Origin of the sequence: Mycobacterium sp. 852013-50091_SCH5140682, assembly GCF_001665685.1 — a bacterium.
Lineage (GTDB): Bacteria > Actinomycetota > Actinomycetes > Mycobacteriales > Mycobacteriaceae > Mycobacterium.
The window spans coordinates 1-57,671 of the sequence record NZ_LZTB01000088.1; the positions used below are offsets into that span (position 1 = coordinate 1).

The 57,671-nt window shown below is 66.9% G+C and carries 48 protein-coding genes, 1 tRNA gene and 4 pseudogenes (1 of these 53 running past the window's edge); 28 read left to right on the top strand and 25 right to left on the bottom strand.

Features of this window, described 5'->3' with window-relative positions:
• Nucleotides 1-162: 162 nt before the first annotated feature.
• The 3 genes and pseudogenes from A5784_RS22900 to A5784_RS22910 all read right to left on the bottom strand — a co-directional run.
• Nucleotides 163-309: pseudogene (locus tag A5784_RS22900) on the bottom strand (DUF167 domain-containing protein); the annotation flags it as partial.
• 78 nt (nucleotides 310-387) lie between these two features.
• Entirely contained in the window at nucleotides 388-1,596 is a 1,209-nt protein-coding gene (locus A5784_RS22905; protein WP_197514847.1) for a lipid-transfer protein, read from the bottom strand.
• Nucleotides 1,587-2,051 carry a Zn-ribbon domain-containing OB-fold protein gene (locus tag A5784_RS22910; RefSeq protein WP_064947184.1) on the bottom strand — a complete coding sequence of 155 codons (465 nt, stop codon included), beginning with the start codon at nucleotides 2,049-2,051 and terminating at the stop codon, nucleotides 1,587-1,589. Before A5784_RS22910 ends, A5784_RS22905 begins: the two co-directional genes overlap by 10 nt.
• Before the next feature lie 108 nt (nucleotides 2,052-2,159).
• Between A5784_RS22910 and A5784_RS22915 the strand changes: the two genes are divergently transcribed.
• Together A5784_RS22915 and A5784_RS22920 are read left to right on the top strand one after the other, a co-directional pair.
• Complete coding sequence (locus A5784_RS22915) at nucleotides 2,160-2,729, top strand: TetR/AcrR family transcriptional regulator (protein ID WP_232006218.1); 570 nt, start codon at nucleotides 2,160-2,162, stop codon at nucleotides 2,727-2,729.
• The gene (locus tag A5784_RS22920; protein ID WP_064947186.1) at nucleotides 2,726-4,171 is read left to right on the top strand and encodes an FAD-dependent monooxygenase; all 1,446 of its coding nucleotides are present in this window, start codon (nucleotides 2,726-2,728) and stop codon (nucleotides 4,169-4,171) included. The genes A5784_RS22915 and A5784_RS22920 overlap by 4 nt, the downstream gene beginning before the upstream one ends.
• Here the strand turns inward: A5784_RS22920 and A5784_RS22925 are convergent.
• Together A5784_RS22925 and A5784_RS22930 are read right to left on the bottom strand one after the other, a co-directional pair.
• Nucleotides 4,110-4,781: an alpha/beta fold hydrolase gene (locus A5784_RS22925; protein WP_064947187.1), complete on the bottom strand. Its 672-nt coding sequence runs from the start codon at nucleotides 4,779-4,781 to the stop codon at nucleotides 4,110-4,112. The two genes, A5784_RS22920 and A5784_RS22925, sit on opposite strands and share 62 nt — an antisense overlap.
• Nucleotides 4,778-5,899 (bottom strand): FAD-dependent monooxygenase, encoded by a 1,122-nt coding sequence (locus A5784_RS22930; protein ID WP_064947188.1) that lies wholly within the window; start codon nucleotides 5,897-5,899, stop codon nucleotides 4,778-4,780. The genes A5784_RS22925 and A5784_RS22930 overlap by 4 nt, the downstream gene beginning before the upstream one ends.
• A gap of 71 nt (nucleotides 5,900-5,970) precedes the next feature.
• Between A5784_RS22930 and A5784_RS22935 the strand changes: the two genes are divergently transcribed.
• Both A5784_RS22935 and polA read left to right on the top strand, forming a co-directional pair.
• On the top strand, nucleotides 5,971-6,855 hold the full coding sequence (locus A5784_RS22935; RefSeq protein WP_064947189.1) for a LysR substrate-binding domain-containing protein: 885 nt from the start codon (nucleotides 5,971-5,973) through the stop codon (nucleotides 6,853-6,855).
• A gap of 64 nt (nucleotides 6,856-6,919) precedes the next feature.
• Nucleotides 6,920-9,580 (top strand): DNA polymerase I, encoded by a 2,661-nt coding sequence (polA, locus tag A5784_RS22940; protein ID WP_197514848.1) that lies wholly within the window; start codon nucleotides 6,920-6,922, stop codon nucleotides 9,578-9,580.
• Nucleotides 9,581-9,822: 242 nt separating this feature from the next.
• Here polA and A5784_RS22945 read toward each other — a convergent pair whose 3' ends face one another.
• Nucleotides 9,823-10,794 carry a DMT family transporter gene (locus tag A5784_RS22945; RefSeq protein WP_082945020.1) on the bottom strand — a complete coding sequence of 324 codons (972 nt, stop codon included), beginning with the start codon at nucleotides 10,792-10,794 and terminating at the stop codon, nucleotides 9,823-9,825.
• Between A5784_RS22945 and A5784_RS39860 the strand changes: the two are divergent.
• Nucleotides 10,793-10,981: pseudogene (locus A5784_RS39860) on the top strand (GntR family transcriptional regulator); the annotation flags it as partial. The gene A5784_RS22945 and the pseudogene A5784_RS39860 overlap by 2 nt on opposite strands.
• A gap of 9 nt (nucleotides 10,982-10,990) precedes the next feature.
• Nucleotides 10,991-12,175, top strand: a complete 1,185-nt coding sequence (locus A5784_RS22950) for an aminotransferase-like domain-containing protein (RefSeq protein WP_232006219.1) — start codon at nucleotides 10,991-10,993, stop codon at nucleotides 12,173-12,175.
• A 4-nt stretch (nucleotides 12,176-12,179) separates the two neighbouring features.
• Here A5784_RS22950 and A5784_RS22955 read toward each other — a convergent pair whose 3' ends face one another.
• A complete protein-coding gene (locus A5784_RS22955) occupies nucleotides 12,180-13,553 on the bottom strand; it encodes a S41 family peptidase (RefSeq protein WP_082945021.1) in 1,374 nt (457 codons plus the stop codon).
• A gap of 93 nt (nucleotides 13,554-13,646) precedes the next feature.
• On the bottom strand, nucleotides 13,647-15,455 hold the full coding sequence (locus A5784_RS22960) for a CocE/NonD family hydrolase (protein WP_064947193.1): 1,809 nt from the start codon (nucleotides 15,453-15,455) through the stop codon (nucleotides 13,647-13,649).
• A 123-nt stretch (nucleotides 15,456-15,578) separates the two neighbouring features.
• Here A5784_RS22960 and A5784_RS22965 point away from each other — a divergent pair, with 123 nt between their 5' ends.
• A complete protein-coding gene (locus tag A5784_RS22965; RefSeq protein ID WP_082945022.1) occupies nucleotides 15,579-16,805 on the top strand; it encodes a PucR family transcriptional regulator in 1,227 nt (408 codons plus the stop codon).
• A gap of 140 nt (nucleotides 16,806-16,945) precedes the next feature.
• Here A5784_RS22965 and A5784_RS22970 read toward each other — a convergent pair whose 3' ends face one another.
• Both A5784_RS22970 and A5784_RS22975 read right to left on the bottom strand, forming a co-directional pair.
• Nucleotides 16,946-17,329, bottom strand: a complete 384-nt coding sequence (locus tag A5784_RS22970; protein WP_064947194.1) for a VOC family protein — start codon at nucleotides 17,327-17,329, stop codon at nucleotides 16,946-16,948.
• Nucleotides 17,330-17,483: 154 nt separating this feature from the next.
• Nucleotides 17,484-18,119, bottom strand: coding sequence for a LysE family translocator (locus A5784_RS22975; protein WP_064947195.1), 636 nt, complete (start codon nucleotides 18,117-18,119; stop codon nucleotides 17,484-17,486).
• Between A5784_RS22975 and A5784_RS22980 the strand changes: the two are divergent.
• Nucleotides 18,118-18,923 (top strand): annotated as a pseudogene (locus A5784_RS22980) (alpha/beta fold hydrolase). The gene A5784_RS22975 and the pseudogene A5784_RS22980 overlap by 2 nt on opposite strands.
• Nucleotides 18,924-18,984: 61 nt before the next feature.
• Here A5784_RS22980 and A5784_RS22985 read toward each other — a convergent pair.
• The gene (locus A5784_RS22985; protein WP_502687535.1) at nucleotides 18,985-20,238 is read right to left on the bottom strand and encodes a PrsW family intramembrane metalloprotease; all 1,254 of its coding nucleotides are present in this window, start codon (nucleotides 20,236-20,238) and stop codon (nucleotides 18,985-18,987) included.
• Nucleotides 20,239-20,349: 111 nt separating this feature from the next.
• Between A5784_RS22985 and rpsA the strand changes: the two genes are divergently transcribed.
• Together rpsA and coaE are read left to right on the top strand one after the other, a co-directional pair.
• Entirely contained in the window at nucleotides 20,350-21,789 is a 1,440-nt protein-coding gene (gene rpsA, locus A5784_RS22990) for a 30S ribosomal protein S1 (RefSeq protein ID WP_029373057.1), read from the top strand.
• Between the two features lie 134 nt (nucleotides 21,790-21,923).
• Entirely contained in the window at nucleotides 21,924-23,099 is a 1,176-nt protein-coding gene (gene coaE / locus A5784_RS22995) for a dephospho-CoA kinase (protein ID WP_064947197.1), read from the top strand.
• On the opposite strand, the gene A5784_RS23000 is transcribed toward coaE, so the two are convergent.
• Complete coding sequence (locus A5784_RS23000) at nucleotides 23,096-23,635, bottom strand: hypothetical protein (protein WP_064947198.1); 540 nt, start codon at nucleotides 23,633-23,635, stop codon at nucleotides 23,096-23,098. The genes coaE and A5784_RS23000 overlap by 4 nt on opposite strands.
• An 11-nt stretch (nucleotides 23,636-23,646) precedes the next feature.
• Nucleotides 23,647-24,153 carry a ribonuclease FAU-1 family protein gene (locus A5784_RS23005; protein WP_197514849.1) on the bottom strand — a complete coding sequence of 169 codons (507 nt, stop codon included), beginning with the start codon at nucleotides 24,151-24,153 and terminating at the stop codon, nucleotides 23,647-23,649.
• 67 nt (nucleotides 24,154-24,220) lie between these two features.
• On the opposite strand from A5784_RS23005, the gene uvrB reads away from it, so the two are divergent.
• From uvrB to A5784_RS23020, 3 genes and pseudogenes are all read left to right on the top strand, one after another.
• Nucleotides 24,221-26,380, top strand: coding sequence for an excinuclease ABC subunit UvrB (gene uvrB / locus A5784_RS23010; protein WP_064947245.1), 2,160 nt, complete (start codon nucleotides 24,221-24,223; stop codon nucleotides 26,378-26,380).
• A gap of 6 nt (nucleotides 26,381-26,386) precedes the next feature.
• Nucleotides 26,387-27,296 (top strand): annotated as a pseudogene (locus A5784_RS23015) (alpha/beta hydrolase).
• Between the two features lie 45 nt (nucleotides 27,297-27,341).
• Nucleotides 27,342-28,736 carry an MFS transporter gene (locus tag A5784_RS23020; RefSeq protein ID WP_064947200.1) on the top strand — a complete coding sequence of 465 codons (1,395 nt, stop codon included), beginning with the start codon at nucleotides 27,342-27,344 and terminating at the stop codon, nucleotides 28,734-28,736.
• A 3-nt stretch (nucleotides 28,737-28,739) separates the two neighbouring features.
• Here A5784_RS23020 and A5784_RS23025 read toward each other — a convergent pair whose 3' ends face one another.
• Nucleotides 28,740-29,471, bottom strand: coding sequence for an MgtC/SapB family protein (locus tag A5784_RS23025; protein ID WP_064947201.1), 732 nt, complete (start codon nucleotides 29,469-29,471; stop codon nucleotides 28,740-28,742).
• 88 nt (nucleotides 29,472-29,559) lie between these two features.
• Here A5784_RS23025 and A5784_RS23030 point away from each other — a divergent pair, with 88 nt between their 5' ends.
• The 5 genes from A5784_RS23030 (at nucleotide 29,560) to A5784_RS23050 (ending at nucleotide 34,771) form a co-directional block, all read left to right on the top strand.
• Nucleotides 29,560-30,324 carry a DUF899 domain-containing protein gene (locus tag A5784_RS23030; protein ID WP_064947202.1) on the top strand — a complete coding sequence of 255 codons (765 nt, stop codon included), beginning with the start codon at nucleotides 29,560-29,562 and terminating at the stop codon, nucleotides 30,322-30,324.
• 60 nt (nucleotides 30,325-30,384) lie between these two features.
• Nucleotides 30,385-30,455 (top strand) — tRNA-Cys (locus A5784_RS23035).
• Between the two features lie 141 nt (nucleotides 30,456-30,596).
• Nucleotides 30,597-33,173, top strand: coding sequence for an excinuclease ABC subunit UvrA (locus A5784_RS23040; RefSeq protein WP_232006221.1), 2,577 nt, complete (start codon nucleotides 30,597-30,599; stop codon nucleotides 33,171-33,173).
• A 7-nt stretch (nucleotides 33,174-33,180) separates the two neighbouring features.
• Entirely contained in the window at nucleotides 33,181-34,035 is an 855-nt protein-coding gene (locus A5784_RS23045) for an acyl-CoA thioesterase (protein WP_064947203.1), read from the top strand.
• 292 nt (nucleotides 34,036-34,327) lie between these two features.
• Nucleotides 34,328-34,771 (top strand): universal stress protein, encoded by a 444-nt coding sequence (locus A5784_RS23050; protein WP_029368284.1) that lies wholly within the window; start codon nucleotides 34,328-34,330, stop codon nucleotides 34,769-34,771.
• A gap of 3 nt (nucleotides 34,772-34,774) precedes the next feature.
• Here the strand turns inward: A5784_RS23050 and A5784_RS23055 are convergent, their stop codons facing one another.
• Complete coding sequence (locus A5784_RS23055; RefSeq protein ID WP_502687534.1) at nucleotides 34,775-35,458, bottom strand: MBL fold metallo-hydrolase; 684 nt, start codon at nucleotides 35,456-35,458, stop codon at nucleotides 34,775-34,777.
• 73 nt (nucleotides 35,459-35,531) lie between these two features.
• Between A5784_RS23055 and uvrA the strand changes: the two genes are divergently transcribed.
• On the top strand, nucleotides 35,532-38,429 hold the full coding sequence (uvrA, locus tag A5784_RS23060) for an excinuclease ABC subunit UvrA (protein ID WP_064947205.1): 2,898 nt from the start codon (nucleotides 35,532-35,534) through the stop codon (nucleotides 38,427-38,429).
• 3 nt (nucleotides 38,430-38,432) lie between these two features.
• Here uvrA and A5784_RS23065 read toward each other — a convergent pair whose 3' ends face one another.
• The 3 genes from A5784_RS23065 to A5784_RS23075 are packed head-to-tail and all read right to left on the bottom strand — an operon-like array spanning nucleotide 38,433 to nucleotide 40,444.
• Nucleotides 38,433-38,999 carry a hypothetical protein gene (locus A5784_RS23065; RefSeq protein WP_064947206.1) on the bottom strand — a complete coding sequence of 189 codons (567 nt, stop codon included), beginning with the start codon at nucleotides 38,997-38,999 and terminating at the stop codon, nucleotides 38,433-38,435.
• The gene (locus tag A5784_RS23070; protein WP_064947207.1) at nucleotides 38,999-40,162 is read right to left on the bottom strand and encodes a winged helix DNA-binding domain-containing protein; all 1,164 of its coding nucleotides are present in this window, start codon (nucleotides 40,160-40,162) and stop codon (nucleotides 38,999-39,001) included. The genes A5784_RS23065 and A5784_RS23070 overlap by 1 nt, the downstream gene beginning before the upstream one ends.
• A gap of 3 nt (nucleotides 40,163-40,165) precedes the next feature.
• A complete protein-coding gene (locus tag A5784_RS23075) occupies nucleotides 40,166-40,444 on the bottom strand; it encodes a hypothetical protein (protein WP_064947208.1) in 279 nt (92 codons plus the stop codon).
• 103 nt (nucleotides 40,445-40,547) lie between these two features.
• On the opposite strand from A5784_RS23075, the gene A5784_RS23080 reads away from it, so the two are divergent.
• From A5784_RS23080 to A5784_RS23090, 3 genes are all read left to right on the top strand, one after another.
• The gene (locus tag A5784_RS23080) at nucleotides 40,548-41,015 is read left to right on the top strand and encodes a lipoprotein LpqH (protein ID WP_197514850.1); all 468 of its coding nucleotides are present in this window, start codon (nucleotides 40,548-40,550) and stop codon (nucleotides 41,013-41,015) included.
• Nucleotides 41,016-41,084: 69 nt separating this feature from the next.
• Entirely contained in the window at nucleotides 41,085-42,818 is a 1,734-nt protein-coding gene (locus A5784_RS23085) for a hypothetical protein (protein ID WP_064947210.1), read from the top strand.
• On the top strand, nucleotides 42,800-44,020 hold the full coding sequence (locus tag A5784_RS23090) for a CHAT domain-containing protein (RefSeq protein WP_064947211.1): 1,221 nt from the start codon (nucleotides 42,800-42,802) through the stop codon (nucleotides 44,018-44,020). Before A5784_RS23085 ends, A5784_RS23090 begins: the two co-directional genes overlap by 19 nt.
• Before the next feature lie 5 nt (nucleotides 44,021-44,025).
• On the opposite strand, the gene A5784_RS23095 is transcribed toward A5784_RS23090, so the two are convergent.
• Nucleotides 44,026-44,478 carry a hypothetical protein gene (locus A5784_RS23095; protein ID WP_064947212.1) on the bottom strand — a complete coding sequence of 151 codons (453 nt, stop codon included), beginning with the start codon at nucleotides 44,476-44,478 and terminating at the stop codon, nucleotides 44,026-44,028.
• Between the two features lie 69 nt (nucleotides 44,479-44,547).
• Between A5784_RS23095 and A5784_RS23100 the strand changes: the two genes are divergently transcribed.
• Nucleotides 44,548-45,876, top strand: coding sequence for a hypothetical protein (locus A5784_RS23100; protein ID WP_064947247.1), 1,329 nt, complete (start codon nucleotides 44,548-44,550; stop codon nucleotides 45,874-45,876).
• The gene (locus A5784_RS23105) at nucleotides 45,873-46,988 is read left to right on the top strand and encodes a hypothetical protein (protein ID WP_064947213.1); all 1,116 of its coding nucleotides are present in this window, start codon (nucleotides 45,873-45,875) and stop codon (nucleotides 46,986-46,988) included. The genes A5784_RS23100 and A5784_RS23105 overlap by 4 nt, the downstream gene beginning before the upstream one ends.
• 10 nt (nucleotides 46,989-46,998) lie before the next feature.
• On the opposite strand, the gene A5784_RS23110 is transcribed toward A5784_RS23105, so the two are convergent.
• The 3 genes from A5784_RS23110 to A5784_RS23120 form a co-directional block, all read right to left on the bottom strand.
• A complete protein-coding gene (locus tag A5784_RS23110; RefSeq protein WP_064947248.1) occupies nucleotides 46,999-48,336 on the bottom strand; it encodes an alpha/beta hydrolase-fold protein in 1,338 nt (445 codons plus the stop codon).
• A gap of 74 nt (nucleotides 48,337-48,410) precedes the next feature.
• Nucleotides 48,411-51,725: a bifunctional lysylphosphatidylglycerol synthetase/lysine--tRNA ligase LysX gene (gene lysX, locus A5784_RS23115; protein ID WP_064947214.1), complete on the bottom strand. Its 3,315-nt coding sequence runs from the start codon at nucleotides 51,723-51,725 to the stop codon at nucleotides 48,411-48,413.
• 70 nt (nucleotides 51,726-51,795) lie between these two features.
• On the bottom strand, nucleotides 51,796-52,182 hold the full coding sequence (locus A5784_RS23120) for a DUF1844 domain-containing protein (protein ID WP_064947215.1): 387 nt from the start codon (nucleotides 52,180-52,182) through the stop codon (nucleotides 51,796-51,798).
• Nucleotides 52,183-52,435: 253 nt separating this feature from the next.
• On the opposite strand from A5784_RS23120, the gene infC reads away from it, so the two are divergent.
• The 4 genes from infC to A5784_RS23140 are packed head-to-tail and all read left to right on the top strand — an operon-like array spanning nucleotide 52,436 to nucleotide 54,471.
• Nucleotides 52,436-53,035, top strand: coding sequence for a translation initiation factor IF-3 (gene infC / locus A5784_RS23125; RefSeq protein ID WP_064947249.1), 600 nt, complete (start codon nucleotides 52,436-52,438; stop codon nucleotides 53,033-53,035).
• Nucleotides 53,036-53,058: 23 nt separating this feature from the next.
• On the top strand, nucleotides 53,059-53,253 hold the full coding sequence (gene rpmI, locus A5784_RS23130) for a 50S ribosomal protein L35 (protein WP_062830509.1): 195 nt from the start codon (nucleotides 53,059-53,061) through the stop codon (nucleotides 53,251-53,253).
• 40 nt (nucleotides 53,254-53,293) lie between these two features.
• Nucleotides 53,294-53,683, top strand: a complete 390-nt coding sequence (gene rplT, locus A5784_RS23135; protein ID WP_064947216.1) for a 50S ribosomal protein L20 — start codon at nucleotides 53,294-53,296, stop codon at nucleotides 53,681-53,683.
• Nucleotides 53,684-53,685: 2 nt separating this feature from the next.
• The gene (locus A5784_RS23140) at nucleotides 53,686-54,471 is read left to right on the top strand and encodes a TrmH family RNA methyltransferase (RefSeq protein WP_064947217.1); all 786 of its coding nucleotides are present in this window, start codon (nucleotides 53,686-53,688) and stop codon (nucleotides 54,469-54,471) included.
• Nucleotides 54,472-54,562: 91 nt separating this feature from the next.
• Here A5784_RS23140 and A5784_RS23145 read toward each other — a convergent pair whose 3' ends face one another.
• The 3 genes in view from A5784_RS23145 to A5784_RS23155 are tightly spaced (at most 6 nt apart) and all read right to left on the bottom strand, a layout consistent with a single transcriptional unit that may run on beyond the window.
• Nucleotides 54,563-55,954 (bottom strand): GntP family permease, encoded by a 1,392-nt coding sequence (locus A5784_RS23145; RefSeq protein ID WP_064947218.1) that lies wholly within the window; start codon nucleotides 55,952-55,954, stop codon nucleotides 54,563-54,565.
• Between the two features lie 6 nt (nucleotides 55,955-55,960).
• The gene (locus A5784_RS23150) at nucleotides 55,961-56,590 is read right to left on the bottom strand and encodes a bifunctional 4-hydroxy-2-oxoglutarate aldolase/2-dehydro-3-deoxy-phosphogluconate aldolase (RefSeq protein ID WP_064947219.1); all 630 of its coding nucleotides are present in this window, start codon (nucleotides 56,588-56,590) and stop codon (nucleotides 55,961-55,963) included.
• Nucleotides 56,587-57,671: the 3' portion of an N-acyl-D-amino-acid deacylase family protein gene (locus A5784_RS23155; protein WP_064947220.1), read on the bottom strand. 523 nt of this gene lie beyond the right edge of the window; the window shows 1,085 of its 1,608 coding nt (coding positions 524-1,608); its start codon lies off the right edge, out of view; the stop codon is at nucleotides 56,587-56,589. Before A5784_RS23155 ends, A5784_RS23150 begins: the two co-directional genes overlap by 4 nt.

Genomic DNA, 57,671 nt, shown 5'->3' on the forward strand with positions numbered 1-57,671 from the left:
CACCGAACTCGGTTGAACGCAGTCGGGTACCAACCCGCTTGACGAACTACGTTGAGACGAGGACCGGGCCGGCCACCCCAACCCTTGACAAAAACCAGTTACGAAGGTGTTTGTTGCCCGACACGCCGTGTCCTTGCAGCATTTTGCGCACGCTCGGCGCCGTCACGTGATGCGAAACCGCTTGAGCCGCGCGGTCGCTCCTGAGATCAACTCCACGCGGTTGCGTGGCACACCGAGATGCGCGGCAAGCACTTTCGTGACGGCGTCGTTGGCCTTGCCGTCGACGGCGGCCTCCTGCACCCTCACCGTCGCGCGAGCGTGCGCAAAATGCCGCTGGCGCGAGGCGTGTCGCGGGGCAGACACGCACGCTCGCGGGGCAGGTGAGGCCTACCGCGCGACGATGACCGACGAGCCGTGGCCGAACAGGCCCTGGTTGGCGGTGACGCCGACCTTCGCGCCTTCGACCTGTCTGCCCGTCGCGGTGCCGCGCAGCTGCCAGGTGAGCTCGCACACCTGCGCGATGGCCTGGGCCGGGATGGCCTCGCCGAAGCACGCCAGCCCGCCCGACGGGTTGACGGGAACCCGCCCGCCGATCGTCGTGGCACCGGACCTCAGCAGCTGTTCGCCTTCACCTTTGGCGCACAGACCCAGGTGTTCGTACCAGTCCAGCTCCAGTGCCGTCGACAGGTCGTACACCTCGGCCAGGCTGACGTCCTCGGGCCCGATACCGGCTTCGGCGTATGCCGCGTCGAGGATCTGATCCTTGAACACCCGCTCGGGCGCGGCCACGACGGCGGTGGAATCCGTTGCGATGTCCGGCAATTCGGGCAGATGCTGGGGGTAGCGCGGGGTCACGGTCGAAATGGCCCGTACTGACGGGACACCTTCCAGTGACCCGAAGTGCTTCTCCGCGAACGACTTCGAAGCCACTACCAGAGCCGCGGCACCGTCGGAGGTCGCGCAGATGTCGAGCTGACGCAGTGGATCGGAGACCACCGGGCTGGCCAGCACGTCCTCGACCGCGGTTTCCTTGCGGTAGCGGGCATTCGGGTTCTGCAGGCCGTGCCGCGAGTTCTTCACCTTCACCTGTGCGAAGTCCGCGGCGGTGGCACCGTAGAGATCCATTCGGCGCCGCGCCAGCAGGGCGAAGTACACCGGGTTCATCGCACCGATCAGGTGGAAACGCTGCCAGTCGGGATCGTTCTTGCGTTCGCCGCCGACCGGGGCAAACGCGCCCTTTGGTGTGGTGTCGGCGCCGATCACCAGTGCGACATCGCAGAATCCGGCCAGGATGTGGGCGCGGGCGCTCTGCAGGGCCTGCGAACCCGACGCACACGCCGCGTACGAGGACGACACCGGCACGCCGTTCCAGCCGAGCTTCTGGGCGAAGGTCGACCCGGCGATGAAGCCGGGGTAGCCGTTGCGGATGGTGTCGGCGCCTGCGACCAGTTGAATCTGGCGCCAGTCCAGGCCGGCCTCGGCCAGGGCCGCGCGCGCGGCGACGACGCCGTACTCGGTGAAGTCGCGTCCCCACTTGCCCCACGGGTGCATGCCCGCGCCGAGGATGTACAGCGGTTCGGGAGTGCTCATGCTGATTCCTCCGTGCTCCGAGCGTCCGCGATCCTCCAGGCGTGGGTGGTGCGCTCGACGCCCTCGTCGTCGGTGTAGAGCGTCATGGTGGTCAGCTCCATCTCGATCCCGACCTTGAGGTCGGCGGCCAACGTGCCCTCGACGACCTTGCCCAACACGATCAGGCCTTCGTCGGCCAGTTCCACCGCGGCGATCGCGAACGGCTCGAACGGATCGGACTTGGGGTACGGCGACGGCGGCAGGTATCGGTTTTCGGTGTAGCTCCACACCTTTCCGCGGCGGGACAGCGGCACCAGATCGAGCGTGTCGCTGTCGCACGCGGGATTGGGGCAGTTGTTCTCCCGCGGCGGGAACACATACGTGGCGCACCGGGTGCACTTGCCGCCGACGAGATGGGTGACACCGGCGTCGTCGGTGGTGAACCAACCTTCGATCGCGGGTTGCGTGGTTGCTGCTGGCACGGGGCTCAGCGTAACCGAATCGGGCGGCAAAACTGAAACGTGTTGCAGTTTGAGGGCAGGATCCGTGAATTGGTTGAACAGTACGAAACTGTTTCGTACACTTCCGGTGTGGTTCGAGGTATGGAGCGTGAACAGGCCGTGTTGGCCGCGACGGCCGAGTTGCTGGTGGAGCGGGGATACCAGGCGCTGACCACGGATGCCGTGGCTGCGCGTGCGGGTGCCAGCAAGGCCACCATCTATCGCCGGTGGCCGAACAAGGCCCAGTTGGTGCGCGCCGCGTTGGACGCCGCCGACGCCGCCCGCAACGCGGCGGTGCCCGATACCGGGCAGCTGCGCAGCGACCTGTTCGCGGTGATGGACGCCATCGCCGCGGATGTGGCCGACCCCCTGACGCGGGTGACGGCCGAGTTGGCGACGCTCATGCGCCACGACGAACAGCTCGCGCAGGCCATCCGCGAGCACCTCGACAAGGAGGAGCTCTCGCCGTTTCACGATGCGCTGCAACGCGCGATCGCCCGCGGCGACATCGCCCCCGACACCGACGTCGAGCTGGTCCATGACGTGGCCGAGGCCATGATCCTGCGGCAGGTCCACCTGGACCGGCCGGTCGACGCCGCGTTCAGCGCACGGCTCGTCGACGACGTGTTGCTCGTCCTGCTCGGGGGTGACGGGCTATGACCGTCGTGATCGCCGGCGCAGGGCCCACCGGTTTGACGCTGGCCATCGAGCTGGCCAGGCGCGGCGTGCCGTGCCGGGTGCTGGACAAAGCGGCGACGCTGTTCCCGGGCTCTCGCGGCAAGGGGCTGCAGCCGCGCACGCTGGAGGTCTTCGACGACCTCGGGGTGATCGGTGAGGTGCTCGCCGCCGGTGAGTCATTTCCGCCCATGCGGTTGTACCGCGGTGCCGAGATGGTCTGGGAGAAGCCGATCTACGAGTTGCTGGGACTGCCCGAGCTGGAATCCACACCGGCGGTGCCGTACCCGTTCACGTGGCTGATCCCGCAGTGGCGCACCGACCAGATCCTGGCTGCGCGGTTCGCCGAGCTCGGCGGGACGATCGAATTCGACACCGAGGTAACGGGTTTCGTGCAAGCCGACGACGGGGTTGCCGTTCAGACGAACCGCGGAACCATCCGGGCCGACTACCTCGTCGGCGCCGACGGCGGCCGCAGCACGGTACGCAAAGTGGCCGGCGTCGAGTTCCTCGGTGGTGCGCTGACCCAGGAGCGCATCGTGGTCGGTGACGTGCGGGCCACCGGTCTCGACGGCCGGTGCTGTCACCTGCTGACGCGTGACGGCGACCAGTCCAAGCGGTTCTCCTTGTGGAACCTGCCCGGCAGCGAGCACTACCAGTTGGTGGTGACCATGGCGCCGGGCGAGGATCCGCCCGCGCTGACGCTCGACGGTATGCAGAGAATGCTCGACGAACGCTCGGGCCGACGCGATGTGGTGCTCTCGGAGCTGCGGTGGATCTCGCTCTATCGCGTCAATCTCCTGATGGCGCAACGCTTCCGGATGGGCCGGGTGTTCCTGGCCGGTGATGCCGCCCATGTCCACTCACCCGCCGGGGGACAGGGCGTCAACACCGGTGTGCAAGACGCCTACAACCTCGGCTGGAAACTGGCCGCGGTGCTGGCCGGCGCACCCGATCAGCTGCTGGACAGCTACGAGGCTGAACGCCTGCCCGTCGCCGCCGACGTGCTGCACCTCAGTGGCGCGTTGCACCGCCAGGGGTTCGGCTCGGCCGGGCCTGCGCCGGCGGCCATCCACCAGCTGGATATCAGCTATCGGGGCGGCCCGCTCGGCGACTCCGCCGATGCGCCCGGCGCGCTGCAGGTCGGTGACCGGGCGCCCGACGGCCTGCTGCCGGACGGGCGTCGGCTCTTCGACGTTTTTCGCGGGCCGCACTGGACTGTGCTCGAATTCAACACTCCCACCGTCGATTTCGGCGTCCCTAGCGGCCGCTTCACACCCAGCCCCGATTATGACGTACCTGCGGGCTGCCACGTCCTGGTCCGGCCCGACGGGTACGTCGGCGCGATCAGCAGCCGGGCGGACGTCATCGCGCACCGGCTGCGCCACGCAGGATCCGCACCAGATCAGTGTGGTTGTCCCGCATGAGGTTGTGCGCACCGCTCAGCGAATGCGTCGTCCACGCCGGATCGTCGCGCAGCCGCGCGTAGGTCGCGGCGAATGGCGACTCCGTCGGCCAGTTCTCCGCACGGACGTACACGCGCCGGATGCCGGACGGCTCGTCGCCGAGTCGCACCGGCTGCATTAGCGACGCCAGTGGATGCGCGGTGGCGCGCTCGTCGAAAAACGGCAGCGGGGGTACGCCGTATCCGGTCGAGTCCACCCCGATATACCACTGGCGCTGCTCGTCGTTGGTCAGCGTCCAGCAGGATTCGCCGTCGCGCGGCACGAACGCGTCCACGTAGACCAGCGCGCTCACCCGGTCGGGGACCCGGTCGGCGACGGCGGTGATCACCATGCCGCCGTAGCTGTGTCCCACCAGCACCGCGTCGGTGATGTCGTGGACGTCGAATTCCGCGAGGACGTCGGCGATGTGGGTGTCGAGGTTGACGCCCGCATGCAGCAGGTGCGCGCGTTCGGCAATGCCGGTCAGGGTGAGGGCCAGCACCCGATGACCGTCGGCGCGCAGTGCGCCGGCGAGGTCGTCGAAGCACCAACCGCCATGGCACGCGCCGGGCACCAGGACGAACGTAGTCATCGGGAACTCCTGTCCGCGAACGTGTTTCGGCGGTAATCGGCGGTGACGCGCGCGAGTTCATCCGGGCTGCCCGCATGCATCTCTCGGTTGGCCCGCACCACCTCAGCGGTTTCGGGAACACGCCGGGCCTCGTACCCGGCCACGCCGTGGCCCGCGGCCAATTCGTCGGCGAGGGCCCGGGCGTCGAGGATGGCCTGCGAGCCACCGTTGGCGCCAACGGGATACATCGGATGGGCGGCATCGCCGAGCAGAGTGACCCGTCGAGTGCCCCAGTGGGACAACGGCTCTCGGTCGACCATCGGATACTCGAAGACCGCGTCCGATCGGGCCACCAGGGCCGCTGGGTCCAGCCAGCCCAGCTGCCAGCCCGACATGTGGGCGGCGACGGCCGCAGGGTCCGTCGGGGCGTTCCAGTTCGCATCGCCGGGCAGTGGGCCGGGATCTGATTCGCTGACCTGCAGCACCCAGTTCACCAGATCGCCGCCGATCGGGTACGTGACCAGTTCGACTCCGTCCGGGCCCTTGACGATCGCCATCGTGCGGCCGTCGAGGAACGGCGGCATGTGGCTGGCACCGCGGAACATCCGCACGCCGGACCAGAGCAGCGGATCCGGGCCCGGATGCAGTCTGCGTCGCACCATCGACTGAACGCCGTCCGCACCCACGAACACCTCTGCGGTGAAGTCCCCGGCCCGGGTCTGCACGCGCACCCCGGTCGACGATTCGGTGAAATCCACGACGCCCGCGCCGGTCCGCACCGCATCGGGCCCGAGCCGGTCGGCGACGGCGTCGAGCAGCAACATCTGCAGCCGGCCGCGGTGCACCGAGCATTGCGGATAGCCGTATCCGCCTTCGATTCCGCGGGGTTCGCGGAACAACAGAGCGCCGTCGGAGGTGTAGAAGTCGATGACTGCCGGCGTTGCCGAGATGTTCTGCAGCGCATCGCCGAGGCCGAGCTCGTGCAACTCGCGGACGGCATGCGGCAGGAGGTTGATACCGACGCCGAGCGGGGCCAGTTCGCGGGCCGATTCCACGACGGTGACGCCGATGCCGCGGGCGTGCAGGCTCAATGCAGTGGTGAGGCCGCCTATACCGGCCCCGGCGATGACGATGTTCATGCCTCAAGCGTGCGCCGAGCAGCAGTTATACGTCCAATACCGTCTTACTACACAAACTATAATCATCCATTATGGAACTGCGGCAGCTCGAATACTTCATCGCCGTCACCGAGGAAGCCAATTTCACCCGCGCCGCGCAGCGGGTACATGTCGCACAGCCAGCGGTCAGTGCCCAGATCGCCCGGCTGGAGCGGGAATTGGGCCAGCCGCTGCTGGACCGGTCCCGGCGCGAGGTCCGGCTCACCGCGGCGGGGGAGGCGGTGCTGCCTTACGCGCGGGCCGCGCTCGACGCGGTCCGTCAGGCCAAGACCGCGGTCGACGAGCTCGCCCAGCTGGTCCGCGGTTCGGTGACCATCGGCACCGTGACGGCCCACAACGTCGACATGCCGCAGCTGCTGGCGCGGTATCACCAGGCGCACCCCGCGGTGGAGATCACGCTGTCCACCGACACCTCGGACGCGCTGATCGACGGTGTCCGCAGCGGCAGGTTCGACGTCGCGATCACATCGGTCGGTTCCGACGAGGTGCCCGACGGGCTCTCCGTCGCCACCACGACCGACCAGCCCATCGAGGCTGTGGTGGGTCGCACCGATCCGTGGGCGACGCGCCGCACGGTCACCCTTGTCGCGCTCACGCAACGCCCGCTGATCGCACTGCCCGCCGGCGGCGGCATCCGACGGCAGTTCGACCGGGCCTGCGCGGCGGCGGGGGTCACGCCGCACGTGGTGTTCGAGGCTGCCACGCCCGACGCGCTCGCCGACCTCGCCGCTCGAGGGCTGGGTGTGGCCATCGTGCCCGGGTCGGTGGCGCGCGAGCGCACCGATGTCCACGCCATCACGATCCGGCCCGAACTGCGCGGCCGGTTGGTGCTGGCCTGGCGTGCGATCGGGCCCATCAGCCCGGCGGCGCGGGCGCTGATCGAGATGGCTACCGAACTCGTCGGAGGCGGTGCATAGAGTTAGGACCGTGAGCCCTACCGCGACTGATGCCCCGCCTGTGTCGACCGACAAGCCCACGTTGATGCTGCTGGACGGCAACTCGCTGGCGTTCCGCGCGTTCTACGCCCTGCCCGCCGAGAACTTCAAGACTCAGGGCGGGCTGACCACCAACGCGGTGTACGGCTTCACCGCCATGCTGATCAACCTGCTGCGCGACGAGCAGCCCAGCCATATCGCCGCGGCGTTCGATGTCTCGCGCCAGACCTTCCGCAAGGACAAGTACCCGGAGTACAAGGAGGGGCGCTCGGCCACGCCCGACGAATTCCGGGGGCAGATCGACATCACCAAAGAAGTGCTCAACGCACTCGGCATCACGGTGCTCTCCGAGGAGGGCTTCGAGGCCGACGACATCATCGCGACGCTGGCCACCCAAGCGCAGGACGCTGGCTACCGGGTGCTGGTGGTCACCGGTGACCGGGACTCGTTGCAGTTGGTCAGCGACGACGTCACCGTGCTGTACCCCGTCAAGGGGGTCAGTGAGCTGACCCGGTTCACCCCGGATGCTGTCGTCGCCAAATACGGGTTGACCCCGACCCAATACCCCGACTTCGCCGCACTGCGCGGTGACCCGAGCGACAACCTGCCCGGCATCCCGGGCGTGGGGGAGAAGACCGCCACCAAGTGGATCCTCGAGCACGGGTCGTTGCAGGCGCTGGTCGACAACGTCGACAAGGTGAAGGGCAAGGTCGGTGACGCGTTGCGCGCCAACCTTTCCCACGTCATCCTCAACCGCGAGCTGACCGAGCTGGTCAAGAACGTGCCGCTGGCGCAGACGCCGGACACGCTGCGGATGCTGCCGTGGGACCGCGACCACATCCATCGGCTGTTCGACGACCTGGAGTTCCGGGTGCTGCGCGACCGGCTGTTCGACACACTCAGCTCCGCCGATCCCGAGGTCGAGGCCGGCTTCGAGGTGCGCGGCGGGGTCCTGGCGCCCGGTGAGCTGGCGGCCTGGCTCGCCGAGCACAGCAACGGACGACGCTTCGGCCTGGCCGTGGTCGGCACCCACCGGGCCTTCGACTCAGACGCCACCGCGCTGGCCATCGCCTCGGCCGACGGCGAAGGCTGCTACCTGGACACCGCGACGCTGACACCCGACGACGAGGCTGCCCTCGCGTCGTGGCTGGCCGATCCGGGCCCGCCGAAGGCGCTGCACGAAGCCAAGCTCGCCATGCACGATCTCGCCGGGCGCGGCTGGCACCTCGAGGGGGTCACCTCCGACACCGCGCTCGCCGCGTACCTGGTGCGGCCCGGGCAGCGCAGCTTCGCGCTCGACGACCTGTCCCTGCGCTACCTCAAACGCGAACTGCGGGCCGAAGATACAGGACAGCAACAGCTTTCGCTGCTCGACGACACCGAGGGCGTCGACGAGCAGGCCGTGCAGACGCTGCTGCTGCGGGCCTCCGCGGTCGGTGACCTCGCCGATGCGCTCGACGAGGAGCTGGCCCGCATCGACTCGTCGTCACTGCTGGGCCAGATGGAACTGCCCGTGCAACGGGTGCTCGCCGAGATGGAGCACACCGGCATTGCGGTCGACAGCGATCACCTCAAGGAGCTGCAGAGCGACTTCGCCGATCAGATCCGCGACGCCGCCGAAGCCGCATACGCAGTGATCGGCAAGCAGATCAACCTCGGCTCGCCCAAGCAGCTGCAGGTGGTGTTGTTCGACGAACTGGAGATGCCCAAGACCAAGCGCACCAAGACCGGTTACACCACCGACGCCGACGCGTTGCAGTCGTTGTTCGACAAGACCGGGCACCCGTTCCTGCAGCACATGCTCACCCATCGCGACGCCACCCGGCTCAAGGTGACCGTCGACGGCCTGCTGAATTCGGTGGCATCCGACGGCCGGATTCACACCACGTTCAACCAGACCATCGCGGCCACCGGCCGGCTCTCGTCGACCGAGCCCAACCTGCAGAACATCCCGATCCGCACCGAGGCCGGCCGCCGCATCCGCGACGCCTTCGTCGTCGGCGACGGCTACGCCGAGCTGATGACGGCTGACTACAGCCAGATCGAGATGCGCATCATGGCGCATCTGTCCCGCGACGAAGGTCTCATCGAAGCGTTCAACACCGGTGAGGATCTGCACTCATTCGTCGCGTCACGGGCGTTCGACGTTCCCATCGACGAAGTCACCCCCGAGCTGCGCCGACGGGTCAAGGCGATGTCCTACGGCCTGGCCTACGGTTTGAGCGCGTACGGCCTGGCCAGTCAGCTCAAGATCTCGACCGAAGAGGCCAAGCTGCAGATGGAGCAGTACTTCGCGCGGTTCGGTGGCATCCGGGACTACCTCCGCGACGTCGTCGACCAGGCCCGCAAGGACGGCTACACATCGACGGTGTTCGGCCGCAGGCGCTACCTGCCAGAGCTGGATAGCAGCAACCGCAACGTGCGCGAGGCCGCCGAGCGGGCCGCGCTCAACGCACCCATCCAGGGCAGCGCGGCCGACATCATCAAGGTCGCGATGATCAACGTCGACAAGGCCATCAAGGCAGCCGGGCTCACCTCCCGCATGCTGCTGCAGGTGCACGACGAGTTGCTGTTCGAGGTCGTCGACGGCGAGCGCGACACGCTGGAGGCGCTGGTGCGCGAGCACATGGGCAGTGCCTACCCGCTGGATGTGCCGCTGGAGGTGTCGGTGGGTTATGGCCGCAGCTGGGATGCCGCGGCGCACTAGCGGCGAGCCAGGCGGGGACGCTCACTAGCCAATGGGTCGATCCGGGTGGCGATGGGACGGTTGACGCGCACTCGACCCCAGAGAGGTTGCGGCGCGGATCATTTGGGAGGAGAAGGGGCGCAACTATACGGGTGGGGAGACCATCGCTGGAAAACGAGTGGAATCGGTTGCCGCCTGGGGTGATACGTCCGACGCGCTAATTCCGAATCCAGCGGCGGCCCACACCGTTGGATCCGCCCGGTTCACTTGCTGAAGTTCGGTAGGGCCTCCAAACGCGGTGATGACGGCTGAGTCCTGATTCGCTGAGCGACCCAGACAAGCGCTGCGATGACTGCGCCGACGAACCACGTTGCGGTGGTTAGCGGCTCGTGGAGGAGGAACGCCGACGCTGCGATGGTGAGCATGGGTTGGAGTTGCTGAATCTGGCCCACGCGGGCGATACCGCCCCGCGCGAGCCCGCCGTACCACGCGAAGAATCCGAGCAACTGAGACACCACCGCGATATAGGCCATGGCGGTCACTACCGAGAGCGACAACTCGTAGTGCGCACGTGGCAGCGTCAGCAACGCCGCGACAAGTGCCGCTGGAAGCAGCAGAACCAGCGACCACGAAATGCTCTGTGCACCCCCCATTTCGCGGGCTTCGCGCGCTCCGAGTGCATAGCCCAACGCCGAGCAGAGGGTTGCGCCCAGCATCTGGAGATCTCCCCACCCCAGTCGTAGTGGTGTGGCTGAGGCGGTGGTCGCGAGCAAGAAGATTGTCAGCACCGCGATACCGGCGAGTGCAGCGGCCCAGAACCCCCACGGCAATCGCTCACCAGCGATCAGCTGGCCGAACATGGCAGTGAAAGCCGGAAGCAATCCCAGAATGATTGCAGCGCGACCGGAATCGATGGATTGCAGCGCCAATGATGACAGCAGGGGGAATCCCACGATCACTCCCATCCCGGAGACCAGCAGGCGTCCCGCGGAGGAGCGACCCGGTAGTGGCGCGCGCACGGTGACGAGATAGATCGCGGCTAGCGTGCCTGCGATGACAGCACGCCACACCGTGATTCCCACTGCATCTATACCGGCTACGGCAACCTTGTTCGCAGTGAGCGAGAGGCTGAATGCCAGGACGCCCGCCCCGCCCAGAAGCCAGGCAATGCTGGGCGCCGAACAATTGTTACTGCGATACCGCCAAAAATGGATAACGTTACTATCGTCTCTCATGGATAACGATAGCAGTCGTGCTGCGTTACTGGCCGCTCTGAGTGCACTCGTCGCCCGAGAGGAGCCGGGGGTTCGCCTCCCGACGGTGCGTACCCTTCAGCGCGACCACCGAGTGTCGCCAGCCACTGTGCAGGCCGTCACTCGCGAGCTCGCGGCTGCTGGTCTCGTCGAAGTGCGGCCTGGCGCAGGAACATTCGTGGCCCAGCGGCGCGCCGAACGATCGCGTGACGTCGCGTGGCAACATCTTGCGCTCGGCGGACGTCCGCCGGACGCGACCGTGCGCGCGCTGGATCTGGTGTCCGACCCACCTGCGGAGACGATCCGTTTGTCCGGTGGTTATGTCGATGAACGGATCATGCCCGTTCGAGCCCTAAGCGCGTCGTTCGAGCGCGCGGCACGCCGCCCGGGAGCTTGGGGAAGACCCCCGGTCGACGGTGACGTCGCGCTGCGTGAGTGGTTCGCACGCACCGTTGGCGGCGTCGCGCACGACGAGGTTCTCATCACGAGCGGAGGCCAGAGCGCCCTGTCGATCGCAATACGCACGCTCACCCGTCCCGGGCAACCGATTCTCATGGAGAGCCCGGGTTACCTTGCGGCAATTTCGATCGCACGCACCCACGGTCTGAATATCGTCCCCGTGCCGGCCGACGCGCACGGTATCCGCACCGATCTGCTCGGCGACGCCCTGCTGCGAACAGGGGCACGGGTGGTCGTCGTTCAGCCGCTGTTCGCCAACCCCACCGGCACGACGCTGAGTGCCGCGCGTCGCGTCGAGTTGTTCGACGCATTGGAGCGGCATTCCGCATTCGCCATCGAAGATGACGTGGCCCGCCATCTGGCGATCGACGGGCCAACACCCCCGACACTGATGTCGGAGGACAAGTCCGGCAACATCGTTCACATTTGTTCGCTGAGCAAGGGCATCACGCCTGGTATGCGCATCGGCGCGCTATGCGCCCATGGTCCGGCCTATCTGCGGCTCCGTGCCGCCAAGATCCTCGATGATCTCTATGTTGCCGGACCCGTCCAAGCTGCTGCCCTCGATTTCCTCACGTCGACGGCATACCCCCGGCATCTGCGTGCCCTCGCCCGGGAGCTGGGCCGTCGCCGCGACACTCTGATTCGCGAGCTGGCCGCAAGATTGCCCGATACGCAACCGGTGTGTGTTCCTCGCGGAGGCATGCATCTGTGGGCCAGGCTGCCCGCCGGTGCGGACCCCGATGCGGTCGCCGCCCGCGCACTGGCCGCCGGAGTCCTCGTATCTTCAGGCGTCCCTTGGTATCCCGCCGAACCCGACGGTCCGCACCTCCGGCTCAGCTACGGATGCAGCGACATCGACCGCATCACCGAAGGTGTCCGTCGGCTCGCGTCTGCGGTCTGAGTTGTCACGGCGCCTGCTTCGACAGCTCCAAAGCCCTGTCCATCACCGGATCCCGCAACGCGGCCACGTCGGCCTGCGTAGTCGTGATCTGCTCATCGGGCGGCAGGCCAAGCTGCTCGAAATTCACACCGCCCACCGACGTGTAGCGTTCGTTGCTCATAGAGAACAACTGCCGGTTCGGCAGGGATTTCAACAACATATCGGAGAAGAAGCCGGCGGTTTGTTCACCGACGGTCACTGCGTTGTCGAGTTCCTTGAGCGCCAACGTGGCGGTCTCTCCCGCGCTGACCGTCAGCGGACTCGTCAGGATCACGACTCTGTCCGCGGCGAATCGCTTCGCGGCGGGTTCGATGTAGATCGAGACGGGTTCGGAGAACTCGCCATATCCTCCGGTTCTGACCTGCTTCCGATACGCGACCTTTCGTTCATCGGCGAAGAGACCGGCCACCTTCGTGCCGAAGAAGTCCTCGCCGCCACGGTTGAAGCGCATGTCGACAATGAAGGTCCGGCAGCGCTCGAGGTCACGCACCATGTCGCCGAGCGCCTGGTCCACGTCGTCCGGATCGGAAACGTCAAACTCCAGCAGCTTGATGTAGCCCTCGCCGCTTCTCGTCCGTCCATATTGCACTCGGCCGTCAAGCTTGGTCGTCAAGCCGCCTTCGATGTAGCGATCGTGAACATTGCCCTCGATGACATTGCGGCTGCGTTGAAAGAAAGCCTCTCGAGGCCCCTCGGAATGCGACGAGAATACGTCGTCTCCACTGAACAAATTGCTGTGGCCGTCATTCAGACGACGTATCATCGCGCGGAAGATTCCCTGCAATTCTTCGTCTGTCGTACCAGGGTTCACTTTGGGGCGGTACTCGCGGTAAACATCGTGCCAATCGAGATTTATGACTGGAAAGAAGCTGAAGTTCTCTTCGTAAGTCTGCCAAAAAACTTCGAAATTGTGGACGGGGTCGTCGGTGAGCTTGTCATACTCTGCCGCGGGAAGATGGTCGAGCCGATGAAAGGTTTTCACATATCCCAAGTGATCCGTCATGACACCGTCGATGAACCGGCCCAGCCAGAATGTTTGTCCACCATGGGTGGCGGCGAGAATCTCATCCAGATACAGGCTTCCATCGCTTTCGATATGCCCTTTCCCGAAAGGCACCAAGCTATCCCTGGTTGAGTTGTACATATCCACGGAATCACCGGATATGTCGAAGATGTAGCCGTACCCGTCCGACTGCCATATCTGGCGCTCGGCCGTCGACTTTACCGGCGCTGACTCGGCGCTCGCTCCTGCCGAGTGCGGGATGAACACAATTGCCACTACCGTGACGATGGGAAGCGAGAGCGCTTTCCACGCTAATTTCATGAGAAATTTCTCCATCTATTTCCCGCACCCGCTCTTCGAGCGGGGACGGAGATTGAACCTGCATATTGTTTGTTTCGCTCGCCGGGGGAGGGGCGGAGCAGGGACGCGTCACATCGGCGGGCGCGGTCCGATGCCCGGCGGGACTGAGTGCTGGTTCGCCCGGCAGGGCTGACGCGACGTCCTCGCGCAATCGGAGAGAGCCGATGCATGGGGATAGGGCACGTACCCGAGAACTACGCTGGACGGCCATCGCGCGTTCGTCCACACGGTGTTCGTTGCGGGTGTGTTCAACCTGTCGAACACCCAGTAGCCCGTCTTTGACGGCGCGTCGACGGTGATGCGGATACTCGATCCAGCGCGAAACACGTGCGCAAACTTGTGGATCTCTATCCGCAGCGGGGTTGGTCGCCCGGCGCGCAGCGGTTGCACCGAGGGCTCGGTGAAGTCGCCCCACGGCCGTAGCTCAGTGGTTCGGGAACCGTCGAGCCCGCGGAGAGATGCACGCAGCCATCCGCGTTGCACGAACATCTCGGTGCCGTCGGGACGCACCTCTGACACGGTCACCTGAAGGTCGGTGTCCGCGGCAGTCGAACTGAACCATATATCCGCCGAACCAGCACCGTAAAAGCTCAGATCGGCGGGCAACGCGGCGGTCGTGAAAGTCAGCTGCCCGTCGGATGTGCTGGGTTGCCAGCCTTCGGCGTCCGGGTCGTTGACCGTTGGCCCGTCGGCGGGGTAGCGGTATTCGGCCGGTGCGTCCGTCAGTTCGTGTGGCTTGGCGCCGCTCAGAACGCCGCCTTCACGTAGCCACAGCCGCATGGGTGTGACCTTCACGGGCAACCGGTCGAAGGATGCGATCGAGGCCGGCTCGATCGGAGACTCAGGGTCGCCAGGGCGGACTGCCTGCATCTCCTGCAGCAAGCGCACGTGCGGTTCGCTGTCGAAACCGTTGTCGTCGCCTTTGACGAAGTGGGCAAGAAACCGCTGCAACATCGAGTCGATGTCGGCCGAGGTGATGTCGGTGTGGTGATCGCCGTTGGAGCTGGCCAGCCACATCTTGTCAGGATTGATCAGCTCTTCGTAATAGCCTGCGCGGGTGCCGACTTGCTCGTCCTGCCAGGACTGCGTGCCGAAGGCCGGCACGTCGATGGCGGGCACGCGAAGGTAGGCGCTCTTGTCGGCGTAGCGCTGCCCGAAGAAGTGGTCGGTGTTGAGCCACTGTTCGAGGTCGATGTCTGCGCGCCGGGTCTTGGCGATGTTCAGCTCGGCGATTGCGGCGCATTCGTCGTCCCCGTCGAGTGCGGCCGCCATCTCGGCGGCTCGTTTCCAGATCGTCGGAAACTCGTTCCACCATCCAGCGGGGAAGCCGACGTTCTGAATGCCGCCCGGGTAGCCGACGTCGCGGTACGGGTCTGCGACGTTCTTGCTGGGGGTGATCGCCACAAGGCCCTTTGGCCGCTGGGCCGCAGTCCAGAGCTGGCTGTATCCGGAATACGAGTATCCGATCATGCCCACTCGCCCGGTTGACCATGGTTGGCTTGCAGCCCATTCCACCGCTGCGGCACCCGCAGCGCCGACCGTGTCGTCGAAGATCCTGTCGTCACCGGTCGAGCAACCCGTCCCGGGAACATTGACGCCGACGACGGCATAGCCCCTCGCCGTCCAGCGTCGCCCGATGTCGGGATCGGAACCTGCTGAGTATCCGTCGTATTCGACGAGCACCGGATGTGGACCCGGCCCGGAGGGCAACAGCACCGAATACCGCATCCGGTTGCCGTCCGGCAGCGACAAGTATCCCCATTCGCGGAGTGACCCGCCTTCAGTGGTGGGTGCAACGCAGGCAACCGATGCTGCGGCGAAGACCACGGCCGTCAGCGTCACGGCGAGTGCCGCGCGAACGAAGCTAACCTTCCGCATGGGACACCGCTCCTCGGCATGATCGCAGGGCGTCACCGCTCAAAACGGTGACCGTGCAATCCATGTTGTGCGGCGGCCCACCATGACGCATTGTCGGTAGCATTTGAGATTTGGAAGATATTTGTGCCTGCGACCAACACACCGATAACCACACAACAGCAACTGGCCGACCGATTGGCACAGCGCACACAAGCGCTTACCGTCGAAGCCGTGCAGGCGCTCTGCGCGCGCATACCCGCATACCGAACATTGCCCGACGAGGCTGTTCGAGGCGACGTGACGGCCATCATCCGGCGCAACCTCGAGCTGATCTGGTCGAGCCTGCGCACCGGATGCGAACCGGACCCCGTCGCGCTCGCCGACCTCACCGCCTCGGCCGCCCGCCGAGCCGATGAACGTATCCCGCTGTCAGATATCCTGCGGGCCTACCACATCGGGGCAGAGCAATTGTGGGTCGCCATCAGTACACACGTGAAGGACGTCGACCTTCTCGCGTATGCCGCAGGAACCTTGCAGGCCCATCTGCGCGCCGCCACGGCCGCGGTGCTCGCTGGCTACGGAGCCGAACAGACACCGACATACGACGACCACGTCGCCAAACAGGCATTGCTGACCGCCCTCGTTTCGGGTACGAACCCGAATTCGACTGCGGCACAATTAGGCCTACCGATCGCCTCGTGCTACTGGGTGGTGGTGCTGTCCGTCGCTGGGCATCCCGACGAGAACCTACCCGAGGTCGATCAGGACGTTGTCCTGTGTCGCAAGGCCCGGCGGCTGCAACGAGAACTCAACCGGTTGGCACGCGGGCGGGCGTTGTGTGACGTGACGGCAAGCGGCGGGATCGCGCTCGTACCGTCGTCGTCGGATGTCACCGTCGACCGGTTGCGCGAACACCTCCTCTCGATTGAGAAGGCCGTCGGCGCACCGCTAGTTGCCGCACTCGCGCCGAGCACAACCGCCGCTGTGCCGACCACACTCGCCGAGACTCGCGAACTGCTCGCCGTGGCCCGCGGTCACGGTCGACAGCACGGTGTGGTCACCCTCGAAGACATCGCCGTCGAGTACCAGTTGTCGCGGCCCAGTGTGGCTCACACTGTTCTGGTCGAGATTGTCAGACCGCTGTTCGACCACGACAGCGTCATGGAAACCTTTGCGGCCTACCTTGATTGCGGCTGCGATCGTGCGGTCGCGGCGCAGCAGCTGAACGTGCACACCAACACAGTTGGGTACCGGCTGCGCAAGGTGACGACGCTCACCGGGCTGGATCTGACCGCCCCTCGTGACATCGTCCGTGCCACTGCGGCGCTCGCCGCCTACCGCGCTGTAATCGGGCACTCAGCTCCGGGGTGAAAGACCGAACCCGCCGGATCGTCAACGCGCAACACCTACCCGATCGAGCCTGCACGGAGAACTGCCCGCTACGCCAAGCTCATCGCGCAAATATCAACAGGCAGAGTCGCGTTCATCCCGCTCACGGCTCTTCCGTGCGCTTAACGCTGTGGTAGCACTGGTTGTTCGGCAAGCACGATCACTGTGCCCCACGGATCGCGGATCTGAAGCGAGCGCTGGCCGGGAGTGCCTGCCAGGTCACGGACAATAGCGGCCCCGGCGCCCGTGCAACGGTCGGCGTCACCGGCGATGTCCCCGCTGTAGAGCACCAAATCCGGTCCGTCGGCGGGAACAGACGGGGTCGGCGATGCTGGAAACAGCCAGATCCCCGCGTCGCCTATGCCAGCGGAGCCGATGTGTACCGATCGGAACCCCGAGAACAGCTCTTCATCAAAGAGCACTCGGAATCCGAATGCACGGCAATAGAAGTCGATGGCCGAGTCGAGATCGCCGACTCGGATGACAGCACGTCCGACGGACGGCATTACGGCACCCCCACCAGGATGAAGTACACGGAGAAACGCGAGCCACGGTACTACCAGCAGCTAAGGCGACCAGACGCCGCCCCGTGGCAGGAAAAGGGCGTCAATGGCCGCGATGTATCCGTAACTGGCGGCCACGGCGCGTCGATTAGCTAAGCTAGCGGGCGTCGGCCCCCAGACCGACACCCAGCACCACCAGTGCGGCACCCATCGCTCGTTCGATGCGGCGACGGATGTGGCTGCGGTTCAGGATGTTTCGTGCCCGATGGGCGGCCAGCACGACACCGACGCACCATGCCGTGTCCACCACCAGCTGGATGACGGCCAGCACCAGCAAAGTCGGGAGCACAGGGCCGGTCGCGGGGAGAAACTGCGGGAGCACCACGATGCCGAACGCGGCGGCCTTCGGATTGGCGGCGATCGACACCAGTGCCGCGCGAAATGCCGCGGCCGGAGTCCGCCCCCGCGGCGGCAGCGGCAACTCGACGTCGACTGGATGCGTTGCGCTGCGCCACGCGCTGATCCCGAGCCAGACCAGAACGGTGGCTCCGATGACGTGCAGAGCCAGTGACAGTATTTTGTTGGCCGTCAGCAGCATCGACAGACCGGCGCCGCCGGCCAACGTCCATCCGAAGATCCCGATCTCGTTGCCGACCACGGCCGCCAGGCCCGCCGTCCGGCCGTCACGCACCGAGCGATGCAGAAACAGGACCGTCGCCGGCCCGGGCAGCGCGGCGAGGATTACCGACGCGACCAGGAACGCCGGCAAGACGTCGAGTATGTGGGTGACCATGGGGAAAGTATCGCTGACCAGCGCAAGTGATTACCTCGCAGAACCCGCTCAGTGGCTGAAACGGGTCACCTCGACCGGAGGTCGAAGGGCGGGCTTGGTTCCCGCCGCGCTGGTCCATGGTGCCTGGCTCGGGGCCTGGTGTTGGGAGTTGGTGACACCACTTCTTGAGCGGGCCGGCCATGCAGTCGTCGCGGTGGATCTGCCCTGCGAGGACGGTCGGCCAGTTTCGATACCTATGCGGATGTGGTGTGTGAGTCGCTCACGCGCTGCGATGACGATGTGGTGCTCGTTGGCCATTCGATGGGGGCTCACACGGTGGCGCTTGTCGCCGACCGGCGGCCCGTGCGACATGTGGTGTACCTGTGTGGCGTGGTCCCATCGCTTGGCCAGAGCCTTTCGGATCAGTTGCTTGCCGACCCGGGCATGCTTGATCCGCTCTGGCAGCAGGGCGTGGCTGTGGATGACGAGCAGACCCGATCGACATGGGTTGATGCCGACATCGCAAAGCAGGTGGTGTTTCACGATTGCGACGACCGGACGGCGAATGCTGCCTTTGATCGCCTTCGCCCGCAAGCCTTGACGCCTCAGGGGTCACCGCTGCCCTTGACTCGATTCCCTGCGGTCTGCAGTACTTACGTCGTTTGTCGCGATGACAAGTTGTTGTGTCCGGAGTGGTCGCAGCGGGTCGCACGGGAGAGGCTTGATGCCGACCTCATCGAGCTTCCTGGTAGTCATTCGCCTTTTCTGTCACGACCGCGATCTGTCGCCGACCTGCTGCTGGATATAGCCGGCCGCGCCTTTTAGCGCCGGAGGTCGTCTGCTCGTGCCCTGTGGTCGTTGTCCGGTTCGCCGGCGGCGCAGGTGATCAGGCAGCCCGGTAGTTGGCCAGCCAGCCCAGGATCGGTGCGGCGGACCGGGCCGAGGCCACGGCATAGATCTCCTCGTTGAGCAGGGCGTAGACCCGCTGGTCACCGAATCCGCGGTCGATGCGGTCGCGGACGAACGCCAGCTCGACAACGGATGCGGCGAATCGGGCCACGGCCTTGCCCGCCGGGCGGCCGCCGGCGCGCGTCGCCTCGTTGATCGCGCCCCTCCTGGTGCGCAGTGATCCCAGCCAGGTGGCCTCGTTGTGGGTGATCAGGCCTGCGGCGACCATGCCGGGCAATTTGGCGGCGACGAGGTGCTGTTCGCGGCGGCGGCTGGCGATGGCGACCGCGATCATCAGCGCGAAGATCGGCACCATCCAGACCACGTAGACGATGAAGTAGGTGCCGACGCCGAGTAGTGACGAACCGTTCCACAGCCCGTGCATGACCACCGCGCCGAGGTATCCGGGCAGGATGCAACAGAACTTGAGGGCGGGCGAGCGCTGCTGCAGGGCGAAGTACACACCGATAGCCGTCATCGTCGTGAACAGCGGATGCGCGAACGGGCCCATGATCAGTCGCATCCCGGCCGTGACCAGCGAGCCGGCCAACGAGTCCGCGTTGGCGATGTACATGATGTCTTCCAGCCAGGCGAATCCCACTCCGACCAGCCCGGCGTAGACCAGGCAGTCGGTCAGCGAGTTGAGCTCGTTGCGGCGGCGGCCGGTCATCATGAGCAACAGGAACGCGCCCTTGGCGGCCTCTTCGATGAACGGGGCCCGGATGGCCGTCGAGTCGACGCTCTCCGGCAGGAAAGTCCCGGGAGCCAGGACCGAATCGCCGATCAGGCCCACCACCAGCGAGATCAGCACGGCGATCGACGCGCCCCACCCGAAGGCCATCAGCAGCAGCCGCGGCGGCTCGGGCTCCCAGCGGTCCAGCCACAGGTAGGCGAACACCACCAGGGTCATGGTCGCGGTGGACAGTACGAAACCGACGATGGCGCCCACGGGGTTGATCACCGTGAACAACAACACCAGCAGGCCGATGAGCACGCCGAATGCGATGAGCACACCCAGCGGCGCCCCCACTTTGCGGATCGGTCGCGGCATGGGCCCGGTGACCGGAAGCCACGGCCATGCCGGGGGCATCGGTGCAGGGGAGGGGGGTGGGAACTGCATCGGGGAGTACGCCACGATCGAAGGGTAACGGCGGGGTTCCGCGCGGACCGGGTTTGTCCTGCGTGTGCCCAGTCGAGTACTCTCGTTAAGTACCTGTGTGCGCAGTTTGTCCGCACCCACCGGTCACCAATATCAATTGTTCAACTGTCCCTACGAGTAAACCTGTCCGGAGCAACCCACCACATGCCAAGTCCCTCCGTCACCTCGCCCCAAGTAGCCGTCAACGACATCGGCTCGGCTGAGGACTTTCTCGCCGCCATCGACAAAACCATCAAATACTTCAACGATGGCGACATCGTCGAGGGAACCATCGTCAAGGTTGACCGTGACGAGGTCCTGCTCGACATCGGCTACAAGACCGAAGGTGTCATTCCTTCCCGCGAACTCTCCATCAAGCACGATGTCGACCCCAACGAGGTCGTTTCCGTGGGCGATGAGGTCGAGGCCCTCGTTCTCACCAAGGAGGACAAGGAAGGCCGCCTGATCCTGTCCAAGAAGCGGGCTCAGTACGAGCGCGCCTGGGGCACCATCGAGGAGCTCAAGGAGAAGGACGAGGCCGTCAAGGGCACCGTCATCGAGGTCGTCAAGGGCGGCCTGATCCTCGACATCGGCCTGCGTGGCTTCCTGCCCGCATCGCTCGTCGAGATGCGTCGCGTCCGCGATCTGCAGCCGTACATCGGCAAGGAGATCGAGGCCAAGATCATCGAGCTGGACAAGAACCGCAACAACGTGGTGCTGAGCCGCCGCGCCTGGCTGGAGCAGACCCAGTCCGAGGTGCGCAGCGAGTTCCTCAACCAGCTCACCAAGGGCGCCATCCGCAAGGGTGTCGTGTCCTCGATCGTCAACTTCGGCGCGTTCGTCGATCTCGGCGGCGTGGACGGTCTGGTGCACGTCTCCGAGCTGTCCTGGAAGCACATCGATCACCCGTCCGAGGTGGTTCAGGTGGGCGACGAGGTCACCGTCGAGGTGCTCGACGTCGACATGGACCGCGAGCGGGTTTCGTTGTCGCTCAAGGCGACTCAGGAAGACCCGTGGCGCCACTTCGCCCGTACCCACGCGATCGGCCAGATCGTCCCGGGCAAGGTCACCAAGCTGGTGCCGTTCGGTGCGTTCGTCCGCGTCGAGGAGGGCATCGAGGGTCTGGTGCACATCTCGGAGCTGTCCGAGCGCCACGTCGAGGTCCCGGACCAGGTGGTCCAGGTCGGCGACGACGCGATGGTCAAGGTCATCGACATCGACCTGGAGCGTCGCCGGATCTCGCTGAGCCTCAAGCAGGCCAACGAGGACTACACCGAGGAGTTCGACCCGTCGAAGTACGGCATGGCCGACAGCTACGACGAGCAGGGCAACTACATCTTCCCCGAGGGCTTCGACGCCGAGAGCAACGAATGGCTCGAGGGCTTCGAGAAGCAGCGTGACGAGTGGGAGGCCCGGTACGCCGAGGCCGAGCGCCGCCACAAGATGCACACCACGCAGATGGAGAAGTTCGCCGCTGCGGAGGCCGAGGCCGCCAGTGCCCCGGTGTCCAATGGTTCGTCGCGCTCGGAGGAGTCGACCGGCGGAACACTGGCCAGCGATGCCCAGCTCGCCGCGCTGCGCGAGAAGCTCGCGGGCAACGCCTAAGTAACGCACCGACAAATGCCCCGGCCGCTGGTCGGGGCATTTGTTGTCGGTGCCGGCGAACGTGAAGAAGATCGCGGCATTTCCGCGAAAAGTCGCCATCTACTTCACATTCGGCGACGGGATATGGTGTCCCAGTGCTTCGTATCGGGTTGACCGGCGGGATCGGCGCCGGAAAGTCAACGGTTTCGGCCACATTCGCTGACCTCGGCGGCATCGTCATCGACGGGGACGTCATCGCGCGGGAGGTGGTCGAGCCCGGAACCGAAGGGTTGGCCAAGCTGGTCGACGCGTTCGGGGACGCCATCCTGCTGCCGGACGGCGCGCTGAACCGGCCTGCGCTGGCGGCGGTGGCCTTCAGCGACGACGAGAAGCGCGCGACGTTGAACGGCATCGTGCACCCGCTGGTGGCGCACCGGCGCTCGGAGCTGATTGCGGCGGCGGCGGACGACGCGGTGATCGTCGAGGACATCCCGCTGCTGGTGGAGTCCCAGATGGCGCCGATGTTCCCGCTGGTGGTCATCGTCAACGCCGACGTCGAGACGAGGGTCAAGCGGCTCATCGAATACCGCGGGTTCAGCGAGCAGGATGCCCGGGCCCGCGTCGCGGCACAGGCCACCGAAGAGCAGCGCCGCGCCGTGGCCGACGTCTGGCTGGACAACTCCGGATCCGCCGGGGCGCTCGTTGAGCAGGCCCGCGGGCTCTGGCACGAGCGCATCCTGCCGTTCGCGCGCAATCTGCAGGCCCGACAACCTGCCCACCTCGCGCCGAAGGTCGTGCCCTATGACCCGACATGGCCCGATCAGGCGCGCCGCATCATCGCCCGGCTCAACACGGCCTGCGGGCACCGCGCGCTGCGCATCGACCACATCGGCTCGACAGCGGTGCCTGGGATGGACGCCAAGGATGTCATCGACATCCAGATCACGGTGGCCGCTATCGAGGTCGCCGACGAACTCGATGAACCGCTGCTGGCCGCCGGCTATCCGCGGATCGCTTCGATCACGCACGACAATCTGCATTCCCGGCCGCATTCGGGAGATCCGACCATGTGGCACAAGCGTTTTCATGCATCGGCTGATCCGGGCAGGCCCACCAACGTGCATGTGCGGGTGGAGGGTTGGCCCAACCAGCAGTTCGCATTGCTGTTCCGTGATTGGCTGGCGGCCAATCCCGGTGTGCAGCCGGAGTACCTCGAGGTCAAGCGGGCCGCGATGGGCGCGCCGGACTATGCCGAGGCCAAAGAACCGTGGTTCATGGATGCCTACCAGCGGGCCTGGCTGTGGGCCGACACCACCGGCTGGCAGCCCTAACCGGCGGGCGGCGGCTCGACCGCGGCAGGCGGCGGTACTGCGGCGTCGGCGGGCCCGGTGCTCGCGCCGTTCGACAGCGGGGCGCCACACGCCAGGCTGCCGTAGTTCGGATCGTCATGCGGACGGGTCAGCCGTGGCGCGACCCAGGTGTCGGCCTGGGCGACGATCTGGTCGTCCACCAGGATCTCGCAGTGCAGGTTCGCCGAGTAGGGCCAGTCGATCGACACCGTCATGCCGGCGAGTTGCGGATTGGACACCACGCCGGTGGCTTCGAAGACCCGGCCCGGCAGCATCGTCGGGTTGGCGCTGTTGATGTTGTTGTCGTCGATCTTGTAGGAGACCATCGCGTTGCGTGAGACGCCGTCGATCCTGGCCCGGTAAGTGGCGTTGTGCAGTTGCTGGTCCGGCTGCGGCACCGCGCTGGGCTGGGGTGGGGAGTCGGGGTCTGCTCCCGCAGCGGCGGGAATCAACTGCGCGCCGAAGAGCAGTCCTGCCAGTGCGGCAGCCGTCAACCCGGCGTACTTAGTTGGGCTCATGATTGCCGACCTTACAAGGTCGGCCACGTGAGGGCCATGCCGTTGCCGGCAAGCCACCGGTCGAGGTCGTAGCCGTTGCGGGCCAGGCCGTCGATGGCACCGGCGGCGGTCTTGATCGCCTGCTCGGCGGTCTCGGGGCTGAGCAGGCCGTGGCGCACGGCCGTCATCAGTTCGCCCACGTCGTCCAACTCGACGCCGATCCCCGTGCGCACGACGAGGTCGAGGTAGTGATCTTCGGAATACCACCTGGTGTCGCCCGCGGTGAACCGGCCGACGTCGAGGTAGAAGTCCTGTTCGCGCTCATGGCCCGGGTTGAAGTGGAAGATCGTCGCCCGCAGCCCCAGCGGCGGCAGCAGCCACGATTGCAGGTAGTGGAACTGCGCGCGGCCCGGGGTAGGGCGCGCGAGGTAGAGGCCCCACGGCTCGACCGTGTACACGTCGACGGCCCGCACGATCCCTTTCGGGTCGGTGTTCGTGCGGGCGACCAGGTCGAATGTCTCGTGCTTGGGCGGGTGAATGGGGTCAGCCTACGCGGGCAGTGAACACCCCAGGAAGTTGTCGGAGGTCAGTTCTACCCTGGTGAACATGGCCTTCGCGACCGAACATCCCGTGCTTGCGTACTCGGAGTATCGCGCTGTCGACGAAGTGGTCCGCACCGGCGGCCGGTTCGAGGTCGTCAGCGAGTACGTGCCTGCCGGTGACCAGCCCGCCGCCATCGACGAGCTGCAGCGACGCATCGAAGCGGGCGAACGCGACGTGGTGCTGCTCGGCGCCACCGGTACGGGTAAGTCGGCCACCACCGCGTGGCTCATCGAGCGGCTGCAGAGGCCCACGCTGGTGATGGCCCCCAACAAGACACTCGCCGCGCAGCTCGCCAACGAGCTTCGGGAGATGCTGCCGCACAACGCGGTCGAGTACTTCGTCTCGTATTACGACTACTACCAACCCGAGGCGTACATCGCGCAGACCGACACCTACATCGAGAAGGACAGCTCGATCAACGACGATGTCGAGCGCCTGCGGCACTCGGCGACGTCCAGTCTGCTCTCGCGGCGCGACGTCGTCGTGGTCGCTTCGGTGTCCTGCATCTACGGCCTCGGCACTCCGCAGTCCTACCTCGACCGCTCGGTGGAGCTGAACGTCGGCGAGGAGGTGCCCCGCGATGGCCTACTGCGACTGCTGGTGGACGTCCAGTACACCCGCAACGATATGGCGTTCACCCGCGGAACGTTCCGGGTCCGCGGCGACACGGTCGAGATCATCCCGTCGTACGAAGAGTTGGCGGTCCGCATCGAGTTCTTCGGCGACGAGATCGAGGCGCTGTACTACCTGCACCCGCTGACCGGCGACATCGTCCGCCAGGTGGATTCCCTGCGGATCTTTCCGGCCACCCACTATGTGGCCGGTCCCGAGCGCATGGCTCGTGCTATCGCGACCATCGAGGAGGAGCTCGAGGAGCGGCTGGCCGACCTGGAGCGGCAGGGCAAGCTGCTGGAGGCCCAGCGGCTGCGGATGCGCACCAATTACGACGTCGAGATGATGAAGCAGGTCGGTTTCTGCTCAGGTATCGAGAACTATTCGCGCCACATCGATGGACGCCCGGCGGGTTCGGCTCCGGCCTGCCTGCTCGACTACTTCCCCGAGGATTTCCTGCTGGTCATCGATGAGTCTCACGTGACCGTCCCGCAGATCGGCGGCATGTACGAGGGCGACATGTCCCGCAAGCGCAACCTGGTGGACTTCGGCTTCCGGCTCCCGTCCGCAGTCGACAACCGGCCGTTGACCTGGGAGGAGTTCGCCAGCCGGATCGGCCAGACCGTCTACCTGTCGGCCACCCCGGGGCCGTATGAGATCGGCCAGGCCGGGGGCGAGTTCGTCGAACAGGTCATCCGACCGACCGGGCTGGTGGATCCCAAGGTGGTCGTCAAGCCCACCAAGGGGCAGATCGACGACCTGATCGCCGAAATCCGCATCCGCACCGAACGTGACGAGCGCGTGCTGGTGACCACCCTGACCAAGAAAATGGCCGAGGACCTCACCGACTATCTGCTGGAACTCGGCATCCGCGTGCGCTACCTGCACTCCGAAGTCGACACCCTGCGCCGGGTCGAGCTGCTGCGCCAACTGCGGTTGGGCGAGTACGACGTGCTGGTCGGCATCAACCTGCTCCGCGAGGGCCTCGACCTTCCCGAGGTCTCGTTGGTGTCGATTCTCGACGCCGACAAGGAGGGGTTCCTGCGGTCGACGCGCAGCCTGATCCAGACCATCGGCCGCGCGGCGCGCAACGTGTCCGGCGAGGTGCACATGTACGCCGACAAGATCACGGACTCGATGCGTGAGGCCATCGACGAGACCGAACGGCGCCGGGCCAAGCAGATCGCCTACAACGAGGCCAACGGCATCGATCCGAAACCGTTGCGCAAGAAGATCGCCGACATCCTCGACCAGGTGTACCGCGAGGCGGACGACACCGAGGCCGTCGAGATCGGCGGCTCCGGACGCAACGCGTCTCGCGGGCGCCGTGCACAAGGCGAGCCCGGTCGCGCAGTCAGCGCAGGCATCGTCGAGGGCCGCGACACCTCGAACATGCCGCGGGCCGAATTGGCGGATCTCATCAAGGATCTGACCGAGCAGATGATGACTGCGGCGCGCGACCTGCAGTTCGAACTGGCCGCCCGCATCCGCGACGAGGTCGCCGATCTGAAAAAGGAGTTGCGGGGTATGGACGCGGCAGGTCTTAAATAGGCCCTGATGTCCATCCTGTCCAGGCCCTTGGTGGCCGATGCTCTCGCGCGCCTGTTCTCGTCGACCGTCAACCCGGCACCCAAGCCCGGCGTCCGGTTCCCCGAAATCCCCGGCGACACAACCTCGGTGGTGATACCCACCCGGTATGGCGACACCTCCGCAACCATCTACCGGCCGAAGGCAGGCAGTGGCGAACCCGGGGTGTACGTCAACGTGCACGGTGGTGGCTTCGTCGTGGGGCACCGCGACCAGGACGACCCATGGTGCCGCTATCTCGCCGCGCACGCGAACGTCGTTGTCGTCAACACCGATTACGTGCTGGCCCCGCGACACCGGTTCCCGGCGCCCGTCGAGCAGGTCTATGACGTCCTCGTCTGGGCGTCGGCCGCCGAACGGGAGTGGGACGGCACCCGGCTGTGCGTCGGCGGGCAGAGCGCCGGCGGCAGCCTGTCTGCTGCGGCGGCGCGGCTGGCGTTGGAGCGCGGCGGCCCGGCCATCGCCCTGCAGGTGCTGCACTATCCGCCGCTGGATCTGGTGACCGCGACCGGGGACAAGAACTCTCCGCTGGGCGCCAAGGCCGTGATGCGGCCGTGGATGGGCGAGGTGTTCGACACCGCGTACATCCCCGATCCTGCGCGCCGTGCCGACCGGCTGGCCTCACCCCTGCGGCGACAACGCCGACGGTATCGACGGGATCGCACCCGCACTGGTGATCACCGCCGAGTACGACCGGCTGCGGGGCGAGGCGTGGCGGTACGCCCAGAAGTTGGATGCCGTCGGGGCCCTGGCCGAGTATCACGAAGTTCGCGGTGTCGACCATGGCTACAACATCATGAGCAACGCGGGCGACGTCACCCGACGGGTGTACGACCTGATCGCCGGGCACGTCAGCCGGGCGACCGCGGCACGGAAATGAGCAGACCTTGACCTCAATGGCGGTTGAGCTCCTAACGTCACTGCCGTGACCGAGACCGTGACGACCGAAGCCGAGGGGACCTGGCGGCAGTTGCTGGGAGCCAGGCACCTCGGTGCGTCGACCGTGCTGGCCGGTGGCGTGCTGCTGTACGCGACCAACGAATTCATCACCATCAGCCTGCTGCCCAGCGCCGTCACCGACATCGGTGGGCACCGCTTGTACGCGTGGGTGACCACGGTGTATCTGGTGGCGTCGGTGGTCGCGGCGACGACGGTGCATTCGGTGCTGATGCGGATGGGCCCGCGTCGCGCGTATCTGCTTGGCCTCGCGGTGTTCTGCGCGGGCAGCCTGGGTTGTGCCCTGGCACCCAGCATGCCGCTGCTGCTCGCGAGCCGCACGGTGCAGGGTTTCGCGGGCGGGTTGCTGGCCGGCCTGGGCTACGCCGTCATCAACACCGCGCTGCCGAAGAGCCTGTGGACCAAGGCTTCCGCGCTGGTTTCGGCGATGTGGGGCGTCGGCACCGTGATCGGCCCCGCCGCAGGCGGATTGTTCGCGCAGTGGGGCCTGTGGCGGTGGGCGTTCGGGGCGCTCGCAGCGCTGACGTCGGCGATGGTGGTGCTGGTGCCGTTCGCACTGCCGGGTCGCGACCGGACCGAATCACGGCCACCGGTGCCGGGTATCCCGGTGTGGTCGCTGGTGCTGTTGGGCGCGGCGGCGATGGCGGTCAGTGTGGCCGGTGTTCCGCACGACCCGCGGGCCACCGTGGCGATGCTGGTGGTCGGGCTCGCCCTGGTCGGCTGCTTCCTGGTGGTCGATCGGCGGGTGACGTCGAGTGTGTTGCCGCCCAGCGCTTTCGGACCAGGCCCGCTCAAATGGATCTACCTGACCCTTGGTGTGCTGATGGCCGCCACCATGGTCGACACCTATGTGCCGTTGTTCGCCCAACGGTTGGCTCATCTCACGCCGGTCGTGGCCGGCTTTTTCGGCGCGGTGCTCTCGGTCGGCTGGACCGTCGGTGAGCTCGTCAGCGCGTCAGTCCGCAACGAACGGGTGTTGGCGCGGACGGTCGCATTGGCGCCGCTGGTGGTGGCGGTGGGCTTGGCGTCGGCCGCAGCGCTGGTCCGCGCAGGCATGGCGCCCGGGTTTGTGGCGGGCTGGGCCGTCGCATTGCTGATCGCCGGCATCGGCATCGGCAGTGCGTGGCCCCATTTGTCGGCTTGGGCGATGAGCAGTGTGGACGACCCGGCGGAAGGGCCTGCCGCGGCAGCGGCCATCAACACCGTGCAGCTGATCTGCGGCGCGTTCGGTGCCGGGCTCACCGGCGTCGTGGTCAACCTGGCCGACGGCAGCGACGTGTTCGCAGCCAGGTGCCTGTTCATCAGCCTCGCGGTCCTGGCCGCGGTGGGTGCGGTGGCGTCGGTACGCGCCGGGCGCCGCTGACGCCTACTCCGCGTCGGTGTCGAGCTGGTGGACGGCGGTGACCCCGTCGATACCGGCCAACACGGTCGGTGCGGCGAGGATCCCGCTGCCCGACAGCGTGAGCATCACGCCGCACTGACCTGGCCCGCCGAGCGAACCCTGTGGGGCGTCGGCGGCCAGATCCGTCAGCTGCCATTGCCTGCGCTCACAGGCCTGGAGCAGTTCGTGCATGACGCCGCGACCGTCGGCGTAAGTGACATGCATGCGGATCGACCCGCCCAGGCGGGCCGTGAGCCGTCGCACCACGGGCATGAAGCCCAGCACGATCAGGAAGTGCATCGCGGTCACCGTGCACGCGAGCAGGAAAAGCCCGGCGCCTGCTGCCATTCCGATCGCCGCGGACTCCCATACCGCGGCTGCGGTGGTCAGGCCGTGTACCGAGCCGCGTCGGACGATGATGATGCCCGCGCCCAGAAAGCCTATGCCGGAGACGATCTGGGCGGCGACCCGCGATGGGTCGACCTCGACCAGACCGGTCGACAGCACGTCGCTGAAGCCGTACTTGCTGACCAGCAGGATCAGCGCGGCCGCGGTGCCGACAATGGTCTGGGTACGCAGCCCGGCGGCTTTGCCCTGGACTTCGCGCTCCAACCCGATCAACGCCGTCAGCCCGAACGCGACGAACAGTTCGGCGATCTGACGGGAACCTTGCCCCGCGCCGCCGAAGAACGCCGGGTCGGCCAGCCAGAGATCCATGTCGAACAAGTTAGCGCGCGCACGATGACTTTTGGCCGCAGCTGAGGTCTGTTTTCACATAGGCCGACAACTGACAAGGAGCGAACTCATGTCTGCACAGCCCGCCGCCTATCCGGATGTCGTCACGCGCGAGGAATGGCTCCAGGCGCGCACGAAGCTGCTGGCCCGCGAACGCGAGGTGACCCATCTGCGCGATGCCGTCAACGCCGAACGTCGTCGGCTGCCGATGGTTCAGGTCACCAAGGACTACCTCTTCGACGGTCCCGACGGGGAGGTCACCCTGCTGGACATGTTCGAGGGGCGCAGCCAGCTCTACATCCATCACTTCATGTGGATCGACGCGATCGACGCCGGCTGCCCGAGCTGCACCGCAGCGGCAGATCTCACGTTCACCGATGAGGACCGAAAACTGTTGCACGGCAAGGACGTCACGTTCGCATGCGTGTCTCGGGCGCCGTACGCGAGCATCGCCGCCTACCGAGAGCAGCATGGCTGGACGTTCCCGTGGTATTCATCCCGCGACGGTGATTTCACCTACGACTATCACGTGACGCTCGACCCCGCGCGAGCACCGATCGAGTACAACTACAAGTCGCGCGACGAGTTGCACGCCGACGGCTGGTCGGATGCCGACCTGCGCGGTGACTGGCCCGGTGCGAGCGTCTTCCTGCGCCGCGGGGACGACGTGTTTCATACCTACTCGGCGTATGCCCGCGGTCTTGACCATTCCGCGGTGGGCTATCCGTTCCTGGATCTGACGCCGTACGGCCGCCAGGAGCCGTGGGAGGACTCGCCGGCCGGGTGGCCACAGGGCGGTCCGGCGGTGGGCAGGCCGGTGGGGGACGAGGGTTAGCGATCATCAAGATCGAAACGGTGGGCACGCGGCGCCGCGGCTGGCACTGTGATGGGCAGTGCGGGTGTGGCTGAGTGGCTAGGCACCGGCCTGCAAAGCCGTTAACGCGGGTTCGAATCCCGTCACTCGCTCTGTGGATCGGGGGAGGCCGGCCGGTATCTCGACGGTTGTCGAATGCCGTCCGGCCGCCCCGATCGTGCCGATGACCCGTAACGGGTGGGTCTCGGTACGGGTTCTACTACCCTTTCGAGTCGCGGCTAGGGTCGCGTGGTGTGACCAGATCGTTGGAGCGGCCGTGGGATGAGCGGTCGGCGGACATACCGGCCGATGTCCGGGTGCGCGGTGCCCGCGAGCACAACCTCAAGAACGTCGACGTCGATGTTCCGCGGGACGCCCTGGTGGTGTTCACCGGTGTGTCCGGGTCGGGCAAGTCATCACTGGCCTTCGGCACGTTGTTCGCCGAATCGCAGCGGCGCTATCTGGAATCGGTCGCGCCGTACGCGCGTCGACTGATCGACCAGGTCGGTGTTCCCGACGTCGACTCCATCGAGGGGATGCCGCCCGCGGTGGCCCTGCAGCAGCACCGGGGCGCGGGCAGCGCCCGGTCGTCGGTCGGCAGCGTGACCACGCTCTCGAGCCTGGTGCGGATGCTCTACTCGCGGGCAGGGCATTACCCGGCGGACCAACCCATGCTGTTCGCCGAGGATTTCTCGCCGAACACCGTGCCAGGTGCCTGCCCGACGTGCCACGGCATCGGCCGGGTGTACGAGGTGCCAGAGGAACTCATGGTCCCGGATCCGTCGCTGACGATCCGCGACCGGGCCATCGCCGCGTGGCCTGCGGCGTGGCACGGGCAGAACCTGCGCGACATCTTGGTGTCGCTGGGCTACGACGTCGACACGCCGTGGAAGGACCTGCCGAAGAAGGATCGGGACTGGATCCTCTACACCGACGAACGCCCGACCGCTCCGGTGTACGCGGGGTTCACCCCGGCGCAGACGCGTCGCGCCGTGGCAATGGAGATGGAGCCCAGCTACCAGGGCACGTTCACCGGCGCGCGGCGCTACGTCCTGGACACCTTCGCCAACACCAAGAGCGCGCAGATGAAGAAGCGCGTCTCCCAGTTCGTCCGCGGCGCGGTGTGTTCGACGTGTCACGGCAAGCTGATCAAGCCCGAGGCGCTGTCGGTCACTTTCGAGGGATTCGATATCGCCGAGTTGTCCGGCCTGACCCTCAACCGGCTCGCCGAGCTGTTGGAGCCGGTGGCTGCCGGTACGCCGACCCATCACGCGGATTCCGATATCGCCGTCGAAAAGCGGGCCGCCGCTGGGCGTTTGGCGGCCGAGATCCTTGAGCGGCTGCATCCCATCATGGATTTGGGGCTGGGCTACCTCTCGCTGGACCGCAGTACTCCGACGTTGTCGTCGGGTGAATTGCAGCGGTTGCGCCTGGCCACCCAGTTGTCGTCACAGCTTTTCGGGGTGGTGTATGTGCTCGACGAGCCCTCGGCCGGCCTACACCCACGCGACCGGGACGCGCTGCTGGGCATTCTGCAGGGATTGAAGGGACGGGGTAACAGCGTCTTCCTCGTCGAGCACTCGCTCGACATCATCGGCGCCGCAGACTGGTTGGTCGACATCGGCCCGGGCGCCGGCGAGCGAGGCGGCCAGATTCTCTACAGCGGGCGGCCCGCCGGTCTCGCTGAGGTGGATGAATCATCCACGCGCCGTTACCTTTTCGGTCTGACGAAACCGGTGAAGCGGAACCCGCGGGAGCCGGGCGGCTGGCTGCGGTTGGAACACGTGAGCCGCAACAATCTTCATGACGTGTCAGTGTCGTTCCCGCTGAAGTGCCTGACAGCGGTCACCGGAATCTCGGGTGCGGGAAAATCGAGTCTGGTCAGTCAGGCGCTGCCGACGCTCGTCGCCGAGCACTTGGGCGCCCCGGTGAGCGGCGCGACCGACGACACGTCCGATGAGGACGATCTGCTGCTGGCAGGCGAATCCGCACCGGTTCACGGTGAGATCGTCGGTGACATCGGCGGATTGCGCCGGGTGGTGTGCATAGACCAGAAGCCCATCGGCCGCACCCCGCGGTCCAACGTCGCCACCTACACCGGGATGTTCGACCACATCCGTCGTCGTTTCGCCGAGACGCCGGAAGCGCGCAGCCGTGGCTACAAGGCCGGCCGGTTCTCGTTCAACGTCGCATCGGGGCGATGCCCCACCTGTGAGGGTGAAGGGTGGGTGATGGTCGAGTTGCTGTTCCTGCCCAGCGTCTACACCCCATGCTCGGACTGCGACGGAACTCGCTACAAGGCAAGCACATTGGAGATCACCTGGCGCGACCGCAACATCGCCGAGATCCTGCAGATGGGTGTCGAGCAGGCCCGCGATTTCTTCGAGGGCGAAGCCGAGATACTGCGTTCGCTGACGGTGCTGTGCGATGTCGGGCTGGGCTACCTGCGGCTGGGGCAGCCCGCCACCGAGTTGTCGGGCGGCGAAGCCCAACGCGTCAAACTCGCCACCGAGCTGCAACGGGCGCACCGCGGAGACGCGCTCTACCTGCTCGACGAACCGTCGGCAGGGTTGCACCCCGCCGACACCGACCGGCTGATGGTGCACTTGCAGAAGCTGGTCGACGCCGGCAACACCGTCGTGGTCGTCGAACTGGACATGCGGGTCGTCGCGCAGGCTGATTACGTCATCGACCTCGGTCCCGGTGCCGGAGGGGAAGGTGGCCGCATCGTCGCGACCGGCACACCCGCGGAAGCCGCGACGCACGCCGACAGCGTCAGCGCCCCGTACCTGGCCGACGCCCTGAAGCTCGCGGCGAGCCATACCGAATAATGCGGCGGTGCCCCTGCCGCAGCTCGCTGACATCATCACGACCCTCAACCTCACCGCAACCGGCGACGACACGTTCGTCGCCGACCAGATCGACAACGCCGACCACCACATCATCGGCGGCCACATCGCCGCGCAAGCGCTGATGGCGGCCGGTCGCACCGCGACGGGGCGGCTGCCGCACAGTGTGCACGTCTACCTGCTGCGCGCCGGTGATGCGAGGTACCCCGTGCAGATCAGAGTGGCCCGGCTGCGCGACGGCGGCACCTTGTCGACGCGCCAGGTCACCGCGCATCAGGGCGGGGAGATCCTGCTGGAGGCGCTGGCCTCGTTCAGTGCACCCGTCGACAGCGCCGAGTATCAGCGGTCGCTGCCCGATGTTCCGGATCCGGAATCGTTGCCTGCGATGGAGGATCAGCTCCGTGCGTACGCCGATGAGTTCGGCGGATTGTGGGTGCGTCCGCAAGCCATCGAGCGTCGTTACGTCGACGCCCCGCCCAGGTTGGCGATGGATCTGCCCTCACCTCCGGAGCGGACCCGAATGTGGTGGCGCCCAGCAGAATCCGTGACCGATGATCCCGTGCTCAACAGCTGCCTGCTCACCTATGTCTCGGGCACCACGATGCTGGAGACGGCGATGACGACGCGGCGCACCTCTCAGCTCAGATCGTTCTCCGCGCTCATCGACCATGCCGTCTGGTTCCAGCGGCCTGCCGACTTGTCGGATTGGGTGCTCTCCGATCAAGTGTCGCCCAGTGGAATTCACGGGCGAGGGCTCGCCGGCGCAACGATGTACAACCGCGCAGGCCAACTCGTGTGCACTGCGACTCAGGAGTTGTACTTCGGTCGTGACCGGTCTCGCTGAGATTCATCGAAGGTGGTGGTGGGCAACGACTTTCACCACAGTATGTGAGCCACGTCATGGAACGGGCCCAGCCGGGCCTTGGCGACGTCGGGGCGACGCGCGTAGCGTAGGTCACGGTTGGTGCCGATTCTGCGCCCGCTGCGGTTAACATCAGTCGCGGTAGACGCCACCGGTCGGAGAACGTCGGTTGTTTTGCCGGTTGTGCATGCGGGTGTCGTGAATTGTGCCCGTGTTCAGCCGGCATCGGGTTACTGTCGCGGATGGCGTTGCAACTGACACTGGGAGGGTATGGATGAGCGCCTATCGCACCGTGGTGGTCGGTACGGACGGATCTGATTCGTCGCTGCGTGCCGTGGACCGCGCCGGTCAGATCGCCGCCGGGTCGAACGCGAAGCTGATCGTGGCGACCGCGTACTTCCCCCAGAGCGAAGACCAGCGCGCCGCCGACGTGCTCAAGGACGAGGGCTACCAGATGGCAGGCAATGCCCCCATCTACGCCATCCTGCGCGAGGCGACCGAGCGCGCCAAGGCCGCCGGTGCCACCGACATCGAGGAGCGCCCGGTCGTCGGCGCCCCGGTGGACGCGCTCGTCGAGCTGGCCGAGGATGTGAAGGCAGATCTGCTCGTGGTCGGCAACGTGGGCCTGAGCACCATCGCAGGCCGGCTTCTCGGTTCGGTACCCGCGAACGTGGCACGCCGGTCCAAGACCGACGTGCTCATCGTCCACACCAGCTAGCGGCTACCAGCCGCGTTCGCGCCATTCGGACAGGCTGGGCCGCTCAGCGCCCAGCGTGGTGTCGTCGCCGTGTCCGGGGTAGACGACCGTGTTGTCGTCGTAAACATCGAAGACCTTGCTGGTCACATCGCCCAGCAGGGTTTCGAAATCGCCGGGTTGCCAGGTCTTGCCCACGCCGCCCGGGAACAGGCAGTCGCCGGTGAACAGGTGCGTCACGCCGTCGGACGATTTCAGGGCCAGCGCGACCGAACCCGGTGTGTGTCCCCGCAGGTGAATCACATCGAGGGTGAGGTCACCGATCGTGATGGTGTCCCCGTCGGCCAGGATCCGGTCGGGCTTCACCGGCAGCGCTTCCGCGTCGAGTTGATGTGCCGCGGTCGGGGCGCCGGTGGCCTTCGCCACTGCTTCCAGTGCCTGCACATGGTCGAAATGCTGGTGGCTGGTGACGATCAGGTCCAGCTTGGGGGCGGTGGTCTTGATGAGCTCCAGCAGGGCGTCGGCGTCGTTGGCCGCGTCGATGAGCAGTGTGTCCCCGGTCTTCGTGCTGGTCACCAGGTAGGCGTTGTTGTCCATCGGGCCTACTGAAGCCTTGACGATCGTCGCCCCGCCCGCAGTGCGCCGTGCGGCCGTATGGGGCTCGACGTGGCCGGTGTACGTATCGCTGACGGTGATGCTGGGAGGAGTCACCCCATCACGGTATCGGGCTTGTCGGTGGTCGCACATAGCATGGGCGTGAAGTCTGTCGTCTGAAAGGAAGCGCGTGGCTGACCGCCTGATCGTGAAGGGTGCCCGCGAGCACAACCTGCGAGGAGTGGACCTCGACCTGCCGCGTGACGCGCTGATCGTGTTCACGGGATTGTCCGGGTCGGGGAAGTCCTCGCTGGCCTTCGACACCATCTTTGCTGAGGGGCAGCGTCGCTACGTCGAATCGCTGTCGGCGTACGCGCGGCAGTTCCTCGGCCAGATGGACAAGCCTGACGTCGACTTCATCGAGGGCCTCTCGCCTGCGGTGTCCATCGACCAGAAGTCCACCAACCGCAACCCGCGGTCGACCGTCGGCACCATCACCGAGGTCTATGACTATCTGCGTCTGCTGTACGCGCGGGCGGGCACGCCGCACTGCCCGGTCTGTGGTGAGCGCATCGCCCGGCAGACCCCGCAGCAGATCGTCGATCAGGTGCTGGCCATGGACGAGGGGCTGCGGTTCCAGGTGCTCGCCCCGGTGGTGCGGACCCGCAAGGGCGAGTTCGTCGACCTGTTCGACAAGCTCAACACCCAGGGCTACAGCCGTGTGCGGGTCGACGGTGTGGTGCATCCGCTGACCGATCCGCCGAAGCTCAAGAAGCAGGAGAAGCACGACATCGAGGTGGTGGTCGACCGCCTGACGGTCAAGGCCAGCGCCAAGCAGCGGCTCACCGACTCGGTGGAGACGGCGCTGAACCTGGCCGACGGCATCGTGGTCCTGGAGTTCGTCGACCGTGAGGACGACCATCCGCACCGCGAGCAGCGGTTCTCGGAGAAGCTGGCCTGCCCCAACGGGCACCCCCTGGCCGTCGACGATCTGGAACCCCGGTCGTTCTCGTTCAACTCGCCGTACGGCGCCTGCCCGGAGTGCACCGGCCTGGGTATCCGTAAAGAGGTCGACCCTGACCTCGTAGTGCCCGACCCCGAGCTGACCCTGGCCGAAGGTGCCGTCGCACCGTGGGCGGTGGGCCAGTCCGCCGAGTACTTCACCCGCATGCTGTCGGGTCTGGGGGATCAGCTCGGATTCGACATCGACACCCCGTGGAAGAAGCTTCCGGCCAAGGCGCGCAAGGCGATTCTGGAGGGCTCGGATCACCAGGTACACGTCCGGTACAAGAACCGGTACGGCCGCACCAGGTCCTACTACGCCGACTTCGAAGGCGTCATGGCATTCCTGCAGCGACGCATGGAGCAGACCGACTCGGAGCAGATGAAGGAACGCTACGAGGGTTTCATGCGCGACATCCCGTGCCCGGAGTGCAACGGCACGCGGCTCAAGCCGGAGATTCTCGCGGTAACGCTCGCAGCGGGGGACTACGGGGACAAGTCCATCGCGCAGGTCGCCGAGCTGTCCATCGCCGATTGCGCCGACTTCCTGAACGCGCTGACCCTGGGCCACCGCGAGCAGGCCATCGCCGGGCAGGTGCTCAAGGAGATCCAGTCCCGGCTGGGCTTCCTGCTCGACGTCGGCCTGGATTACCTGTCGTTGTCGCGGGCGGCGGCGACGCTGTCCGGCGGTGAGGCACAACGCATCCGGTTGGCCACCCAGATCGGCTCCGGTCTGGTCGGCGTGCTCTACGTCCTCGACGAGCCGTCCATCGGCCTGCATCAGCGCGACAACCGCAGACTCATCGACACCTTGGTGCGGCTGCGCGATCTCGGCAACACCCTCATCGTCGTGGAGCACGACCTCGACACCATCGCGCATGCCGACTGGGTCGTCGACATCGGGCCGGCTGCGGGTGAGCACGGTGGCCGCATCGTGCACAGCGGCACCTACGCTGAGTTGCTGCGCAACCCCGAATCTCTCACCGGCGCTTACCTTTCCGGCAAAGAGAGCATCGAGGTGCCCGCACTGCGCCGGCCTACCGACAAGCGCCGCCAGATCACCGTGGTCGGAGCCAGGGAGAACAACCTCAGAGAGATCGACGTCGCGTTCCCGCTGGGCGTGCTCACCTCGGTGACCGGGGTGTCCGGGTCGGGCAAGTCGACTCTGGTCAACGACATCCTGGCCTCGGTGCTGGCCAACAAACTCAACGGCGCCAGGCAGGTGCCGGGCCGGCACACCCGGGTCAATGGGCTGGATCAGCTCGACAAGCTGGTGCGCGTCGACCAGTCGCCCATCGGCCGCACGCCGCGGTCCAACCCGGCGACCTATACGGGCGTCTTCGACAAGATCCGCTCGCTGTTCGCGGCCACCACCGAGGCCAAAGTCCGTGGCTACCAACCCGGTCGGTTCTCGTTCAACGTCAAGGGCGGCCGCTGCGAGGCCTGCTCGGGTGACGGCACCATCAAGATCGAGATGAACTTCCTGCCCGACGTGTACGTGCCGTGCGAGGTGTGCCACGGCGCCCGATACAACCGGGAAACCCTCGAGGTGCACTACAAGGGCAAGACCATCTCCGAGGTGCTCGACATGTCCATCGAGGAGGCCACCGAGTTCTTCGAACCGATCTCCTCGATCCACCGGTACCTCAAGACGTTGGTCGATGTCGGCCTGGGCTACGTGCGGCTGGGCCAACCCGCGCCGACCCTGTCCGGCGGCGAGGCTCAGCGCGTCAAGCTGGCGGCCGAGCTGCAGAAGCGGTCCACCGGGCGCACGATCTACATCCTCGACGAGCCCACCACGGGTCTGCATTTCGAGGACATCCGCAAGCTGCTCAAAGTGATCAACGGCCTTGTCGACAAGGGCAATACGGTGATCGTCATCGAGCACAACCTCGATGTCATCAAGACGTCCGACTGGATCGTCGACATGGGGCCCGAAGGCGGGGCAGGCGGCGGCACCGTCGTGGCATCCGGCACCCCCGAGGACGTGGCCGCCAACCCGGACAGCTACACGGGCCAGTTCCTGACCGAACTGCTCGACGACGTGCCCGCGGCCAAACCCAAGCGTCGCAAGGTCAGCGCCTGACCATCAGTTCATGGTGTGGTAGCTCTGGAACGCGAACCAATGCGGGCCAAGGCGTTTCACCGATGCCATGACGAAGTCGCTCTCTACGTGGTGCACGGTCTGGGGCGCGCTGCCGTCGACGCTGTAGGCGAACCCGTCCGAGCCGTTCATGTCGTCGCGGCGAGAGAAGTCGATGAAGTTGTCCGTCCGGCGTGAGATGTCCTCGACGGTGTAGCCGGCGATGCGATGCGGCTGGTGTCCGAAAGTCTCGTCGCTCTCGAACGCCGTCAGGGCCGCCTCGAACGATGGCTGCGCCACCCACCAGTGCAGTTGCAGCGGAATGTTGGTGCACGCCAACGCGATGCCCGTGATGACCAGGACGGGGCAGGCCAGCATGACCGCCCAATCGCGCCGACCGCCCTGCAGGCGCAGCGCAATGCCCGCGACGCACCAGATCACGAACAACGGGACGAGCGTCAGCGCCGCGATGAAGAACGCGTCGGACGGTTCACCCGGAAAGCTCATGCCGTAGAGCAGGCTGAGGACCGCGCCTGCGGTCAGCGCCAGCAGCACCCAGCTCGCGATGCGCATCAGCGCGCCTTCGACAGTGGCGACGGAAAACGGGGCTTGATCCGTACGCCGGCGAGCCACTCGGTCAACGCGTCGGCGCGGCGCTGCAACTGCCGGGTGCCGTCCCGGCCGATCTCGTCGAGCAGGTGCAGCTCGACCCGGCCGTCGGCATCCTGGCCCCAGCCGCCCACGACCCGGCCGTTCCACCATGCGGTGGGCCCGGCATTGCCGTTGCTGTCGAACACCTGGCTGCGGTGCCCGCCGAGATACCAGTCGCGGTCGAACCAGCCCATCGTGGTGACATCGAGCCCGGGCAGCAGCGCACCCCACGGCTCGGGCTCCGGCTCGACGTCGAGATCGTCGGGCAGCACATAGCCGGCGGAGCCGTCCAGATCGACCTCGACCGCGTCGATGTCGCGCAGCGCGTGACGCGCCCAGGTCAAGGTGTTGCCGAACCACCACTTGATGTCGGTGACGGTGGCAGGCCCGAAGGTGCGCAGCCAGGTCCGGACCAGCTGGGCCCTGGCGACCTCCGGATCCGCTGCCACAGCCGCATCGTCGAGCCAGTCGGACATCGCGACCCAGCGGGGCCTCGATGTGGTCCAGGCGCCGTCGTTGGGCCCCCGGACGATGTCACCGCGCACCCCGAGAACTGTCAAAACCCTTGGTGCCAGCGGTGTTTCACCACCCCAGCTCCGGTCTGGGGCTGGATTGTAACTGCCGTGCAACGCGGGCAGCGCAGCGCGCAGGTGCGCAGCAGGCGTGGGCCCTTGCTCGCGCAGGTGGCTGACCACTGCATCGCACGCAGTGTCGAGCCAGCGTGTCCCGTCGGTGGCCACGCCGGCTTTCTGTGCGTCGGCGATCAACCGGCGCCGCTCATTGTCGGCCACCCGGTCACTGGCAGCGGCCTGCACCGCGGCCAGATCCTCGGTGCGGACAACCCACAGCGTGCGGCGCATCGCGAGGTGTTTGACCACCGTGCGCTGGTGATACAACTGCGCATCGAGATCGCTGACGGTGAAACCGGGCAGCCGCGCCCACAGGGACAGGTAAGGCGTCGCCGGGTCGGTGGCGTGCAGGCCGACAAGATCAGCGGTGACGCCGGGCACCGACGGGCCTGGTCGGTTCAGGAAGTGGCGTCGGGCCAGCCGCGCCCGCCGCTCGGCCGGCGTGAAGGTGCGCACCGGTCAGGAGTCGCCGTGATCGCGCATGGACTCCCGAATCTGTTGCAGGCGCTCTGCGGCGGCCTGCTGCCGGGCCGCGTACTGCTCTTCGACCGCGCGGCCCTCGGGGGTCTCTGCGGCCAGTTCGGAGGCGCCGATCGCGGTGCCGTAACGCGTCTCGATCTTCTCCCGCACCGAATCGAACGTCGGCACGCCCTCGGCGGTGTACCCGGGCTCTTCGGGTGCAGAAGGCAAGGCTGGCTCGTCTGTCACCCACCCCACGTTACCTGCGACAACTGACATTTCTTGGGATCGGTAGCGGTACCGCCCGCAAAGACTTGGGGCACGACGGAGCCATGGGGGCGACGCGAAGAACGAAGGGAAGACGGCAATGACCGCCAAGACGATCAACCGGGTTATCGCAGGCGCCGTGGGACTGGCCGCTGTCGGCGCGGTGGTGGTGGGCTGCTCGAGCGACAAGTCCACGGCCGCGGGCAACGCCAAGGTGAGCACCGGGGGAAACACCGCGGTCAAGGTCGATGGATCCGACCTGGCAGGCCTCGACCTCAACTCGGTGACCTGTGTGAAGCAGGCCGGCAAGATCACCGTGGCCAGTGGAGCCGTCGGCGGCCAGCAGGGTCTCGGCGTCGTGATGACCGATGAGGCCACTCCCAAGGTGCAGACCCTGGGACTGGTGTACGACGGCAGCGCCCTGTCGGTCAGCGACAACATGGGCGTCAAAGTCGGCTCTGCCGAGGTCAAGGTCGACGGCAGCACGTACACCATCAGCGGCGAGGCGTCGGGCGCCGACATGAAGAACCCGATGGCCGGAATGATCACCAAGCCGTTCACCATCACGGTGAGCTGCAGCTGATCCGGCCCGGAAGCGGCGGGCGGGCAAGCAATCCACCCGGCCCGCCCGCCGCGTTCCTATGATGCGGATGTGACGATCATCGGCGACCTGGAGCGCGCGCGTCACTTGGCGCTGGCCGCCGAAGAGGGCGCCGCCAAGGACTTGCTGCTGTCCTTGATGCCGCAGATCGAGCAGGCCGACCGCGACGATTACGCGCTGGAGGTGTTCGCCCAACTCGGCGAGATCTATCTGGTGCGCACCGCGTACGACGGTGTGGTGGAAGCCATCCGGCGTATCCGGGAGTGCCTGGCCCACTACACGGAGATTCGGGCAGGCGCCAAGCCCGAGGAGGCCGCCAAGGTCACCATGACGGATGCGGAGGTCGACCACATGATCTGCCGCTACACGCGCCGTGCCGAATTTCTCGCCGCCGGTCTGGCGGCCGCGCGCGGCGAGCACGACGACGCCGAGCACCATGTGGCGGCACTGATCGCGGTGCGTGGAGACTTCGCCGATCTCGACGCGGAGCACGCGCGCCTCGTCTGTTATGCCCGCATCCTGCTCGCGACGGGTCTGTGCGACGACGACCTCTACGCCCGGTCGGAGCCGCTGTGGAACGAGGTTCTCGACGTCGTGGACGGTCACCTCGACGGGGACACCGAGGAGTCCGACCACCTGTTCGTCGCGGCCGCGCTGGGTTACGGCCGGTTCTGTGTGGAATCCGGGCGCCTGGCCGAGGCCGAACCGTGGCTGCGCCGGGGCGGCGCGAGGGCCGAATCGCGCGGCTGGCGGCTCGCCACCTCCCGAGCGCAACTGGAACGGGCCGCGGCGGCCTGGTCGGCCGGCGACATCGCCGAGACCCAGCGGCTGGTGCACGAGGCCTACCCGGTGATCGCCGAGCATGCCCGCGCTCACGATGTGTCCCGAAGCTGGCTGTACTTCGGCCTGATCCGGCTGGCCGTCGGGGCCTTGCAGGAGGCCGACGAGTGCTGGTCGCACGCCGAGCGGCACTGGCGGGAGATCGAGAAGCCGCTGCATATTCACCGTATCCTGTTGCAGCGCAGCTGGATCGCCATCTTCCGCGGGGCCTTCGACGAGGCCCGCGAACAGGTCGCGCAGGCGCGGCAGATGCTGGATTCCGCACCGCGGCACAGTTGGCTGCAGTACGCACGGCTGGATTCCCACCTCGGCAATGTCTGGCGCGCCGACGCGCTTGCCGAGATGGGTTTCGACGGCTTCGCGCAGCCGGGCCGCAACTGGCATCAGGTCGAGACGCGGCACGCGGCGGGCCTGGCCGTGGTCGACTGTGCCCCAGGCTCTCCCGAGTACACCCGAGCGATCGAAAAGCTCCAGCGCGCAGCCGATCTGAAGGTACCCGCCGCGCTGGCGGTCGATTCCGTGCGCTACACCATCCCCGACGCCGGTGCCAGGATGCGCTGGGCCAGCTGTGTGTCGGCCCCGCTGCTGGCGGGCGCGTTTGCGGTGGCGTGGGAATCCGACAATGTCGAACTCACCTGCGAGCTCGTCGAATATCACAGTGCACGAGGTACTTTCACAGCTGAGCCGCTTGAGCAGCAGGCGAGCGACTGGACGGGCACCGCGACCGCTGCGGTGCCCGTCGAGGCCGAGCTCGCACCCGAACTTGCGATTGCCGCCGCCGCGCCCGCCGTCGGCGGTACGGGCCTGACCAGGCTGGGCCCGCTGCCGCCGCTGCGCATGGACCCGCAGGCCGCTCCGATCATGAGCCGATACCGGGACCTGGCCCGGCAGCGGTATGGCCGCGATGTCACCGCCGCAGGCGACGCATGGCAGACGTGGCCGTGACCGCAACACTGGTCCTGCGATTCGCGGACGTCGGCATCGCCACCTACGCCAGTCTGCGCGTGGTGGGGGAGGCGCACCGGTCGGTCACCTGGGTGATCGAGGAGCCGCAGCTGCGGGCCGCGTGCGATGCGCTCGACGCCGCGCTGCCGGATCCACGTCCCGGAGAAGGCGCCGCTGACGCCATCGAACGATCCTTGGCCACTGGGGCTTTCGCGTTCCCCGACACCGAACACGCGCTCGGGGCGGCACTCGGTGAGCAACTGATCTCCCCGGACGGCTGGCGGCTGCTCGCCGAGAGCGTTGCGTCGCCGCGGCCGCAGCTGTTCGTCACGCCGAGCCCACGGTTGGGCCGGGTGCCGTGGGGTCAACTTGTCATGCCCGGTCCCGACGGAATCCGCCTGATCGAACTCGTCGATGTCCTCATGGCGGTGCCGCCGAACATCGTGCACGCGCCCCGACGGCAGATGTGCTGGGAGGATCACCGCAATGGTGCGGCCGTCCTGCTGCTCGACCCTCGCATCCCCGGGCAGCGCCCGGGTTCGGCGCTGGGGTCGGTACTCGGCAGGCCGTCCCCGCAGACGCCGCTGGCTCGCCATTTCGCCGATCTGGTCGCTTCGGGTCGGGTGCTGCCCACCGTCGCCGAGCCCGCCGAGTTGTTCCGCCGCACCGACACCGATCGGCACTGGCTGGCCCAGGCGTGTGCCCAGGATCCGGCCCGGCTGCTCTACGTCGGGCACGCCAGTGCGGCCGAAGGAGACGCCGGTTACGCCGACCGTGCCGCGCTACACCTGGCAGAGCCGGCCCCACTGACCGCCGCCGACGTGATGTCGGCAGGCCTGGCGATTCCACCGCGGGTCGCTCTGCTGGCCTGTGCGTCGGGTGGCGACTACCGCTTCGATGAGGCCACCGGGTTGGTGGCGGCGATGATCCTCGGTGGCGCCGAGCTGGTGACCGCGACGTTGTGGTCACTGCCGACCACTGCGGGATATCACCAGTTCTACACTGCCACAACAGATTCAGTCTTCGATCCGATGGCCGAGACGGTCGCGGCGGTCGACCTGGCCCACAGGGAAGATGCCGCGGGCTGCGCGGTGAACCGCTGGCAACGGTCCCAGTTGCGGCGCTGGCGTGACGGCGACCGCGCGGCCAGCCCGCTGCATTGGGCGGCGCTGGCCAGCTTCACCGTCGGCGGGGCCCGGTGAAAGCCTCAGGCGGGGGAGACGAACACCGCGATGGTGCTCTCATCGCCCGGTCGGTAGTAGGCGTCGATCACGCTGCCCGGTGCGACCTTCGGCAGCGACGTCGCCGGGACCAACGCGGTCTGGATGGCCGGGAACTGGCCGCCGCCAGGTCTGCTCACCATGAGATCCAACTCGACCTCACGGAAGTCCTCGCGGGTGGTTCCCGTGGCGCGCATGCCCGTCACCACGCCGACCGCGTGTGTGCCGGTGCGGATCAACGCCAGCTGCCCGCCGGTGATCAGGCCCTTGCGCAGAAACATCTCGTCGAACGCGGCCACCAGTTCGTCGATGGTCATCAGGCGTTCGGTGGCTTCATCGTCCCCGTAGCAGGCCCGTCGGGCCCGGTGCGCGGTGGCGAGCACGACGCCTGCGGCGCCGCAGATCAGGCAGAACACGGTGAGCGTCAATGCATCGGTCATGCCGACAAGCGTCCGGCTGTCCGGCGACTACCGAACCCAAGTTCGGTGGCCGGCCCTATCCTGGTGCTGGTGAGCATCGGGTCGGACGCGACGACGGCACGGACCGTGGTGGGTTCGGCGCAGCCGCGTCGCGCGGTGATCGAGCGGGCCTGGCGCTCCATCGGCCCGGGCGTCGAAGTACTCAGCAGTGATGACGGCGGCCCGCTGCGCCGGACCGTCAAACGGATCATCGACCCACTCGTGCTGCGTCTGCGCAGCAACGCTCAGTTCTCCGCTCCGGTGCTGGAACCTGCGGTGGCCGCCGAGATGCACGACACCATCGCTGCCCACGCACCGCAATTGCGGGCGGCGGCGGACTGGTTCGTGATGCTCAAAGCGCAACGGCGGCAGCAGCGCATCACCTCGGGCAACGCCCAGGAGCTTTACTTCCCGGTGTGTTTCGAGCTCGCGGTCACGCGAGGCACTCCCGGCGTCGAGGATGAGCAGACTGCGGCCGGCGTGCTGCGCGACATCCATCAGGGCCGCGACCGGACCGGAATCGAAACACTCAACGCGCATCTCGATGATCCACAGGTGGTTGCCCGCTTGACCCGGCAACTCGAGCGCAGCTGGCACGACGTGCAGCCGACCGGCGCCATGACCGGACCGTTCTTCGCGGGGCTCGCGACCGTGCTCGGTCCGGCGGAGAGCCATCGCGCGACGGTGGCCCGGCAGCGGGTGTGGTCGGCGCTGGTCGCCGATGCCACCCCCTACAACCTCGGTGCGACGGCACACACCCAGCCCGGCACACTGCCCTGGTCCATCGTCGAGGTGGGTCTGAGTTCTGTTGCACCGCAAAAACTCCCGACTGTCGACGGGGTGCCCGTCGGTGACCGACCGCTGGACCGCACTGTCGCCGACCGGGTCCGGGCCACGCTTCGCCGCGCCCTGGACCGCGACGAGCTTCCCGACGTTCCGTTGCTGTGTGCCGAAGAGGTCGATCGGGCTTGCGCGCCATGGGGTCTGCTCGCCGAAGACAAGCAGGCGGTGCTGCTGACCGGTATCGAGGTGGCAGGCGATTTGCAGCCGCTGGCGGCCTCGGCGTCGGCGCGCTACGAGTTGTCGGCCCGTATCCAGTCCCGGCTCGCCAAGGAGGCCTACGTACTGCACGCGCGCCGCTACCTGGCGGGCGGCGCGGCGATTCATCCGCGGCAGCAACAGGTTGTCGACGATCTGGCGGCATTCGCCCGCCCGTACCTGAGCCGGCTGTGGGCCCGATTGCACGGGCGGGACGTCTGGCAGGAATCCTGTGAAGACATCGACGACGTCCGTGCGCTGCTGGAGGGCGTGGCGCGGTCGGTGAGCCTGGACCATCGCCAGCGCATCAAGGCGATGCTGGAAGTGCAGGTGGCCGGATGAAGCTCGACATCGAATCCGGGCTGTGGAGCAGCGGCACACTGACCGAACCGGCCCCGCTGGTGGCGGTGCTCGAGGTCAGTGGTGCCGTGCTGTCGTGGGTGGTCGACGACGGAGCTGCCGCGCCCGTCATCACGTTCACCGATCACCTTCGGGCTGACTGGCTTTGGCGCGTCGTCGGGGAAGACGGCCATGTCGCGGTCGTCGAAGCGCTGCGCGACGCCGCCGGCGGCACGGCACAGGCCGTCGACCTGCCCGGGGTTGCGGTGCTGCCCGGTTCCACGGATGCGCTGCGGCGGTTGGCCTTCGGGCACTGGCTGCGGCGGTGGTGGCCCGCCAGCGACCGCGACGGTATCGCGGCTCTGGACCGAGCGGTACTCGACGCCGAGCTCGCGGTGTCGACTGTGGCGGCCGAGGACTTTCTCACTGACGACACCCTGGACTCCGACGTCGATGCCTTACTGGCTCCGCACGTGTCCGCTTTGAACAACCTTTCTGCACAAGGGGATCCCCGAGTGATCGCGCTGGTGGACCGCTGCCGTGAGCTGGCCGAGGACATCGGCCTCGGTTGGCACGTTGCCGAGCCGACGCGGCGTCGGTCCGACTACGCGCTGGCCGCCGGTGCCGCCGAGGCGGGCCGCGCCGCTGCGGCGATCGCCGGGGGAGTCTCGACGGTGAGCTGGACGGCGGTGCCGCCGGGCATTTTCGACGCTGCCGAGCGGACCGTCGACTGGACCGTCGTACCCGTCGGGTCATCGGTGAATTGCCTTGTGCAGGTGGCTGTGTGCGGACCCGATCATCCCGCCGGTATTGCCGCGGCGGTCCGCTGCGGAGACTACCGCGGCACCGGTGTGCTCGACGCCGACGGGCGTGCGGCGCTTGCGGTGCTCGGCGCGGACGGTGCAGCGTTGCCGGAGTCGCACGCATGGAACCTGGACTGGTCGCCGGCCGAGGTGGCGATCGGTGCCACCGCTGCCGGTGAGCCGCAACATGTTCGGGACCGGGTGCGGGCCTTCGCCCGCAACCGGCTCGCCGCGGTGTCGGATACGCGGCTCGCCGCGGTCGCTGCCGACGCGTACCTCGCCGAGGTGCTCGCCGCTGAATCCGACTACTGAGCCGCCGCTGTCACCGGGCGGCGGCCTGGATGTAGGTGGCCGAGCGCGGTGCCGACGGCAGCCCGATGACGGGGACCTGCGGCGTGCCGATCACCCCGGCCAGCCACGGCAGCGATGCGGCGAATGCGTTTGAGGCGAACGGCCAGTCGTGTGTCCCGGGCTGACTGACGACGGCGCAGGGGATTCCGTGCGCCGAACCCAACGCGCACAGCGCGTCGGCGGCCTTGGCCTGGTCGCTGACCTTGGCGACTCGGGTGTTCGACGGCGCGTTGTTCACGTCGAACCAGCCGGCCAGACCTCGGTATTGGCCGTGCCGGTTGATGACGGTGGCGGGATCGAACGCGTCCCATGCCGCTTTGTTTCCGCCGAACAGTCGGTCGATGGTCTGGGCCTTGTTGCCCGAGTTGGGCCCGATGTCACCGGCGATGTCGACGAACGCGCTGAACAGTTCGGGGTGCATGACCGATACGTCGACGGCGCACGTGCCGCCCATCGACCAGCCCACCACGCCCCAGTTGGCGGCCAGTGGGCTGACCCCGTAGTGGGCGTTCATGTAAGGGATCACGTCTTTGGTGAGGTGATCGGCGGAGTTGCCGCGCGGCCCGTTCACGCATTCGGTGTCGTTGTTGAAGGCGCCGCCGGGGTCTGCGAACACGAGCACCGGTGCGTAGCCGTGGTGTGCCCGGGCGAATTCGTCCAACGTCTTCACCACGTTGCCGGCGCGCATCCAGTCCGCCGGGGTGTTGAACTCGCCGCCGATCATCATCACGGTCGGCAGCTTCGGAGCCGGATTGCTCATGAACCACGCGGGTGGCAGGTAGACGTACTCGCCGCGGTGCTTGAAGCCCGAGGCGGTGTTGCCCGTGTCCACCGGCACCACCGTGCCGCGCAGCGGAACGGTACCTTCGCGCTGCATCGCGGCGACCGTCACCTGGTCGGACTGATCGGGCAGCGGACCCGCCGTCATCTGGTTCCACGCCGTCTGCACCCACGGGAAGTAACCGACCCACAGGTTCAGTGCCAGCGCCGCGCACAGCAAGCTCATCGGGACCGCGAGCGTCGACACGCCGCGCCGCCACCAGCGGCTGCCGCGCCACCCCGCCAGCAGGACCACGACGGCCGCCCCGGTGATCGCCACCCACACCCACAACGACCGGGGTGCAGGGTTGCTCCGGTCGGAAATACCTTCCCTCTGGATGTACCAGTACGTGGCGAGGGCGAGCACACCGCCGACACCTGCGGCTACCGGTAGCCAGATCAGCCACCACCGCCGGGTACGCAGACCGAGCGCCGCGATGAGCGCAATTGCGGTCACGACCTGCACTGTTATCGGGACCCAGCCGTGCATCAAGGACAGATGGTGGGTGAAGGTCACCAGCCAATCCTGATCAAAGATCCTTGCGATTTCCTGTGAGCGGGCTGCTAACGGGGTTTGGCCAGCGGGAACGGCAGGGTTTCCCGGATGCTGCGCCCGGTGATCAGCATGACCACCCGGTCGACGCCCATGCCGAGGCCGCCGGTCGGGGGCATGGCGTACTCCATCGCCTGCAAGAAGTCCTCGTCGAGCTCCATCGCCTCGGGGTCGCCACCGGCCGCCAGCAACGATTGTTCCTGCAGGCGACGGCGTTGTTCGACGGGGTCGGTGAGCTCGCTGTAGGCCGTGCCGAGCTCGACGCCCCAGGCGACAAGGTCCCAGCGTTCGGCCACGCCGGGGATGCTGCGATGCGGCCGGGTCAGCGGGGACACCGAGGTGGGGAAGTCCTTGTAAAACGTCGGCTCGGTGGTGCGGTCCTCGACGAGATGCTCGTACATCTCCAGCACGACGGCCCCGGCGTCCCAGTGCGTCAGGTAGCTGATATCGGCCGCCTTGCACAGCTTTCGCAGGGTGTCCACGTCCGTTTCGGGGGTGATGTGCTCGCCGAGGGCTTCGGAGATGGCGTCGTGCACGGTCTTGACCGGCCACTCGCCGGAGATGTCCACGGGCTCGAGCACACCGTCGGTGCGTGGCCGCAGGAACACCTGGGCGCCGTTGGCCGCCTGTGCGGCGTTCTGGATCAGTTCGCGGCAGCCGTCGATCCACACGTTGTAGTCGGCGTGCGCCTGGTAGGCCTCAAGCAGGGTGAACTCGGGGTTGTGGCTGAAGTCCACCCCCTCGTTGCGGAAGGCCCGGCCCAGCTCGAAGACGCGCTCGACACCGCCGACGCAGAGCCGTTTGAGATACAGCTCGGGGGCAATGCGCAGGTAGAGGTCCAGGTCGTAGGCGTTGATGTGGGTGAGGAACGGCCGGGCGTTCGCGCCGCCGTGGATCTGCTGCAGAATCGGCGTCTCGACCTCAAGGAAATCCTTGGCGTACAGGGTCTGCCGGATGGCTTGCAGGGCGCCGCTGCGGGCCCGGATCAACTCACGGGCTTCGGTGTTGACGGCGAGGTCCACGTAGCGGGCCCGCACGCGGGCCTCCTGGTCCGTCAGCCCCTTCCACTTGTCCGGTAGCGGCCGTAGGCATTTGCCGATCAACCGCCACTGCTCGACCAGCAGCGAGCGGGTTCCGTTGCGGCTCTGGCCCATTGTGCCGGTCACCTCGATCAGGTCACCGAGGTCGATCGCGGCGGTGAACTGCGCGGTGCCGCCGTCGAGACGCGAGTCGTCGAGGAGCAACTGGACTTCCCCGGACCAGTCGCGCAGCTGGGCGAACAGCACGCCGCCGTAGTCGCGGATGCGCAGCACCCGGCCCGCGACGCTGAGACTTTCGGAGTCGTCGGCCGCCAATGCCGCAGCGACGGTATGGGTGGGCGCCTGGCCGACGGGGTAGGCCTCCACGCCGCTGTCCTGCAGCGCCCTGAGCTTGGCCATGCGCACCCGCACCTGCTCGGGCAGGCGCGCCAGCTCCGCATTGTCCGACGTGTCCGGCGCGAGATCGCCGATGTCGGGCGCACTTCCGTCGCGGTGCAGCCGGCCGGATTCCACCAGGTTCGCCGGCGCGGCGACGTGCTCACCCGTGTGCTGTTTGTTGCGCCGGGAGAACGGCAGCACCAGGAAGCCTTCGGCGATCACCGACGCGACGCCGACCCGGGGGATCAGCCGGGCTTCCTCGTAGCAGGCGTAGCGCGGTACCCATTCGGGTTGGTATTTCATGTTCGAGCGGTACAGCGTCTCCAGTTGCCACCAACGGGAAAAGAACACCAGCAGCCCGCGCCACAGTCGGGCCACCGGCCCTGCACCCAGCTGTGCACCCTGCTCGAACGCCGAGCGGAACATCGCGAAGTTCAGCGAAATACGGCTCACGCCAATGGTTTCCGCCTGCATGCACAGTTCGCTGACCATCAATTCGATGGTGCCGTTTGGTGACTGCGGGGAGCGCCGCATGACGTCGAGTGAGACACCGTTGGCGCCCCACGGCACCAACGACAGCATCGCCACCACGGCGTCCTTCTGAATCGCCTCGACCAGCAGGCAGTCGCCGTCAGCCGGGTCGCCGAGCCGGCCCAGCGCCATCGAGAAGCCGCGCTCGGTCTCGGTGTCACGCCAGGAGTCGGCGTTGCGGATCACCTCGGCCATCTCGGCAGCCGAGAGCTCGCGGTGGCGGCGGATCCGCACCGAGGCGCCGGCCCGTTTGGCGCGGGTGACGGCCTGGCGTACACCGCGCATGTCCGACCCCGACAACCGGAAGCTGTCCGGGTGCAGGATGGCTTCGTCGCCGAGTTGCAGCGCGTTGAGCCCCGCGGCGCGGAACGCTTCGGCGGCAGTCGAACTTGCGCCCATCACGCCGGGTGCCCAACCATAGGTCTGACACAGCCGCAGCCAGGCTTCGATGGCCTGTGGCCAAGCCTTCGGATCGCCCAGTGGATCCCCGCTGGCAAGGCACACCCCGACCTCGACGCGGTAGGTGATCGCCGCGCGTCCACTGGGCGCGAACACCACCGACTTGTCGCGGCGGGTCGCGAAATATCCGAGCGAATCGTTCTTCCCGTAGAGCTCGAGCAGTCCGCGGATCGCGGACTCGTCCTCTCCGGTCAGCGCATTGGCTGCGCGTTGCGACTGAAACAGCACCACCGCCGCGGCCATCAGCGCCAGGGCGCCGAACAACCCGAACACCGCGTTGAGGAACGGGTGCGAATACCCCTCGAACACCTCGGTCGGCACTGTCGCGAACCCACTGACCCGGTTGATCGCATACGGCAACCGCGCGCTGGTGTCGAGGGTCCCGGGGAACAGGGTCAGCAGACCCCACGCCGCCAGGATGCCGATCGCCATACCGGCCAGCAGTGCCACGGCCGATTTCAGCAGGGCACCGCGACGCACCTTGGCCCAGAACTGCTTACGGGCCAACACCAGGCAGACGATGGCGGTGACGTGGAACGCCATGCCGATGATCTCGCCGACATCCTCGCCCATGGTGTCGGTGTCGCCGCCGGCAACCAGGTCGCCCAGGTTCCAGCCGACCGCGCCGACCATGTAGAGGACCAGGATCCACCACGCGATGCGCTTGCGGGCCGCCAGTGCAGCCGCCAGCAGGGTAAGGACGAAGGCCCAGGCGAAGCTGGTGTCGGGGAAGTTGAAGAGGTAGTCGTTGACGAACTCCCGAGGCACCTTGATGACCCAGCGCACCAGAGGAGAGACGCTGGCGATGAGCGACAGCGTGGCGATGACGCCGACCGTCCAGCCCGCGGCGGCCGGAACCCAGGAGAATCGGGTGCTTGGCCGCATCGGCGTGCGACTGGCGCGGCTGAGAACGGTCATATGCCCGGAGGATAGGCGGTCAACTTGGAAAGTTGATGGAACACCGACCGCACCGGACCGGCGTCGTCGTTCACCAGACCGGACCCGTGTACTTCTCACCGGGGCCTTTGCCCGGTTCGTCCGGCGCCGCGCTGGCTTCGCGGAACGCCAGTTGTAGGCTCTTGAGTCCGTCGCGGACCGGGCCGGCGTGCGGCCCGAGGTACTCGGCCGAGGCCGTCACCAGACCGGCCAGCGCGGTGATCAACCGGCGGGCTTCGTCGAGGTCGCGGTATGGGCTCTCGTCGGGATCGGGCGCGGACAACCCGATCTTCTCGGCAGCTGCGCTCATCAGCATGATCGCCGCGCGGGTGATCACTTCCACCGCCGGGACCTCAGCGAGGTCACGAACGGCGGAGCCGGTCAGATCACCTGAGCCCTGATCGTGCGCTGCGTCGGGCGTTACTGTCGGATCGGTCATACCTGGTAGAGTGTCATGCGCGACCGTCCCGGCGTACGCCAGGGACAGTAAGTGGAGTCCCACTCCCACCGTTGGCCACACTGGTTCAACGGTCCGGTCACCAGCATCCTAGGATGCCGGTTTTGTGCTTCAGTATTGGGGCGCGGGCGGTGAAAACCGTGATCGGTCGGCATGGGCCCTGCTATGAGCAGGGCTTTCGCTCTTTTGAGCGCTGGTGGCGTGGGCTCCTGAAGTGGACAACATAGGAGGCCCCATCAGCACTGAGACCCGCGTCAACGAGCGCATCCGCGTACCCGAAGTCCGCCTGATTGGACCAGGTGGTGAGCAGGTAGGCATTGTGCGCATCGAAGACGCCCTCCGCGTCGCCGCGGATGCCGATCTCGACCTTGTGGAAGTAGCCCCGAACGCCAGACCTCCGGTCTGCAAGATCATGGACTACGGCAAGTACAAGTACGAGACGGCTCTGAAGGAGCGCGAGTCTCGCAAGAACCAGCAGCAGACCGTCGTCAAGGAACAGAAGCTGCGTCCCAAGATCGACGACCACGACTACGAGACGAAGAAGGGCCATGTGGTCCGCTTCCTCGAAGCCGGGTCGAAGGTCAAGGTGACCATCATGTTCCGCGGACGTGAGCAGTCGCGGCCCGAACTGGGATACCGCCTGTTGCAGCGGCTGGGCGCCGACGTGGCCGAGTACGGCTTCGTCGAGACGTCCGCCAAGCAGGACGGCCGCAACATGACGATGGTGCTGGCCCCGCACCGCGGCGCGAAGACTCGTGCCAAGGCAGCGGAGCAGGCCGAGCGCCCCGGCGGGCCGCAGGCCACACCCGAAGAACCAGACGTTTCACCGAATTAGATCCAACACAGAACTGAGGACTCATGCCCAAGGCGAAGACCCACAGCGGTGCCTCCAAGCGGTTCCGCAAGACCGGTACCGGCAAGATCGTGCGGCAGAAGGCGAACCGTCGCCACCTGCTCGAGCACAAGCCGAGCAAGCGCACCCGCCGGCTTGACGGTCGTACCGTCGTGGCCGCCAACGACACCGGTCGTATCAACAAGCTGCTCAACGGCTAAGACCGCCCTCACCCGTACCGAACGAGAATAGGAACACCCCATGGCACGCGTGAAGCGCGCACTCAACGCCCAGAAGAAGCGGCGCACAGTCCTCAAGGCCTCCAAGGGCTACCGGGGCCAGCGGTCCCGCCTGTACCGCAAAGCCAAAGAGCAGCAGCTGCATTCGCTGACCTACGCCTACCGGGACCGTCGCGCCCGCAAGGGCGAGTTCCGCAAGCTGTGGATCTCCCGCATCAACGCCGCGGCCCGCGCCAACGACATCACCTACAACCGCCTGATCCAGGGCCTCAAGGCCGCCGGTGTCGAGGTGGACCGCAAGAACCTCGCCGAGATCGCCGTCAGCGACCCGGCTGCGTTCGCCGCGCTGGTCGAGGTGGCCAAGGCCGCTCTGCCTGAGGACGTCAACGCTCCTTCGGGTGAGGCCGCCTGACCATCAGTCCGCTCACCGAGCGAGCTGATCGCGTCGCCGCAGCCGTAAAGCTGCACCGCGCCGTCGCACGTCGCCGCGCCGCACGCTTTCTCGCCGAAGGTCCCAACCTCGTCGAGTCAGCGTTGCGGCGCGGACTTGTCTCCGAGGTGTTCGCCACGGCGGCGGCGCTCGACCGGTTCGGGGGTCTGCTCGCCGATGCCCCGGTGTACGAGGTGACAGAACGTGCGGCAAAAGCGTTGTCCGACACTGTCACCCCGGTCGGTCTCGTGGCGGTCTGCCGGCTCCCGGACGTCTCGCTCGACGACGTGCTCGCTGCCGCACCGCGCCTGATCGCGGTCGCTGTCGAACTCTCCGAGCCCGGCAACGCCGGCACCCTGATCCGCGTCGCCGACGCGATGGGCGCCGACGCGGTGATCCTGGCAGGCAACGCCGTCGACCCTTACAACAGCAAGTGTCTGCGGGCGTCGGCAGGCAGCATCTTCTCGATTCCCGTGCTCAGCGAAACCGACGCGACGGCGACAGTGGCGCGGTTGCACGACGGGGGCCTGCAGGTGCTCGCTACCACGATCGACGGCGAGGTCAGCCTCTCCGCCCCAGATTTCGAGCGCGCTCTGGCTGCGCCCACCGCCTGGCTGTTCGGGCCCGAAGCACACGGGTTGCCAACGGAATTGGCGGTCATGGCGGATCACCGCGTGCACATTCCGATGCCCGGCAACGCGGAAAGCCTCAACATCGCTTCAGCCGCCTCGATCTGTCTGTATCAAAGCGCGCGAGCGGCCCGCTCCTAGCGCGCGATTCCTAGTGCGCGATCCCTAGCGCGAGCAGACATGAAAGTCCGCGACACGCCGAAGTTCCGGGACCCAGGTGTCTGCTCGCGGGTCAGATGGCCAGCCAGATCAGCCCGGCGGCCGCGAAACCCACGACCGACAGGATGGTCTCAAGCACCGTCCAGGTTTTCAGCGTGTCCTTGACCGACATGTTGAAGTAGCGCGACACGATCCAGAACCCGCCGTCGTTGACGTGGCTGGCGATGATCGAGCCTGCGGACACCGCCACCACGATCAGTGCGATCTGGGCGGGACTGTAATGCCCTGCGCTGATGGAGGTCTCGATGATGCCCGCAGTGGTGACGATCGCCACGGTCGCCGAGCCCTGCGCGATCCGCAGCGCGCAACTGATCAGATAGGCCGACAGGATCACGGGCAGTCCTACTTCGGTCATCGAGTCGGCCAGCGCCTTGCCGATCCCGGTGGCACGCAACACCGCCCCGAAGAACGAGCCGGCACCGACGACGAGCAGGATCATCCCGACGGGACGCAGCGACGCCGCGCTGATCTTGGCTATCTCCGGCGCTGAGATGCCCCGCCGGATTCCCAGCAGATACAACGCCAGCAGCACCGCGATGGTCAGCGCGATGGCCGGGGTGCCGATCAGGGTGAGGGTCGACCGCAGCCGACCCTCTTTGAGAACCACGTCCGAGACGGTCGCCGCCAGGATCATGAGCATCGGCGCGAGAATGATGAACGCGATCAGGCCGACCGACGGCGGATTGGCGGTATCGGCCTCGTCCTCTTCCGGGATCAATTCGTCGGGCACCTCGACCTGGACGCGCTTGCCGATCCATGAACCCCACACCACACCGCTGACGAACCACGCCGGGATACCGCAGGCCAGCCCCATGATGATGAGCCAACCGAGGCTTACGTGCAGCAGTCCGGCGGCGGCGACCGGACCGGGGTGCGGCGGCAGGAACGCATGCGTCATCGACAGGCCCGCCAGCATCGGCATCGCGTAGAGCACCAACGACTTTCCACCGCGCTTGGCCGCCACGTACACCAACGGGGCGAGGATGAAGATGCCGATGTCGAAGAAGATCGGGATGCCCAGAACCAGGCCGGTGACACCCATCGCCAGCGGAGCGCCCTTGGGGCCGAATAGGTTCAGCAGCCGGGTGGTCAGCACGTCGGCGCCGCCCGAGCGTTCCAGCATGGCGCCCAGGACGGTGCCCAGCCCGATGATCACCGTGATGTGGCCGAGGATGCTGCCGAAACCCTTCTCCAGCAGCGAATCCCCGGATTTGGCGGGCGTGCCGACCAGATCGGCCACCGAGATTCCGGCGACCAGCGCGACCGCGATGCTCACCACGATCAGGGCGATGAACGGTTCCAGCTTGAGCTTGATGATCAACACCAGCAGCAGCGCGATGGAGACGGCAGCCAGGGTCAGCAGTCCGGAGGTGTCGTGCTGCAGCCAGTGCACCATGGTGCTCATGGCGACCTACTTGCCCATCGCTGCGACGAAACTCGCCGCCCGGCTGGTGATTTCGGCCCAATTGCCAGCCGCGACCTCGGCGGGTGGCACGACGCCGGTTCCGGCAGTCACCGCCAACGCACCCGCATCGAGATAGGACCGCGCGTTGTCGGCATTGATCCCGCCCGACGGCACCAGATCGACGTCGGGGTACGGGCCGTGAAGATCGGACAGATACTTCGGCCCCATGCTGCTGGCGGGGAAGATCTTCACCGCCGTGGAACCGAGGTCGACGGCGTGCGCCACTTCGCTCGGGGTGAGTGCACCGAGGAACACCGGGATCCCGTTGGCCACCGCCACCTCCGCGACAGCGGGGCGAAGCCCGGGCGTCACCAGGAACGCGGCTCCGGCGTCGATCGCCGCCGCGGCCTGCTCGGCGTTCATCACCGTGCCCACACCCAGCAGGATGCCCGCTCGCGCTACCGCGTCGGCACAGCCTTTGATGTGGTCGAGCACATTCGGTGTGGTGAAGGTCAATTCGACGGTGCGGATGCCGCCGGCGGCGAGCGCATGGCACAGGTCGGCGGCGTCGGGGATGGTGTCGGCGCGCACCACGGTCAGCACCCGGTCGGCCCTGAGCGCATCGAGTTCGGTCATCGAGTTCCTCCGTCTGGGTAGCGGCGCAGCGATCGCCCTGCCATCGCACCGGTGAGTTCACCGTCGTCGAGCGCCAATTGGCCCCGCACGAACACATGGGTGAATCCCGCGGCGGCCTGCCGCGGCTGGTCGTAAGTCGCGGTGTCGGCGACGGTGTCGGGGTTGAACAGCACCAGGTCCGCGGCCAAGCCCTCGCGGATGAGACCCCGCTCCACCAACCGCAGCCGACGCGCAGGCCGGCCACTGAGGTGGCCGATGCACTCCTCCAGCGACATCAGCCCGAGATCGCGGCAGTAGTGGCCGAGATAACGCGCGAAGGTGCCCCATCCGCGGGGGTGCGGTTTCGCGCCGATCAGCAGCCCGTCGCTGCCACCGGTGTGCCGCCGATCTCGCATGATGGTTTGTACGTTCTCCTCGTGTCCGACGTGTTGCAGGATTCCACTGCCGAGTTGGTCCCGGAGCAGAATGTCGATGCACACGTCGAACGGCTCGCGGCCTTCCGCCGCGGCGATGCCCGCAATCGTCTGTCCCACATAGTGATTCAACGACGAGTTCTGTACCCCACTGATTTCGATGGTGTCCCACTCTGCGGTCACCCCGTGACACCCGTCCGATCCGGTGACCTCCAGATGCTCGCGTATGCGTGCCAGCACAGCAGGATCGGTCAACCGGGTCAGCGTGTCCTCGGTGCTGCCCGCCGATGCCCAGCTCGGCAGGATCGCCGACAACGTGGTGGCCCCGGGCAGATACGGGTAGGTGTCCAGGCTGATGTCGGCGCCCGCGGCGGCTGCGGCGTCGAGCATCGCGAGCAACTCCGGCGCGCGGCCCTTGTTCGGGCCGAAGTTCAAGGTGGCGTGCGCGAGATGCAGAGCGCACCCTGACCGGATGGCGAGATCGATCATCTCCGCATAGGCCTGCAGGGCACTCGCACCGTAGGAGCGGTGGTGGGGGGAGAAGTACCCGCCGTGGGAGGCCACCGTGCGGCACAGTGCCAGCAGTTCGGCGTTGTCGGCGTACATGCCCGGGGTGTAGGTCAGGCCCAGGGACAGGCCGACAGCGCCCTCGGTCATCGCCTGACCCA

What these genes read in the sequence shown, in the direction of transcription:
- A5784_RS22925 (WP_064947187.1), bottom strand. Translation starts at nt 4,781, where the DNA reads ATGACTACGTTCGTCCTGGTGCCCGGCGCGTGCCATGGCGGTTGGTGC.
- rplT (WP_064947216.1), top strand. Translation starts at nt 53,294, where the DNA reads ATGGCACGCGTGAAGCGCGCACTCAACGCCCAGAAGAAGCGGCGCACA.
- rpmI (WP_062830509.1), top strand. Translation starts at nt 53,059, where the DNA reads ATGCCCAAGGCGAAGACCCACAGCGGTGCCTCCAAGCGGTTCCGCAAG.
- A5784_RS22920 (WP_064947186.1), top strand. Translation starts at nt 2,726, where the DNA reads ATGACCGTCGTGATCGCCGGCGCAGGGCCCACCGGTTTGACGCTGGCC.
- polA (WP_197514848.1), top strand. Translation starts at nt 6,920, where the DNA reads ATGCTGCTGGACGGCAACTCGCTGGCGTTCCGCGCGTTCTACGCCCTG.
- A5784_RS23025 (WP_064947201.1), bottom strand. Translation starts at nt 29,471, where the DNA reads ATGGATCTCTGGCTGGCCGACCCGGCGTTCTTCGGCGGCGCGGGGCAA.
- A5784_RS23075 (WP_064947208.1), bottom strand. Translation starts at nt 40,444, where the DNA reads ATGTCAGTTGTCGCAGGTAACGTGGGGTGGGTGACAGACGAGCCAGCC.
- A5784_RS23065 (WP_064947206.1), bottom strand. Translation starts at nt 38,999, where the DNA reads ATGCGCATCGCGAGCTGGGTGCTGCTGGCGCTGACCGCAGGCGCGGTC.
- A5784_RS22955 (WP_082945021.1), bottom strand. Translation starts at nt 13,553, where the DNA reads ATGGAGAAATTTCTCATGAAATTAGCGTGGAAAGCGCTCTCGCTTCCC.
- rpsA (WP_029373057.1), top strand. Translation starts at nt 20,350, where the DNA reads ATGCCAAGTCCCTCCGTCACCTCGCCCCAAGTAGCCGTCAACGACATC.
- A5784_RS22935 (WP_064947189.1), top strand. Translation starts at nt 5,971, where the DNA reads ATGGAACTGCGGCAGCTCGAATACTTCATCGCCGTCACCGAGGAAGCC.
- A5784_RS22970 (WP_064947194.1), bottom strand. Translation starts at nt 17,329, where the DNA reads ATGCCGTCCGTCGGACGTGCTGTCATCCGAGTCGGCGATCTCGACTCG.
- A5784_RS23150 (WP_064947219.1), bottom strand. Translation starts at nt 56,590, where the DNA reads ATGACCGAACTCGATGCGCTCAGGGCCGACCGGGTGCTGACCGTGGTG.
- A5784_RS23105 (WP_064947213.1), top strand. Translation starts at nt 45,873, where the DNA reads ATGAAGCTCGACATCGAATCCGGGCTGTGGAGCAGCGGCACACTGACC.
- A5784_RS23145 (WP_064947218.1), bottom strand. Translation starts at nt 55,954, where the DNA reads ATGAGCACCATGGTGCACTGGCTGCAGCACGACACCTCCGGACTGCTG.
- A5784_RS23110 (WP_064947248.1), bottom strand. Translation starts at nt 48,336, where the DNA reads ATGCACGGCTGGGTCCCGATAACAGTGCAGGTCGTGACCGCAATTGCG.
- uvrB (WP_064947245.1), top strand. Translation starts at nt 24,221, where the DNA reads ATGGCCTTCGCGACCGAACATCCCGTGCTTGCGTACTCGGAGTATCGC.
- A5784_RS23120 (WP_064947215.1), bottom strand. Translation starts at nt 52,182, where the DNA reads ATGACCGATCCGACAGTAACGCCCGACGCAGCGCACGATCAGGGCTCA.
- A5784_RS23095 (WP_064947212.1), bottom strand. Translation starts at nt 44,478, where the DNA reads ATGACCGATGCATTGACGCTCACCGTGTTCTGCCTGATCTGCGGCGCC.
- A5784_RS23050 (WP_029368284.1), top strand. Translation starts at nt 34,328, where the DNA reads ATGAGCGCCTATCGCACCGTGGTGGTCGGTACGGACGGATCTGATTCG.
- A5784_RS23000 (WP_064947198.1), bottom strand. Translation starts at nt 23,635, where the DNA reads ATGAGCCCAACTAAGTACGCCGGGTTGACGGCTGCCGCACTGGCAGGA.
- lysX (WP_064947214.1), bottom strand. Translation starts at nt 51,725, where the DNA reads ATGACCGTTCTCAGCCGCGCCAGTCGCACGCCGATGCGGCCAAGCACC.
- A5784_RS22930 (WP_064947188.1), bottom strand. Translation starts at nt 5,899, where the DNA reads ATGAACATCGTCATCGCCGGGGCCGGTATAGGCGGCCTCACCACTGCA.
- A5784_RS22960 (WP_064947193.1), bottom strand. Translation starts at nt 15,455, where the DNA reads ATGCGGAAGGTTAGCTTCGTTCGCGCGGCACTCGCCGTGACGCTGACG.
- A5784_RS22975 (WP_064947195.1), bottom strand. Translation starts at nt 18,119, where the DNA reads ATGGTCACCCACATACTCGACGTCTTGCCGGCGTTCCTGGTCGCGTCG.
- A5784_RS23090 (WP_064947211.1), top strand. Translation starts at nt 42,800, where the DNA reads ATGGCAGACGTGGCCGTGACCGCAACACTGGTCCTGCGATTCGCGGAC.
- A5784_RS22945 (WP_082945020.1), bottom strand. Translation starts at nt 10,794, where the DNA reads ATGAGAGACGATAGTAACGTTATCCATTTTTGGCGGTATCGCAGTAAC.
- A5784_RS23030 (WP_064947202.1), top strand. Translation starts at nt 29,560, where the DNA reads ATGTCTGCACAGCCCGCCGCCTATCCGGATGTCGTCACGCGCGAGGAA.